This window comes from Ruegeria sp. AF5, assembly GCF_056541905.1.
On the sequence record NZ_JBQFYZ010000004.1, the window covers coordinates 168656 to 222908 of the forward strand.

Genomic DNA, 54253 nt, shown 5'->3' on the forward strand with positions numbered 1-54253 from the left:
CTGCGCAGTGAACAAAGATATGGGCTGGGATCCGTCGATTGTGAACGTGAACGGCGGCGCAATTGCCATCGGCCACCCAATCGGCGCATCAGGTTGCCGCGTTCTGAACACGCTGCTGTTCGAAATGAAGCGCCGCGACGCAAAGAAAGGTCTGGCCACCTTGTGCATCGGCGGCGGCATGGGTGTCGCCCTGTGTGTGGAGCGCGACTAAGTGCGCCAATAACCAAATAGAAAAGGGCGTCCATGGGACGCCCTTTTTTGTTACACTGGGGCCGTACCCCTTAGATGCGACGATATTGCCATCCGAAATAAACACCTTAACGACGAAACAATATTGCGCACAAACATCTCTCAAAGTAACAGCATTACCAAGGCGACTAAAATTGGAGGAGTCCTAAATGGCACGTACAGCACTCGTTACCGGCGGTTCCCGCGGCATTGGCGCAGCAATTTCCAAGGCGCTCAAAGCCGAAGGATACAACGTTGCGGCCACCTATGCAGGGAATGACGAAGCCGCCGCGAAATTCACCGAAGAAACCGGCATCAAGACCTACAAGTGGAACGTCGCCGATTATGACGAATCCAAAGCGGGCATCGAAAAGGTCGAGGCCGAGGTTGGCCCCATCGACATCGTTGTCGCCAACGCAGGCATCACCCGTGATGCACCTTTCCACAAAATGACACCCGATCAGTGGAAAGACGTGATCGACACCAACCTGACCGGCGTGTTCAACACTGTGCACCCTGTCTGGCCCGGCATGCGCGAGCGCAAATTTGGCCGTGTCATCGTCATCAGCTCGATCAACGGCCAGAAAGGTCAGTTCGCTCAGGTGAACTATGCTGCGACCAAGGCGGGCGATCTGGGCATCGTGAAATCTCTGGCGCAGGAAGGCGCGCGGGCAGGCATCACGGCCAACGCGATCTGCCCCGGTTATATTGCAACCGAGATGGTGATGGCGGTGCCCGAAAAGGTACGCGAATCGATTATTGGCCAGATCCCCGCCGGTCGTCTGGGCGAGCCCGAAGAGATTGCACGCTGTGTGACCTTCCTGGCCTCGGACGAATCTCAGTTCATCAACGGCTCGACCATCTCGGCCAATGGTGCCCAGTTCTTCGTCTGATCTGCAATCAGAATTGTGAAAACGGGCCGGTCCATCAGGGCCGGCCCATCCTTATCCCGTAAGATCGCGCGCGCTGCGATCAGCGGGAACCCAATACCCAATTCCACAACTGCCGGACCACCTTGCCACGCTCTTCATGCGCGCGCAGGATCGCCACTTGGGCGGCGGGATTTATTGTCATCTCGATCATGGCAGCCGCCTTTCAATTCAGTTTTGCTTGACCTGATGTGAATATGAAGGTCACCTAGGATCATGACAAACGAAGTTTCCTGAACCTTCAGTTAAGAATTTCTTGACCATGAGTGATTATCTGCCCCCACTTACCGCGCTTCGGGCTTTTGATGCCGCGGCCCGGCACATGTCGTTCGCGAAAGCGGCGGAAGAGCTGCACGTGACGCCAGCGGCCCTGTCCTTTCAGATCAAATCGCTTGAGGAGCATCTGGGTCGCCCTCTGTTCCGCCGTCTGAACCGTGCTGTGGAACTGACTGATGCGGGCCGCGCCCTGGCCCCCGGCGCGGCAGAGGGCTTTGCCACATTGCAAAGCGCGTGGCGTGCTGTACGCAGGCAGGAGGATGACACCGGATTGACCGTCACCGCAGGTCCGGCACTGACTGCAAAGTGGCTCGCACCTCGCCTTTACGATTTCGCCCGTGCACATCCGGAAATCGACCTGAAATTCTCGGCCACATTGCGCAACATGGATCTGGAGCGAGATGATGTGGATGTTGCCATCCGGTTTGGCAATTCCGCCGATGAGGGGCTGTATTCCGTACCTGTAAGAAAAGAGTGGCTGACCCCGGTCATGACCCCGGAGCTAGCGGAGCAATTCACCACGCCAGACAGCCTGCGCGACGCACCGTTGATCCACGACGATTCGATCAATTTTCTGACCCCGCCCTGCGACTGGCCTGCCTGGTTCCGCGCTGTGGGTATCGATTTTATCCCCACTCATGGGGCGCATTTTTCCAACGCAGATCACGCGATTGACGCCGCTGTCGCCGGCGTTGGTGTCGCCCTTGGACGGCGCGCCATGATCCTCAAGGACTTGACCGAGGGTCGGCTGGTTGCCCCCTTCAAGGTCGCGCTGGAAACGCTGGGCCGGTTCCGGTTCCTGTGCCTTCCGGGGGCCGAAAAACGTCCTCAGATCTCAGCATTTCGGGATTGGTTCCTGACCGAGATTGAAAAGACCGCGCATATTTCGGATGAATTCGACATTATTCCGATCGAAGAGGTTTCCGGATCATGACCAAAACGCGCGCAACAGCCATCGGCTTTGGGGCCGTACTATTATGGGCTTTGCTGGCGCTTTTGACCGTCGGCTCTGCACCCACACCGCCATTGCTGTTGAACACGATCTGCTTTTCGATTGGTGGGGCACTTGGGTTGATTTGGACAGCCGCAACCGGTGGGTTTAGCGGGTTGAAACAGGTCCCCTGGACGACCTACCTGTTCGGTTCATTGGGTCTGTTCGGGTATCACGCATTGTATTTTTCAGCCCTGCGTATGGCCCCCGCGGCCGAGGCCGGGTTGATTGCCTATCTCTGGCCCCTTCTTATCGTTCTGTTTTCCGGCCTGCTGCCGGGCGAGCAGCTTCGCACTGGTCACTTGATCGGGGCATGCCTTGGCTTTGTTGGGGCTGCTTTGATCATCACCGGAGGCGGGAGCGCCGGTTTTCAGGCACAACACCTGCCGGGATATGCATTGGCCCTGCTTTGCGCCCTGACATGGTCAGGCTATTCGGTTTTGTCGCGCAAATTGGGGGGTACACCGACCAGTTCGGTTGCGGTCTTTTGTCTGATGGCTGCGATGGCTTCGGGTCTGCTGCATCTGGCCATAGAAGACACCGTGCTGCCCGACACGACACTGGGGTGGTTATCGGTATTGGCACTTGGCCTCGGGCCCGTTGGACTGGCCTTTTATGTATGGGATATCGGGGTAAAGCAGGGTGATATTCAAATGCTCGGGACCTCATCTTATGCGGCCCCGCTTTTGTCGACACTTGCTTTGGTGATGGCCGGGATCGCTGCCCCATCCTGGGGGCTGGCGATCGCGGCCTTTCTGATTACCGGCGGGGCCTTGATCGCGGCCCGTTCCAGTTTGAAATCTTAAGCAGACAGTCGCTCGATCTCTTCCTTCAGCTTGAGCTTCTGTTTCTTCAGCTGGGCTATGTGGAGATCATCGATGCCTGGCGAGCGTTGGGCTTGTTCTACTTCTAGACCGAGAGATTCGTGCTTTTTCTTCAGTTCTGTCAGATGTGCGCTCACGCTCATTGCGATCCTCCTTTTATACGTGTCTGAATGTCACGTAAGAAGTTGATCACATCGTTTCCACCCTGTCACGCTGCAGACGCACAGAATCTGAAACAAATCCGACAAAATCGGCTGGACATTGCCGGTCGTCGTCAAAACCCGGGCAGGGCAGCGGCCTTCCGGAGCACGGCCGAAACTGCATCCGTATAGCTTTCGCCGTCTTTTTCGTGACGTTCACCCGCGTGCACAATCAAAGGTGGGTGGAGGCGAAATGCCGCACGCCCTCCTTTGCGGGCGCGCAGAATGATCAGCTCAGCCTCTCGCCCTGTCCGTGGGCTTAGCGGCAACAACTCTACCGATCCCAGCAACCCCTGGCACGCTGCCAGCATGTCGGGCAGTCGATCGGCTTTCTGGATCATGTGCAGGTACCCTTTTGGCGCAAGGCGTTTGGCAGCCACTGCAATCCAGTCGGCCAACTGAGTGTCTTCGCTCAGGGCCACACTTCGTCCAGCATCCTTTGCAGGGCTATGCGCCCCCGCCCGATAATAGGGCGGATTCGCAATTACGTGATCGAACTGGCGCTGCCGAAACGCCTCAGGCAAAGCAGTCAGATCAGCTTGGACAACTTCCAGCTCTATCCGGTTGATTTCCGCATTTCTGCGGGCCAATTCCGCATAGGAAGGCTGTAGCTCGATACCTGTCAGGTGCAGACCGGGCACTCGGGAGGACAAGCAAAGAATGGCAGCCCCTGCGCCGCACCCCAGTTCCAACACGGACTGACCTGCGCTGGCCGGAACGGATGCGGCAAGCAATACCGGGTCGACCCCGGCACGATAACCCGACCGAGGTTGCAGCAATCGAACCCTGCCCCCCAAGAAATCATTGCAGCTGAGTTCACTATCGGAAAACCGGGTCATCGGCCCAGCGGAATTTCATTGTCGCGCATCACACGTTCAGCACGGGTCAGGTCTTCGGCGCGAACCATCAGTCGGCGGGGAAAGATTCCGATCCCACCTTCGAGGATGCTCATATTTACGTCCATCTGAAAGCAGTCTATATCCTCGCCTTCAAGGAGAGCGGATGCAAAGGCCAGGATCGTCGGATCGGTACTGCGCAATAGTTCTTTCATGGGGATGGATGTAAGGGCAAGGCGGGGCGGAAGTCGAGCCTTGTATCAGGAGAATGATGACCGTCGGCATGATCTCAAAACCGCATGAGCGCCTCGCTGATATATTGGCGGGTGAAATGGAGGCTGTGAACACGTTGATCCGCACCCGGATGGCGTCGGACCATGCCCCACGTATCCCCGAAGTGACCCAGCATCTGGTCGAGGCGGGCGGAAAGCGCCTGCGCCCGATGCTGACATTGGCAGCGGCGCGGCTGTTTGGCTATTCGGGCGAGCACCATGTACGCCTTGCTGCCACGGTCGAGTTCATCCATACCGCTACCCTTCTGCACGACGACGTTGTGGATGAGAGCGCGCAGCGGCGCGGACGCCCGACCGCAAATCTACTTTGGGACAATAAATCCAGTGTGCTGGTCGGTGATTACCTGTTTTCTCGCAGCTTCCAATTGATGGTCGAAACGGGTTCGCTGCGGGTTCTGGATATCTTGGCCAATGCCTCAGCAACCATCGCCGAGGGCGAGGTGCTGCAAATGACCGCAGCAACCGACCTGCAGACAGATGAAAGCGTTTACCTACAGGTCGTGCGCGGCAAGACAGCAGCTTTGTTTTCAGCTGCGACCGAGGTGGGCGGCGTGATCGCCGGTGCATCGGAAGAACAGATCAAGGCCCTGTTCGATTATGGTGACGCATTGGGGATCGCATTCCAGATAGCGGACGATCTGCTGGACTATCAGGGGGACAGCAAGACAACCGGCAAGAATGTGGGCGATGATTTCCGCGAACGAAAGCTGACCCTGCCTGTCATCAAGGCTGTTGCACAGGCCACGCCCGAAGAACGCGCATTCTGGGAGCGTACGATCGAAAAAGGCCGCCAACAGGACGGTGATCTGGATCATGCGCTGGGTTTGATGGACAAATACGCAACGCTGGAAAAAACCCGGCAGGACGCTTTGGGCTGGGCGAACAAGGCAAAGGCATCTTTGGATGTTCTGCCCGATCATGAAATTCGCAGCCTGCTGCGCGAACTGGCCGATTACGTGGTCTCGCGCCTTAGTTAAGCTGCGTCGCGCGGCACCACCAGTCAGGATGCGCCGCACCGATCTCATAGGCCGCGAGATGCGCGTCTTTCATTGTGGGATATAGGGCAAAACAGGTTGATCCTGACCCCGACATGCGCGTCACAAGGGCACGACTGGTCATGTTCAACTCGTCCAGAACCTGCTCGATCTCACGTGCAACGCCCATGGCAGGTACCTGCAAGTCATTGCGTTGATCACGCAACCACAGGGCACAGGCTTCAGCGTCTTCAAAATCAGGGACCAGCTCAGGCATCGGCGGATTGTCTCGCGACGCCAGCGCGTTGAAAACGGCTCCTGTCGGCACCGGCACATTCGGGTTGACCAACAGGGCAGGTAGGTTCGGAAGGTTCACCGCCGCCAAACGATCGCCAATGCCTTGCATTCTGATCGCCCGGTTTTCGAGACAAACGGGCACATCTGCCCCCAGTGACAACGGCAGGTCAGGCGGGATGTCACGGCCCAGACCGCCCAGCATATTCAGCGTGGCGGCTGCATCCGATGACCCACCCCCTATACCTGCCCCGTGGGGCAGAGACTTGATCAGGTCGATATGCCCGGTCCAGCCGGCGCCTTCGGCCGCTTTCCAGGCCAGATTACGGCTGTCCGTGGGCACGCCTTCAGCAAACTCCCCACTCACGTCCATAGTCAGCTCAGGGCCGGGTGTGAATGTCAACTGATCGCCGAGATCAGCAAAAACCACTAACGAATCCAACAGGTGATAACCGTCCTTACGACGTCCGGTCACATGCAGGGTCAGGTTGATCTTGGCGGGCGCAAACGCCTTAATTTCCATTTGCGACTTTCAAAGGTTCCGCACCTTCTTCGGCCAGAACGGCACTTAGTCCGACCTCGATCTTGCGTCGAATGCGATCTGGGTCAGCCTCGCCATCCGTGTCTTCGGGGTCAACAAAGGACAGCGCCCGCTTCCATTGGAACTCGGCCTCGCGCGCACGTCCAACAGCCCAATAGACATCCCCCAGATGATCATTGACGACCGGATCAACAGGCATCAACTCAACCGCGCGCTCCATATGCTCGACCGCTTCTTCGTAACGACCCAGACGGAACAGAACCCAACCCAGACTATCCACGATGTAGCCGCTATCCGGGCGGGCTTCGACCGCGCGTTGGATCATGTCCAGCGCTTCATCCAGCTTTTCTTTCCGTTCTACCAAAGAATAGCCCAAGTAGTTCAGCACCTGCGGCTGATCCGGATTCAACTCCAGCGCCCGGCGGAAATCGGATTCAGCCTGATCCCACTGCTTCAGCCGCTCGTGGCTTATGCCGCGCGCGTAGTGCAGGAACCAATTCCCACCTGCCTGACTGTCCGTCAAAGCAATCGCAGTGTCGTAAGAGGCAACCGCAGCCGCATAGTTTTCCTGACGACGCTGAAGATCTGCCAGAGAAACATGCACGCTAGGCAAATCAGGGTTTTGCAGCGCCAGGTTTTGCAGAACTTCAATGGCCGCATCGGTTTTTCCGGATTTATCCAGGATTTCGGCCCGTCCAAGTTCTGCGGCATGGTGGTCATTGCTGCCTGCCGGGACCATACGATAGGCCGCAACAGCCAGATCATACTGTTGCAGCTTGTCCAGCAATTCCGCGCTCAGCAGAATGGCGTCCACGTGGTCAGGGCGCAGAAAGCTCGCCAGTCGCGCGTAAAGCAGGACGTAGTCTGCCGAAGCCTCGCTGTTCAATGCGGCACCAACGGTAAAGAATATTTCCGCCATGCCATCCAGCGCAGAGCCCGCATGGGTGAACGGAAGCGTCTCGCCCGCGGTCAATTGGCCGGTATAGGCTTCAATGGTCGGATCGCTACCGGAAACAAACACATCGTCCAGAAACTGTATGGCGTCTTCGTTGCGATCCAGCTGTGACAGCACCTCTGTACGGGCCAGCGCGGCCCGACGCGAGAACCGCGCAACCGCGCCGTTATTATCCGCAAATATCACCTCGGCACCTTCGAAATCGCCGATAGAGGCCAATGCCATGGCTTTGTGATACAGCGCAAATTCCCTGAGGCCTTCCTGCGTGGCCACGGCATCGAACTGCTCCATGGCCTTTGTCATTTCACCTTGCCCCAGATGGGCCCATGCGATCATCAGCCCATCAACCAAAGGACCGATCCCCTGCGTTTCAGGGTCACGCGCCAGAAGTTCGTCAAACTTGCCGTCAGCAATCAAATTGGCCGAAATCGCCATGCGCGCGGCCTGACTGGGAAGGTTGGCTTCCTCGATCTGCTTTGCAACGGGCAAAGCACGGGCAATTTCCCCCAGCGCAAGGCGGGCGACAACAACGCTTTCCAAGAGCAGCGCGTTTTCCGGATCAAACCTGAGAGCCTGGGCGTAGTATCTTTCCGCCGCAGAATAGTCGCTTTCGTAGATCGCCTGACGCCCGGCCAGATATGAACCGGCACCCGAATCCGAATAGGCCGGAACTGCGACCGACGACATGAGCAGCACGGACAATGCCGCGCGACGAACCAGGGAAACCACCGAAATCCTGCCTTACTATCGTTGACTGACGGTTAAGCTAGGGCTTCGGTCGGCAAGAGGCAATGGCAGAGCCTTCACGACCCTGCCATTGCCGGTTTTTTGCTTACATGTTCGGATAGTTTGGTCCGTCGCCCCCCTGCGGCGTGGTCCAGGTGATATTCTGGCTTGGATCCTTGATGTCACAGGTTTTGCAGTGAACGCAGTTCTGGAAGTTGATGACGAATCGCGGACCGTTGTCATCCTCGACCATTTCGTACACACCTGCCGGGCAATAGCGCTGCGCCGGTTCGTCGAACTTGGGCAGGTTGACCTTGACCGGGATATCCGGGTCCGTCAGGCGCAGGTGGCAGGGCTGGCTTTCCTCGTGATTGGTTGCCGCAAAGGACACGTTGGTCAGACGGTCAAAGGACAGCGTGCCATCGGGCTTGGGATAATTGATCGGCTTGTGCTTGCTGGCTTCCTCGGTCGACTGTGCATCGTTCTTGCCATGTCCCAGCGTACCAAAGAGCGAAAAGCCCAATGTGTTGGTCCACATGTCCAGACCACCCAGCACCAGCGAAGGGATCATGCCCCACTTGGACCACATCGGCTTGACGTTGCGCACCTTCTTCAGGTCCTTGCCAATTGCGCCATTGCGGACATCGGCCTCGTAAGCGGTCAGCTCATCGCCTGAACGGTCAGCCTTGATCGCGTCATAAGCAGCCTCAGCCGCGGCCTTACCAGACAGCATCGCATTGTGGTTGCCCTTGATGCGCGGCACGTTGACCATGCCCGCGGAACAGCCCAGCAGCGCCACGCCCGGCGCCACCAGCTTGGGCATCGATTGAAGGCCGCCTTCGGTGATCGCACGGGCACCGTAAGCCACGCGCTTGCCGCCTTTCAGCAGCTCGGCCACCATCGGGTGATGCTTGAAGCGCTGGAAATCCATGTAGGGGTACAGGTGCGGGTTTTTGTAGTTCAGGTGAACCACAAAGCCGACATAGACCTGATTGTTTTCAAGATGATAGATGAACGACCCGCCGCCTGCGTTGCCGCCCAGAGGCCAGCCCATTGTGTGCGTGACCGTACCTTCCTTGTGCTTTGCCGGATCGATCTCCCAGATCTCTTTCATGCCGACGCCGTATTTCTGCGGCTCTTTGCCGGCAGACAAGTCGTATTTGGCGATGACTTCCTTGGACAGTGAGCCGCGCACACCTTCCGACAGGAAGACGTATTTGCCGTGCAATTCCATACCCGGCTCGGTGTTGGGGCCATAAGAGCCGTCCGCTTCCAGACCAAAGACACCGGCCACTACGCCTTTGACTTCACCGTTATCGCCGTAAACCAGTTCGGAACAGGCCATGCCGGGGAAGATTTCCACGCCCAGTTCCTCGGCCTGCTCGGCCATCCAGCGGCAAACATTGCCCATCGAAACGATGTAGTTGCCATGGTTGTTCATCAGCGGCGGCATCGGGAAGTTGGGAATGCGGATCTTGCCTGCCTCGCCCAGCATGTAGAAATTGTCTTCATGCACCGGCACGTTCAGCGGAGCACCCTTAGCCTTCCAATCCGGGATCAAAGCATCCAGTCCGCAGGGATCAAGAACTGCGCCAGACAGGATATGCGCACCTACTTCTGAGCCCTTTTCCAGAACGACGACGTTCAGGTCCGCATCCAGCTGTTTCAGTCGAATGGCCGCCGACAGGCCCGCAGGACCTGCGCCTACGATCACCACGTCATATTCCATTGCTTCGCGTTCAATCTCGGCCATCGCGGGCTCCCTAGCTTACTTTCCGAATTGGCGCTGTCACTGCAGGATCTGCGCAATTTTGTTTCACGGCTGATTACATGGTCAGAAAGACTTTGGTCAATCGAAACACGGCGTAACAAGGGCGCTATTCGACACATCAGTCCTCTGGTGCATCACCCATCAGGTATCTGGGACCGCTACCATGGGATTTTGCCCTGTCATCGGGGTTATAAAGCTTGCATTTCGGCAAGCTGAGGCACCCGCATCCGATGCAGCCGTCCAGATTGTCGCGCAATCGCATCAGGGTATCGATTCGCTGGTCCAGATGAGTGCGCAACCGCACGCTTATGGCTTTCCAATCCTGTGGTGTCGGTGTTCGCTTTCCCGGCAAGCCCGACAAGACCTCGCGGATTTCAGGTAAGGTCAGGCCGAACTGCTGCGCGATCATGACAAAGCTCAGCCGCCGGATATCTGCCCGCTGGTAACGTCGCTGCCCACCCGCATTGCGCCAGGGCGCAATCAAACCCTGTGCTTCGTAATACCGTATCGCTGAAACGGCCAACCCCGTACGTCGGGCCAATGCCCCGATTGCCAACCCTTCTGAAACAGCCATGTCACCCTCGAAGAAATACCTTGACCTATAGTTAGGTTTAGAAATTACGGTGAGTCGAAACAAGCCAAAAAGGAGATCCCATGATGGCAACGCTTGAGCATACCAATTTCACTGTCAGCGACCCACAGGCCTCGGCCGCCTGGATGCAGCAGGTCTTTGGCTGGAAAACACGGTGGGAAGGACCCGCAATATCAGGCGGATATACAGTGCATGTCGGATCGGCCCACACCTATCTTGCGCTTTACAAACCCGATGCGCCGAAACCATTGGTCGAAAGCAGCTACGATATCGTCGGCGGGCTGAATCATGTTGGTGTTCTGGTCGAAGATATCGATGCAACCGAGGCCAAGGTGCGCAAGGCCGGGTTCGAACCCCATAATCATGCCGATTACGAACCGGGGCGTCGGTTCTATTTCAGGGATGACAACGGCATCGAGTTTGAAGTGGTTCAATATGATTGAGATGCTGTGGCTCTGCACGCCTTCAAAGCGATGGTGCAAGGGTGGGCAACCGGACCATCGCCATAGGCCACACCCGAAACAATCCCGCCGGCGCAATGTTGCAAATTGATCGCTGCACCTGCTGACACCCCTTGCAATTCACGTGGTATTTGGGTCAGGTAATCGTCAACCTAGGACTCGCCCCGACGCTTCTGTGCGGCGGGGCGAGTCAGTTTATGCGTGGACGTAGAGAGTATGGAAAAGATCCCGATGACGCCTGCGGGCAATGCCGCACTCGCAGCTGAGCTGAAGAACCTCAAATCCGTCGAACGCCCTGCGATCATCGAAGCCATCGCATCGGCGCGAGAACTTGGCGACCTGAAAGAAAACGCCGAATATCATTCAGCCCGCGAAAAGCAGGGGTTTATCGAAGGTCGCATCAAGGAACTGGAAGGTATCCTGTCACTGGCGGATGTAATTGACCCTGCAAAACTGTCTGGCGCGATCAAGTTTGGCGCAAAGGTTACATTGGTTGACGAGGATACCGACGAAGAAAAGACGTGGCAGATCGTCGGTGAATATGAAGCCAATATCGAAGCTGGCCTTTTGAATATCAAATCCCCCATCGCCCGCGCCCTGATCGGCAAGGACGAAGGTGACAGTGTCGAGGTGCGCACCCCTGGCGGCGTGCGCTCTTATGAAATTCTGAGTATCAAGTACGCCTGACCGGAGCGCATGTAATGTCGGGGCCCAAACCTGACCCGGAAACTGAAAGACCGACTTCGCTGGGCATCTATGACCGCCCAAAGGCGCCGTCTGTCACCGAGATTGAGATTGCCGCACTGGTGCTCAGCCTGATTTGGCTGGTGGTGTCGGTTGTTTTTCTGGTGTTGCCGGGTAAGGCGCAGAGCGGTGGTTTTGTTGTCACCTTTCTGGCCGTTTTCATGCCTGTGGCGATGATCTGGGTCGCGGCCACTGCCATGCGTGCCAGCCGCGTGATGCGCGAGGAAAGCGCGCGGCTGCAAACTGCGATTGATGCGATCCGTCAGGCTTATGTGGCGCAGCAGCAGCGCGCATCCAGCACCTACGAACCTGCGGTAGCAAAGAAACTGGATGAGATCGCAGCCGCGACGCGGAAAACCGAAAGCGCTCTGGCAACATTTTCGACCAAGCGCACAACGCCCCCTTATGCCCCTGCAAAACCACTCGTTGCAGGTGCTCAAACCTCGCTTGAACTGGGCACATCTGCGGAAGAAATTGCGCCACCGCTGAGCACCGATATCTTTATCCGCGCCTTGAACTTCCCGGAAACTCAGAATGACACCGAAGGGTTTAATGCCCTGCGCGTGGCGCTGAAAGACCGCAAGACGGCGCAGATCGTACAAGCCTCGCAGGATGTTCTTACACTGCTCAGCCAGGAAGGCATCTATATGGACGACCTGCGCCCTGACATGGCCCGGCCCGAAATCTGGCGTCAGTTCGCGCAGGGCGCGAGGGGTCGCGCCGTTGCCGCGCTTGGGGGTGTACGCGACAGGTCCTCGCTGGCGCTGACAGCTGCGCGGATGAAACAGGATCCCATTTTCCGCGACGCCGCCCACCATTTTCTTCGCCGCTTCGACAAGATGATGGCCGAGTTCGAGCCCACCGCAAGCGATGCAGAACTGAGCGCGTTGGGTGAGACCCGCACCGCGCGGGCGTTCATGTTGCTGGGGCGCGTAGCCGGGACGTTTGATTAATCAGGCAAAACGACCCAAGACATCTTGGTCGCGCTGCTGAAACCAAACAAGTAACTTAAAGGCCCGGTTTTTTCTTCACCCACAGGCCGAAATCCTTCGCGCTTGTATAAAGCGCGGGCGCGGGGATTTGTGTCGATAACGTCAAGCTGAACCACTGACATGTTTTGTTTCCGCGCTTCACACTTAACGGCATCCAGCAAGGCAGTACCAACCCCTTTGCCACGCGAGCCCGCGGCCACAAATATGCCATCCATCTGAAACACGCCGGGTTTCAATTCGCGCTCCAAAATGCTGAGGATGAGGGCGCGCCAAATGGCCCCAAGCCAGCCATAGACCTTTGCAAGGTCTGACATTCCGCCTCCGGCCAATGCACCATCGCGTGTCTTGAAACCTGCAAGCCCCAAAATCCGGTCTTCCTTGTCCCGTGCAACAAGCGCGAAATCCGGGTTCAACGAAGTTTCGAAGAAAGCCAGCCCCTTTTCATCCGGACCCATGACTTTGTTCAGTTTCGCCGAAAATGCCTGCCAGAACAGGGTCGCCACCAGTGGGCGTTCCGCATCAGAAAAACCGCGTGAGACCGTGATTTTCACAACCCAAAACTGCCATACGGGATAAACCGAACCATATCCCCGGGTTGGATATGCCGGGCACCATCTTCTATTTCGACCAGCCCTTCGGCCCAGCTGAGCCCGCTGATCCGGCCTGATCCTTCTGACTTGAAGACTACAACCCGGCCTTCCCGTATGCGCGCGCGCAGGTATTCGCGGCGGCCCGGTTTCTTGCGCTTTTCAAAGGCAGCGGGCACTTCGAACCCTTGCGGCTTGATCCAGCCTTCGCCAGACATCAGGCCCAGCGCCGGTCGCGCAAAGATCAAGGTGCAGACCAAGGCGGCAACGGGATTGCCGGGCAGTCCAAAGACCGGAGTTCCGGACCACAACCCCAAAGCCAGAGGGCGACCGGGTTTCAAGGCGATCCGCCAATGTTGCATCGCCCCCGCCTGGCGCAGCAAGGCAGATACGTGGTCTTCGTCACCAGCAGATGCGCCACCACTCGTCAGTATCACATCTGCCTGTTCCGCAGCCTGGTCCAGCCGTTCCCGCAGGGCATCCCGATCATCTGACACACGCCCCATATCCACAGGTACAAACCCCAATCTCTCGACCAGAGACAGAAGCATCGGGCGGTTGGCGTCGAATATCTGACCCGGTCCGGCGCACTCTCCGGCGTCGACCAGTTCATCACCGGTCGATACCACGGCGACACGCAGCGGTTTGCGCACCTTCACCTCGGCAATGCCCAAAGCGGTGAGCAGCGCAAGATCAGCCGGTGTCAATCGGCGCCCTGTAGGCAGGGCCAGATCGCCCGCGGCCACATCCTCGCCCACTTGCCTGGTATTCGCCCCCTGTTTCAGCGGACCATGGAATGCGATATGCCCGTCTTTTACTGTGACATCCTCTTCCAGAATAACCGTATCCACTCCATCAGGCAGCGCGGCACCCGTCAGAACGCGCACTGCCTGACCCTCGGGAACATCACCGTCGAACGGGATACCGGCTGCTGCACGCCCATCGACCAGCGGCAGGACCTGTGGCCCATCTGAAACCGGACCAGCGAACCCGAACCCATCCACGGCTGTATTCGGCTGCGGCGGGTTGGAACGTTGGGCTATCACATCCTCTGCCAGAATGCGCCCACTCGCCTTGTTCAGCGCGACCACCTCGACCGAGGTAATCGGATGCAACCTGTCGCGCAAACAGGCCAAGGCGTCATCAACCGGCGTCCACTCCACACCCGCTGGCAGTGCAAAACAATCGTTGCGCAACGGTGGCGGGGCTATGTTCGGCTTGTTCTGTGTAACACCCAATATCCAGCCTTCCTCTGCCGCTGAAACATCTAATTGCGCTTTCAACTCCTGCTCTGTCAAACGCGACAGAGTCAAGGCGACCTGTTCGACCTGCCAAGCATCCTTGATCCGCCCGTCCGGTGGCGCACCCAAGGTGAGCGACGGCCAGATTTCCACAAAGGCGATAGGTCTATCCAACGACTCGAACGGCCAGACCGCGACTTGCCCGGCAAAGCGATTGCGGAGCCTGCTCAGAACTGGAAGCCCCATCATCACCTGCCCACCGACCGCGCCTGCACCCGCCATCTGCCAGCAGGTGAAACTGCCTTTTGCCAAGGCTTCAACCGCACGACGGTCGGAAAACGGATTGGAATAGCCCGTCTTGGTTCGCGGCAAACCATCAATGTCACGCCCGAGGCCATTCATCCAAAATGGGCCTCTTCCTCCGAATTGTCGATTGATCCGGCCTGCCAAGTCGAAACGATTGTTCGTTTTCGGACCGTCCTCGACATGTTGTTCGAACCAGTCCCACAAGGTCAAGGAGTCATCCGTTCCGGTGATCGCGCGGGCAAAGCCCTTCGGGTATCCAAAAGGGAAATCGAACCCCAGAAACAGGCGGCGACCTGCCTTCAGTTCGGTGCGGATCAGGGCATCCAGCCACGCCTCGGCAAGCGCCCGGTTGCGCAGGTATTCGGGTTCCTGTGCCTGCCCTTCACGCACAATACAGACCCAGATCGCGTCTTTGCGCGGTGTTGGCCCGGTGTCATTTCCACCAGACCAGTCCACCATGGCAAAGGTCTGGAACGGGGTCACAAACCGACCTCATCCAATATGAAGTCCGCGATCCTGACTGTGTCGTTCAGGTCGAAAACCGGGCGATCCAGTTCCAGCGCCGTGTCGCTGGCAACGGCACGAATAGTTTCGTTTTCAATCGCAATCAGAGGATTTCCCGTCTCGGCGCGAAACGCCTCGATCTTTGGGTGGCCTTCCCGCTTGAAGCCTTCAACCAGCACCAGATCAACCGGTGAAAGCCGCGCCAGCAGTTCGCCCAATGGCGGCTCGGGTGCGCCGCGCAGCTCCTGCATCAAGGCGACGCGCTGCCCCGACGCAAGCAACACCTCGCTGGCGCCAGCAACGCGGTGACGATGGCTGTCCGTGCCCGGCTGATCCACATCGACGCCGTGATGCGCGTGCTTGACGGTTGAGACGGCAAAGCCCCGCCCCGTGATCTCGGCCACCAGCCGTTCCATCAGCCCTGTTTTGCCTGCGTTTTTCCAGCCAGTGACGCCGTAGACTCTCATACCTGCTCCAACAATGTCCGGGCGCGGTCCAAATCGTCAGGCGTATTGACGTTGAAGAACGGATCAAACGGGTCAGCCTGGAACAAAGCCTCGCGCCCGTCGTGTTTATCAGTCCACAGCACGACCTTGCGCAACCCGTCCGTCAGAGCCGCCCGCAGATCATCGCGCAACGCCACAGGCCAGAGCCCAAAGGTCGGGTGCCGGTTGACCCGCCTGCCCCCACCGGATTTCAGCGCCTCGTCGCCCGTTCGCGGAGTAGTGGCCAAGACCAGAGGATGCACCTGCCCCGCTGCCGCCTCTTGCAGGCGCGCCACCAGATCACGCGGGAAGAACGGTGTATCTGCGGCAGCCGTTACGATGCTGTCGGCCCCCTGGTCTGCCGCCCAATCGAGCCCCGCCAGAACACCGGCCAAAGGGCCAGCGAAGCCTTCGATCGAGTCAGGCAGAACGGGTAGCGTCAGATCGCTGAAACGCTCGGGGTCGCCATTTGCGTTCAGGGCCAAACCATCGACTTGCGGAGACAGCCGGTCAACGACATGGGACAGCAAGCTCTGCCCACCAATCTGCAATAGACCTTTGTCACCGCCGCCCATCCGGGTGGCCTGCCCGCCTGCGAGGATGACGCCGAGGGGTTTCCTGTTTTCATCACTCATTGGCTACTCTTCCGCCGGTGTTTCCTGTCTTCGGCCACAACCGTCGACGGGTCCACATCACGAACCAACCGTTCCTCACCAGATAGACAAACAAAGCGCTGTCCTCGCATCCGACCGATCAGCGTAAGGCCTACCTCACGCGCGATCTCAACACCCCAGGCGGTGAAGCCGGAACGGGACGCCAATACGGGAATGCCCATCATCGCCGTTTTGATCACCATCTCGGATGTCAGGCGACCGGTGGTATAAAGGATCTTGTCCTCTGCCGTCGCACCCTCGGACAGCATCCAGCCTGCGATCTTGTCGACAGCGTTATGGCGACCCACGTCTTCCATATAAACCAGCGGGCGGTTTTCGCGGCACAGTACAGTCCCATGAATTGCCCCGGCCTCAAGATAAAGCGACGGGGTGCGGTTGATCTTGGCCGCCAGTTCGTAAAGCCACGAGGTCCGTACCTGCACTTGTGGCAGCTGAACGCCGTCAAGGCCCTCCATCATGTCCCCGAACACCGTTCCCACAGCGCAGCCACTGGTGCGTGTCTTTTTCTTCAGCTTGTCTTCGTACGAAGTCGCGCGTGCGGTGCGGACAACAACGGTTTCAAGATCATCATCGTAATCGACACGGGTAATCTCATCATCAGCCAGCAACATGCCCTGATTTCGCAGAAAACCCAGCGCCAGGTATTCGGGATAGTCGCCAATGGTCATCGCCGTCACAATTTCCTGCGCGTTGAGGAAGATCGTCAGTGGGCGCTCTTCGACCACTGAAATCTGGCTGACCTCGCCATTCTGATCCACACCCTCGACCGCACGGGTCAGGCGGGCCGCGCCCGGATCAGGCGCGATTACATAGTCTGACACGTCGGTTTCGGTGACCAATTGCAACCCCTCCACAAGACCGATACTGCTGCTGGCGTCACCATAGGATTTAGCCATGGCCTCTGCCACATCCAAGTCATACTTCTGGAAAGGTTTTCGCGACGGCACGCCGTTTGTCTTCGTGGCTGTGCCTTTTGGTCTGTTGTTCGGTGTCTTCTCGACAGAAGCAGGGTTGAATATCGTGCAGACCATTGCCTTTTCCATCACTGTTTTTGCAGGCGCGGCGCAGTTCACAGCTCTGCAACTTCTGCAGGATGAAACACCGACGATCATCGTTTTGATCTCGGCCCTGGCAGTGAACCTGCGGGTCGCGATGTATTCCGCGTCGCTGACGCCGTATCTGGGTGCCGCGCCCTTGTGGCAGAGAGCATGTGCGGCTTACCTGATCGTGGATCAGTCTTACGCCTGTTCAATCGCGCAGTTCGAAAAAGAGCCTGATCTGACGATCACCCAGCGAATGGCCTATTTCCTGGGTTCGGTCACTCCGATCACACCGCTGTGGGTTTTGGGAACCTGTCTGGGTGCCGAGCTGGGCGCTCAAATACCGGAAAGCTGGGCGCTGGACTTTGCCCTGCCGATCACCTTTCTGGCGATGATCGGGCCAATGATGCGTACGCTGGCCCATGTCATCGCCGCCCTGGTCGCCATTGTCGTTGCCCTGCTGACCGTGAGTGTGCCGTTCAATCTGGGCCTGCTGATCGCAGGCGCGGCAGGGATGATGGCCGGCGCGCAGGCAGAATTGATGCTAAAGCGGAACGCGCCATGAACCAGATCGACCAGACAACAATATGGATCATCATCGTGGGTCTTGCGGTGGGCAGCTATGCTTTGCGCTTTACCTTCATCGGTCTCGTCGGTGATCGCCCGATGCCGCCCTGGTTGTTACGTCACCTTCGATATACAGCCGTGGCCATCCTGCCCGCACTGATCGCGCCGCTGGTGGTTTGGCCTGCGGCCACCGAAGGACAACCGGATATACCCCGTATGTCGGCTGCAGCGGTTGCATTGTCTGTCGGCATTCTAACCAAGAACGTCCTGGCGGCCATTTTTACCGGGGCGGCAACACTTTACACATTGCTGTATCTAGTTGGATGAAGCCGCGTCCAGCTGGTTCAGGCGCGCATTGTTGAACGCCAGTCCCTTTTGCAGGTCCGCGTCGTCGTTTTCACGGTATTCCGCCGTTTGAACGCCTTGCAACGCTCCAAACTGATCGGACAGTTTGACCGGATAGAATGTGGTCGTGATCTGTTCGAACCCCGGAACCTGCTGCAACAGCTGCGAGGTAGAGTTCGCACAGAATGCACCAGCCACTGGGCCCATCTGCTTGGCCAGTTGCAATGCAATTTCGGCCTGTTGCGGAGTGACCTCGATCGTCTGGATGCGCGCATAATGTGTTTCGCGGGCGTGGCTGCTGCGATACGCACGTTCGACATTCGGGGTAATACCGTACAGCACATCGTTCCTGATCGGTACAACATCCGCCCGGAACGATCCTGCCGGGTCGAAAATAACCCGCTCACTGCCGCTGATCATCAACGACGTATGCGCACCCGAACCGGTTCGGGTGCTGATCATCGTGTACAAGGTCAGGGTCGATGGCCCCGGATCGCGATAGGAGCGGGACGTAATTTCAGTCTGATCCGCTTGCGGGCGCTGTGATGCAGCGCAACCAGCCAGCGTTGCGGCCACGAGGCACGCAGTCAATATCCTGAGCAAAGCCGCCCCCGAATTGCTTACGAGGCGAAAACTGCCAGGAACAGGCACAACAAGGCGATCGCGACCACACACCAAGTGGTGGCTTTGATGAAACCGTTGAAAGTTTTGGTTTGAACGTCGATGTTCATTTCGCCGTGCTTGTATTCAGCCATGAGTCTCAGAATCCCAATTCGCGTGTTTGATTTGTTGGATAATGGAAAACAAAACGCCTGTCACCACGTCATTCGCGCGCAGGGCGCGCTTACTTGAGGACCGAGCATCCGGGATAACCGAACCCCCATCGCCAGGGCAGGCCGCTGCACGGCCCGCCACCGAAACGAACCGCCCCATACATGGCATCCGCGGTGATCGCGTGAATGGTGCGGATCTGGTCAGGTTCCATATCATAGCGATCCGCGTATTCGTCGGCATACAGATCTCCATGCGCCTTAACACAGGCATGCAGGGCATCATCCGCCGCCAAACGCGCGTCATAGCTTTCCTCGGCCGAATCCGCGCCGCCGGCATTGTGATATGCCCGGTCGTGGATCACACAACAGTTTTCCCAAGGCGGATGTTCTTCAAAAAGCTCGCCAACCTGCGGGAACTGCTTTGCCACCCAGCGCCAGCTTGCAGACAATCCACCCGAACACCCGTCTGTTTCGAATGGTTGCAGCTCGGCGCTTTCGCTCTGGTCCATCAAGGCGCGATGGGCAGGCATTTCGAACCGGCGCATCAAGTCCTGTGCCAAGGCGGCGTGCGGAATAACGAGCAACAGCAGCGAAAGATTAAGGGCTTTCATCGCGCATCGCCTTGGTGTCGACCTGCAATCCGAAAGTCGTGGCCAACCACAACATCAGCCGCTCTGCTGGTCCCATTTCGGCACGCACGCGCAGAACCTCATTGGCCATGGCCGGGCGGTCGGTGATCAGACCATCAACACCCATAGACGCCATTTTGGACATTTGCAGCGGATCGTTCACGGTCCAGACATAGATATCCTTACCGGCATCGTGAACCTTTCGGATCAGGCCCGGCGTTGCCATCCCAGCATTGATGGCGACAAACTCGCCCTCCAACCCCGACAGATCACCAATGGCTGTGGCAGCCAATACACCCGAACGCCAGTCCGGGCGCAGTTTCTTCATCTTTTGGACGGCCGGATATTTCAACGACATGGTGGCGACCTCGTCCTGCATCTCCAACTCTTCCACCAGATTGATCACCCGGTTTTCCAGATCAATATCATGGCCATAGTATTTCAGTTCGATAAGAACCCTGGACTTGCCTTTGGCCGCCTCCAGCACATCACGCAGAGTTGGCGTTCGTTCCGAGGCGTATTCCGGATCAAACCAGCTGCCGATGTCGATATCTGCCACATCCGCCATCGTTGCATCCCAGACCTTCAGGTTAACACCCGCCAGCTTCATGAAATCGCTGTCATGGGCCACGATGATCACATCATCCGCAGATTCCTGAACGTCGATTTCAACCCAATCCGCGCCGTCCTCGATGGCTTTCAGAACCGAGGCCATCGTGTTTTCCGGCCGCAAGGCCGCTGCACCCCGGTGGCCAATGACCTCGGCATGATCCGGGGCCTGCACACGTTCCAGCAGACTTTGACCTGACCAAAGGCCAATAACCAACGCGGCAAGGGATGCGCCCACTGTCACAAATACAGGCGCCCGAATTTTCCGGGGTTCTGGGTGGGCGATCTTTTTTGCATCAAAATCGAAAAACCCGTCCAACAAGACGGCCAACGCGCCCAGCGCCGTTGCCGCCAGAACCAGCCCCGCCAATGACCACAGCCCTGCGACGACAAAACTGAAGGTCAGGGCCAGCTTGAGGTTGCTGCCGTCCTGCACGGGTACGAAAGTAAACAAAAGGCTGGCCACTGCGGCAATCAAAGCGGCGATGACAAGGCGCATCCCCAGCCAAAGGGCAAGTTCGATCTTCAACCGCCCGCGCCTGCCTTCCATCTTCTGCGCACTTTGGGCAAACGCCGTTCGGGGCGCAGTTCGTTCGAAAAGGACCAAATGCAGGGCCAGCGCCCAGGCGGACAGGCGACGGATCAAAAGCCACGCCAGTACAAGAACAACCACTCCGATCAGAAGAACCGCCACCTTGAAGGCGGGGGGGCGGAAGGTCAGGTAATAGTTGATGTCATATTCAGTCAGCGTCCACCAAGCGATCAGGCCAGCGACAGCCACGAATGGCAGGGCAAGCAACAGGACACGCAGGATGAAACGCACGGCAAATCCGAACAACGCCGGGAAACGGGACAGGATCAACGCGAGCGCCGCACTGCCAGCGCGCCAGGGATCTTGTTCGCCCATACGCAGCGACCCGGCCATGACCGAGAACACAAAGACCTCGGCCAGCAGAAACAGGCTCAGAACTACAACAGACGAGATAAACCCGACCGGAGACAGCAGGAACATGGCAATGTCCTGATCCGTCAAGGCCGTCTGGTCAGACAGAGAGACTGCCAGATTGACCGTCAGTGCCACCCCTGGCGCAATCAGCGCAACAAGCAGTAATCGCACAGCGATATAAATTGGCACAAAAACCCGACGCCGGGCCCAAGCCCCCGCGTAGGCATGTGTTACGGCATGGAAATATCTGTTCACGCGGTCGCCTCCGAACTGATACATTCATTCAAAGGCGCGCAAACGTGAATTGCAAGTCAGCTGTCTTTCAGGTCCGCAGCCAGGCGGAACCCGATGCGGTTGGCTGGCTTGTCTTCAACCGATTTGGGAAGCGCACGCAACATCACGTTCAACTGGCTGACATGTTGCACCAGTTGCGTGCGGGCTCCGGTCCCGTCGGACCCGTAAAAGGTTATCATGTCGGGGTCGAAATAACCCATCCCCTCGATCCGCATCACGCCTGCATCGCCGCCAGTGAAACCCATGGCGACCTCATGATCGCCGTCCAATGTCTGTTCGAAATTCTGGATATACAGGATTAGCCGCTCGTAGGCCCATTGTGCGGGGCTTTTGCTGGCCACCGGTTTTTTCAGCGTCTCTGGCAGTTTTTTGGTTCCGGATTCGGCTTTCGGATCGGCGTGCACCTCGTAACATCTTGGCAACGCTGCGGCTTCTGCGGCCTCGGCCGAGGTTTCGATCTGGTCCTGCATTCGTCTACCCTTTGCGCTGATACAGCCATGCCCCATCCGCGCGTTGCGTCCGGGTTACTGCACCAATGTGGTAGAGGTGATTTACATGTGCAACCGCCTCAACCAGCGCAAGGCCATACTCACCCTCTTGGATTGTACGTTTGAACAGCGGCATAAAGCAGTCAGCGGCAGATTTGGGCTGATCCAGATGATCCAGCAACCGTTCCAGCGCGCCATGGTGGTTGTCAATCAACTGCTTCATGCGCAACGGCAGACCGGTGAAGGGCAATTTGTGCCCGCCTAAAACCAGATGATCGGGACGGGCGAGTACCTGAAGCCTCTCACAGGCCTCCATCCATCCTGACACCGGATCTGCCATGGGTTCGGTCGCATAGACACCCAGATTGGGACTGATTGAACTGAGGATCTGATCACCGCTGAGTACCAGATTGTCATCGCGGCTCCAGAAGGTGGCGTGTTCCGGCGCATGGCCATTGCCCATATGAACGTCCCAGTCACGTCCACCCATACGGATCACGTCACCCTGCTTGATCCCGGTAAAACCCAGCGGCATGGGATAGACCGTGTCGGCAAAATTAAAGGGCCGGTCCGCCATCCGTTTGTTCAGAACTTCGGATGCCATCCCCGCGCTGCGATAGAATTCCAGCGTTTCTTGCGGCCAGGTTTCCTGCACATCCAGCGTCAGCATCCGCGCAAACAGCCACGAGGTGCGGCTTGTCACCAGCTCGGCGCCGTGTTCCGTCTGAAACCATCCGGCATTGCCAACATGGTCGGGATGATGGTGAGTCACCACCACCCTCCTGATCGGCTTGCCTGCAAGCGGCCCGGCCATCAACGCTTCCAAGATGCGCCGCGTCTTGTTCGAGGACAGCCCTGTATCGATCACTGTCCAGCTGTCGCCATCGTCCAGAGCGTAGATGTTTACATGGTCCAGCGCCATCGGCAGGGGCAGGCGCATCCAGAGAACACCTTGGGCAATCTCGGTGGCTGCGCCCTGCGCGGGCGGTTCAGCCCACGGATATCTGATCCCCAAGACGTGATCCCCATCCATCAGGCCGCAAACTCGTCCGTGCTCAGCGCGAAAAGGTCATTCGCCCCGTTCTGCGCCCGCGCCAAAAGGCCCGAATGTTCGGGCAACAGGGTGTTGATATAATATCGCGCCAGTTTCGCCCGCGGTCCCTCTGGGTCGGCAAGGGCTGCGGTCAGGTGATAATGCCCGCCCAGCACCCGGGCAAAAGCCTGCAAATAAGCAACTGCGCCTGCAAAGCGGTTATTCAAATCGTCCTGTGCGACCAGCCATTCTGTCGCCTCGCGCAGTGTTTCGGTGGCTTCCCAGACCGGACCCGCCAGATCAGGCAGCATTGCACGGGCGCGTTCGGCCTGGTCTTCGATCTCATCCAGCAAGTTCGAAGCAGCCTCGCCCCCGTCCATCATCTTCCGCGCAACAAGGTCCATCGCCTGAATACCGTTGGTGCCCTCGTAGATCGCGGTGACACGCGCATCGCGATAGAACTGTGCCGCGCCGGTTTCCTCAATATACCCCATGCCACCATGCACCTGGACCCCGGTTTCAGCCACACGCATCCCGGTCTGAGTACCAAACGCCTTGCTGATCGGCGTCAACAGCGCGGCCCGCGCAGCCCAATCGGCGTCACCAGTGGCCTCTGCCATATCGATCGCAACCGCATTGGCCAACAGGATCGCGCGCGCGGCATAAACATCAGCACGCATATCCAAAAGCATGCGGCGCACATCCGCATGATCGATGATCGTCCCGGACGGCGTTTTGCCTTGTTTCCGTTCCAGGGCATAGGCCAACGCGTGCTGGTATGCTCCTTCGGCCACGCCCACGCCCTGTCCGCCCACACCAAGACGCGCATTGTTCATCATGGTAAACATGGCAGCCATACCGCCATGTTCGGCACCCACCAGCCAGCCTTTGGCTCTGTCATATTGCATCACGCAGGTGGGCGATCCGTGCAAACCCATCTTGTGTTCCAGCGAAACCACTTTTAGATCATTGGCCGCGCCCGGGTCACCATTTGCGTCAGGCAGGAATTTAGGGACAAGGAACAATGAAATCCCTTTGGTGCCGGGCACTCCATCGGGAAGGCGAGCCAGTACCAGATGGCAGACATTCTCGGTAAAATCGGTATCGCCCCACGAGATGAATATCTTTTGACCGGTGATCGAATATGTCCCGTCACCGTTCGGCTCAGCCTTCGCAGACAGCGCGCCAACATCCGATCCGGCCTGAGCTTCGGTCAGGTTCATGGTGCCCGACCATTCCCCCGTCATCATCTTAGGCAGATACAGCGCTTTCAATTCGTCGCTGGCGTGATGCTCCAACGCCTCAATCTGGCCCTGAGACATAAGCGGCGCAAGTTGAAGCGACAGGCAAGCAGCACTCATCATCTCGTTGACCGCCGTGGTGATGGTCATAGGCAGCCCCATCCCCCCGTATTCAGGATTGCCACTGATCCCGATCCAGCCACCTTCGGCAATTGCCTTCCAACCGTCTGCATATCCCGGAGAAGTTCGCAGCACGCCATTTTCAAGTCGTGCAGGTTCCAGATCACCGGGGCGCTGTAGAGGGGCCATCACCTCTTCGCACATTTTTCCAGCTTCGGTCAGGATCGCACTGACCACATCCCCGCTGGCATCAGCAAATTTATCCGTCGCAGCGACCTGGTCGAACCCGACCACATGGTCCAGCAGGAACTGGTAATCTGAAATTGGGGTGCGATAGGGCATGATCACTCTCGAAGGCTAACAATTCAGAACATATCGGCAGGCTTGGAATTGTGGGCAAGCGCCGGTAAGCGTATGAGCTTGGATCAATTACCTACTGTCCCCTATGTTTCAAGCAACCAAAACGCGGCGTCACCAGTTATGATCTCAACCGGCACTCAGGAATTGACGGCGGATCCCGGCGGTATCGCGCGGGCTGCAGATATGTTGCGACAGGGCCTTCTGGTCGCCTTCCCGACCGAGACCGTCTATGGCCTGGGCGGCAATGCACGCAACGGGCAGGCGGTGGCGTCGATCTACGAGGCCAAGGGGCGGCCCAGTTTCAATCCGCTGATCGCACATGTCGCTTCGGTCGCCGCGGCGCAACGGTATGTGCAATGGTCAGATCAGGCCGAGCATCTGGCGCAGGCCTTTTGGCCCGGTCCGCTTACCTTGGTTTTGCCCTTGCGCGAAGGGCACGGGATTTCATCGCTGGTGACGGCAGGTTTGGATACGTTGGCCGTGCGCGTTCCGGCACATCCGACAGCGCACGCGCTGCTGGCCGAATTTGATGGCCCGGTTGCTGCGCCGTCTGCAAACCCGTCGGGTCAGATCAGTCCGACCAAGGCAAGTCATGTCTGGTCGGGTCTTGGCGGCAAGATCGCGGCTGTTCTGGATGACGGGCCGTGCGGTGTCGGGCTTGAATCCACCATCATCGGTCTGGCTGGGGAACCCGCGCTTTTGCGTCCAGGTGGCATCGCGCTGGAGCAAATCGAAGAGACGCTGAAAACACACCTACATCTGCATCAATCCGGTGACCTTCTGACCGCCCCCGGCCAGTTGCAATCGCATTATGCGCCGGATGCTCCGGTCCGTTTGAATGCCGAAACCCGTCAGGGTGACGAGGTGTTGCTGGGATTTGGACAGGTTGAGTGCGACCTGAACTTGTCCGCCATCGGCGACCTGACCGAAGCGGCGGCAAATCTGTTTGCGTTTCTGCATCAACTGAACGAAACCGGGAGACCGATTGCCGTTTCTCCGATCCCAGGCACGGCATTGGGGGCGGCAATCAATGACCGGCTGCGGCGCGCTGCAGCACCTCGCGACAGCTGATCAGGCCCGCCCTGCGCTGGCAGAAAGGGTTAGCGGGTCCACGCCCAAAGTAGCCAACGCTGCCTCCCATTTCGCATCATCGGGCACATCGAAAACAAGCTTGGGTGTCGCGTCGGTGGTCAGCCAACCGTTCATGGCAATTTCATCCTCAAGCTGACCGGGCCCCCAGCCGGAATAACCCAGCGCCAGCATCGAGTTCAGCGGCCCGCTGCCTGACGCCAAATCCTCGAGCACATCAAGTGTCGCCGTCATGCTGAAATCCTCGGAAATCTGCATTGAATGCAGGTTGGCCTCGTAATCGGCGCTGTGAAGGACAAAGCCGCGCGACATCTCGACCGGCCCACCGAAATGCACAAGGCGCTCTCCGACAATCGGAATACGGCAGGCGATGTTCAGTTGACCCAGCAAAGTCTTGATCCGCAGGTCCGAGGGCTTGTTCACAATCAAACCCATGGCTCCATCGTCGCCGTGGCTGCACACATACACCACCGAATGGTCGAATCGCGGATCCCCCATACCGGGCATCGCAATCAACAGTTTTCCGGTCAGGTCCATGGGCCGCCATCTCTTTCTCAGAACACCTCAACAATGGCCCCGCAGCATGTCTATTGGCAAGAGAACAACAGGTATTTTGGCGGATTTCATCCCAGTGAACAGAACGTGACTTGGAATCCGGGTCAACGCCGCGCATTTAAGAGGGATGAAGATGTCGATGAAACACACTGCTGTCGCCGCACTCGTTTGCCTGCATCTATCCGCCCCGGTTGCCGCTCAGGGTCTGGACGGCGTGGTTCAGCTGAATGTTCTGGATGGCGGACGGACTGCAAACGGCACTTATCTTACCGCCTTGAAGCTGACGCTTGAGGATGGTTGGAAAACCTACTGGCGCGCGCCAGGAGATGCTGGCATCCCGCCGGAAATCAACTGGAAACGCTCAAGCAATGTCGGGCGTGTTGAAATCACATGGCCTGCCCCCGATGTCTTCGATCAGAACGGGTTGCAGTCGATCGGTTACAAGAACCAACTGGTCCTTCCGATTGAGATTACGCCGCGCAACCCTGCCAAGCCGGTCCGATTGCAGGGCGAAATGGATCTGGGCGTTTGCAAAGACGTTTGTATTCCGGAACGTCTGGGCTTTGACCACACGCTCGACGCCAATGCCGGACGCCATCCCGCGATTGCCGCCGCACTGGCGCAACGCCCTTATTCCGCGCAAGAAGCTCGCGTGTCCAGTGCCACCTGTCGTCTGACGCCGACTAAAGATGGTATGCGTATCGAAGCACGAGTGACCATGCCATCGGCAGGTGGTCATGAAGTGGCTGTGATCGAACCCGGCAATCCCTCCCTCTGGGCGTCGCAGCCGGTTGCGCAACGGCAAGGTGATACGTTGGTGGCCGAGGCCGAGATTATCAATGCATCGGGCACACCCTTTGCACTGGATCGGTCTGAAATCCGGATTACAGTTCTGGGCGCCAATCACGCAGTTGATATTCAGGGCTGCAGCGCAGGCTGAATTCATGACCCAATCACCAAAAATCGGTGCCCTGGCCGTTGTTCTGCATCAGGATCAGGTTCTTCTGGTTCAGCGCAGCAAGCAGCCCGACGCCGGGCTGTGGGGGTTTCCCGGTGGCCATGTCGAATGGGGTGAAACCGTATTGGAAGCGGCGCAACGCGAATTGCTGGAAGAAACCTCGGTGATCGCGCAACCGTCACATTATCTGAACAATCTGGACCTTCTGCGCCGAACCCCAGATGGGCTGGTCGTGTCCCATTACCTGCTGGTCGGGGTCGCCTGCCAGTATAGCTCGGGAACGCCGAGGGCCGGTGACGACGCATTGGATGCCCGGTGGTTTCCCGTCGATCAGATACGCCAGGGCAACCTGCCCATGAGCGCGCGGGTCATTGAGCTTTTGGAATATGCCTTGCTTGCGGTTTAAGCATCTGCCGATTTCGTGAGGCGACCATAAAGCATGCCTGAGGCAGCAATGCTCAGAATCACAATCGGCACAGCTCCGGCAACAAACGCGCCCAGCCCCATTTTCAATGCGGCAATGCCATCATCACCGGGATAAAGACCTTGTAGCATAGCAAGCGGTGCACCGTTGATGGCAGGCCAGATCATCGTCAAGGCAAACCAGACCCCAAGCATCGCGCCGGTTCCGGCCAACGCGCCACGAACAACCTTGTCAGGGGCCCGCGCCGCGCGCCGCATGGCTGTCATCGGACGTGCCACGTCATTGAGAACTCCCAGCAAGGCAGGCACAAGTACCAACACCAGCAACATTCCGAAACCAAGCCCGTAGACCAGTGTGATTACTGTCGGTTTCAGGAACTGCGCCTGTTGAGAGCCTTCATATAGTAAGGGTGCAAGCCCAAGAACCGTCGTCAGCGTGGTCAGCATGACAGGTCGCAACCTGTCTGCCGTGCCATCCAGAATAGACGGAATCAACCCGCGATCCTGCTGGTATGCGTCGATCGTAGTCACCAAAACGATCGAATCGTTGATGATGATCCCTGTCATGCCCAGCAACCCGACCACCGTGAACATGCTAAGCGGCACCTCCCAGATGTAGTGGCCCCAGATTGCCCCTACCAGGCCAAAGGGAATTATCGCCATAACCACAAGGGGTCGTGTCCAGCTGGCAAAAACCCAGGCCAGTACAAGATAAATACCGGTCAGGCACAGGATCAGACCATTTCGGGCCTCGGACAGGAATTCGTTTTCCTGTTCGCTCAGACCCGACATGCGCCACTCAACCTGCCTTTCGGCTGCGATATTGGGCAGGATCTCGTCCTGCATCACGCGTTCAATTTCGGCGGCCCGTGCCGGATCGTCTTCCGAAATGTCACCTGTTACCGAAACCACCCTCAGGCCGTTTTCACGCCGAACCGTCGAAAACCCGGACTTGCGTTCGACCGAAACGATATCAGCCAGCGGTACATAGACTCCGTCAGGAGAACGCATCAGAGTTCGTTCCAGAAAATCTGCTGTCAGTTCACCGTCGGGCAGTTCGACACGGATCTCAGCACTGCGCGGCCCGTCGGGGAAGGTTGCGGCCTCAATCCCGTTCAAACGGTTGCGCAAAGCCCGCCCCAGCGTTTCGATCCGAAAGCCCAGCGCCTGACCCTGTGCCGTCAGATCAAGAAGAAACTCTTCCTTGTCATATGCCAAAGTGTCCTCAAGCGCCGAGACTTCAGGAAACTTCGACAGCGCGGTTTGCAAATCTTCAGATGCGGCTTTCAGTACATTTACGTCCGAGCCATAGAACTGCACGTCGATGGCGTCGCCACCGGGGCCAGATCGCCAACCACGGAAGCTGATCACTTCGACCTTGGGGTGGCGCGGTACGAAATCCTGTAGCTCGCCCACAAACTCAAAACTCGAATAGGGGCGCAGATCGGCGTCGATCAATTCAATCGAAATACCACCCAGCACACTGCCGTCCTTGCCGTCAGCCGCAGCAAGCGCACGCCCGGCATTGCCACCAACTTCGGCCAGGACATAGTCAATTGGATTTCGGCCATGACGCTCTTCGTAGATCCGGCCCAGTTCGTTGGTTGCGTCCTGTAGAATGCGCATCATCTCAAGTGTATCTGACCGGGTCGACCCCTCGCGCATAATAAACCCGCCGCTGACTGAACTGCGTTCAGGTGCGTTGAAGAACCGCCAGTTCACGTCGCCACGAATGAACAATGCGACCTGACTGGCCAGGATGGCGATCATCAGCGCGGCGACCACATAACGCGCCCAGATCACCCAGGCGATCAGCGGACGGAACAAGTGATCCCGAACCCAACGAAAGCCACGATTGACGACACGGTTCGGCAGATCGTACCAGTGTTCCTTGGCCGAATGCGCAATTGCGTGCGCCATGTGATTGGGCAGGATCAAGAAGCATTCCACCAGCGATGCAACCAGTACTGCGATCACCGTGAAGGGGATATCGCGGATCAGTTCTCCGAAACGTCCTCCAACCAACGTCAGGCCGAAAAACGCAATCACCGTCGTTACCGTGGCGGCCAGAACCGGCATTGCCATTCGACGGGCGGCACGCTCTGCGGCTTCCACAGGTGTCTCACCCAATCGGCGGGCGCGATAATCGGCGTGCTCGCCCACGACAATGGCATCATCTACGACGATCCCCAAGGTGATGATCAGACCGAACAGGGAAACCATGTTCAGCGACAGACCGCCCAGATACATCAGCGCAATCGCCGCCGACATCGCCACCGGGATACCCGCCGCGACCCAAAACGCAATGCGCGCATTCAGAAACAGAAACAACAGGATGACAACCAGCCCCAGCCCCATCAGCCCGTTATCCACGAGGATGTTCAGCCGGTCGGTAATCGCTTGCGCCCGGGTACGGATCAGATCAATTCTCACACCTTCAGGCAGGCTAGCCTGCATCTCCCGGGCAACGTCCTCGACCGTGTGCTGAATACCTATCGCATCTCCCAGGTTCGACCGGTCCACTCTGATGGACATGGCGGGATTGTCGCCCACATAATAGCTGCGGTGCCGGGTGACGTCTTCGATCCGAAGTGTTGCTATGTCACCAACCTTCAGCTTCGACCCATCTTCGTTCACCCGCAGCGCGATGCCTTCGATCTGTTCGGGCGTGCGTTTCTCAGTCCCTGCCCGGATACGAGCCCCGGCGCCTTCCACATCACCCGCAGGATCCGTGGTGACTTCATCCCCGATCGCCGCCGCGATTTCCGCCATTGAGATATCATTGGCAATCAATTGCGCTGTGGTGACTTCGACAACAATGCGCGGTGCGGCAATACCTCGGATTGTCGTGCGGGTCACACCAGATGCGAATAAACGATTGATAAGCTCATCCGTCAGCTTCGCCAGTTGAGCAGTATCGGTCGGCCCCGTGATCACTACATCCGTCACCCGATCACGCCACGCCCCGCGTTGAATCTTGGGCTCCTCAGCGTCTTCCGGCAGATCTGTGACAGCGTCTACGGCGGTCCTAACATCCTCGACAGCACGGGACACATCCCAGTTGGGTTCGAATTCCAGCCTGATCCGGGTCCATTCATGATGCGAGGAAGCCTCGGTGCTGATCACCCCTTCGACGGCCAGCAGCGCAGGTTCCAGCAACTGCACGATTCCGGCGTCCATGTCTTCGGGCCCGGCACCTTCCCAGGTTACGGATACATCGACGCGTTCCAGAATGACGTCCGGAAAGAACTGCGCCCGCATGTTCGGGATTGCCGCCGCGCCAAGAACCAGCATGACAAGCAACAGCAGGTTGGCAACTGTCCGATGCCGCGTGAAGTAACTGAGAATGCCGCCCGCCGCGCCAGGTATCTCGCGCATCATGGCGTTTATCCCCCAGCCCTGGTTTCAATACTGCGCACCAAAGACGTCGGCACACGAGCTTCGCGCAGCCGGGTTAGAACCTGCGTCTTTTCCTTCGGAGGCATCGCACTGTTCGCCTCGACTCGCGCCACAAGTTCGGCGCGTTTCTCGTCCGTCAGCTCGACCATTCCAGGGTCTGCACCCGCCTCAAACCGAAGGGGCCGTACCCGCACGCCCGACCCAAGCAGGGGGGTTCGTCCGACGACGACCTCTCGCCCTTCCAACCCGTCGCCCCGCAGCAGAACCTCGTCCCCCTGACGGCGGATGAGCTGAACCGGCAGGCTTTCCAAACGGTCATCAGGGCCAAGCACCAGAACTGTTCCGGATGCATCAAGGACCGAAGACGGCAACCGGTAAACTCCGGCAAGCGGTTGTTCCTGAACTGAAACCGTAACGAAATCCCCGGGTTTAAACCCCGATGCCTCTTGCAGGCGGGCATAGATCAACCGCCCGGTCTGGCCTTCACCGGCAGACCCGCTATCGCGGCTAATCTGGCCAATTGCGGTCAGATCGGTCCCTGTGACTTCAAGAGATATGGTGACCGGCGCATTGATCAGACGATCGCCGCCATCCAGAAGCCGCACATATTGCGCGGTCGACACCCGAAATGCCACCTCAAGGTCGTTGGGATCAACCAGTTCAGCCAGCTTTTCATTTGCCGATACCAGCCGCCCTTCCACAAGTGTCACATCCGTTAAAGTACCGCCAAAGCCTGCCCGGATTGTCATGTCGCCCAGATCACGTTCCGCAGCTTCCAGTGCTATCATGGCGCGGGCCAACAGGGTTGATGCCTGATCCACACGGGATTCAGCCTGTGCCAGCGCAATACGCCGCGCCAGTACGGCCTGTTGCGCCGCTGCGGCAGCCAGTTCGGCCTCTTCCACGCTAGCGGCGGCCCCCACGCCCCGAGATTCCAGATCGCGTTGACGTTGCAACGCCCTTTCCCGCAGTTCCGCCTGAGCCTCAGCCGATTTCAGCTCGTCCTGCGCCAGCAGCAACGAGCGTTCTGCATCGCGCTCTTCAAACTGAGCGTCCAAGAGGTCGGACTTGGCCCGATCCAGTGCGGATTGCGCATCTGCCGGATCCAGTTCAACCAGCACTTCGCCAGCCTCGACAATTCCACCATCTTCAAAGTCTTCCGCCAGCGCGACAACGCGACCGCCAAGCGCCGCGCGCAACTCCAGCCTGCGGCGGCTTTGAACCTCTCCGAAAGCTTCAAGATATGGGGTGACGGTTTCCGCCTCGGCAGGCCGAACCGAAACAGCAAAGATCCTTTCTCGAGCGGGAGGTGTCGCGTTATCGTGCGTCAAAGCCTCCTGAACGGCCCCAACGATCATCTGCACGGCAACAAACAACAAAGCCAGCGCCAGAAACGCCAGAAAAATACCGACAAGACTATGCCGCAGAAATCGCATCGATCAGTTACCCCGGTTGCACCACGCTGCCGTCCACAACATGTAGCTGGATCAGGAAATATGCCAAGCCACAAGGCGGTTATACGGAATGGAACGTATGACCAGTCTACTTCCGTCGCAGATGTTCGTCCAATCTGGGCATTATTTCCACAAAATTGCACGGGCGATGGCGATAATCGAACTGTTTTTCCAAAATACCGTCCCACGCGTCCTTGCAGGCCCCCGGGCTGCCGGGCAAGGCGAACAGGTATGTCCCCCCCGCAACGCCCCCCGTCGCCCGCGACTGCACCGCCGAAGTTCCGATCTTCTCCATCGAGATGATCGTGAAGACAGTGCCAAAGGCTTCGATCTCTTTTTCATAGACATCGCGATGCGCCTCGACGGTGACATCGCGCCCAGTCAGACCCGTGCCGCCGGTCGAAATCACGACGTCGATCTGTTCATCCGCCACCCACGCGCGCAACTGATCTGCAATCTGTCTGCGCTCGTCCCGAATTATCCTGCGATCCGCGACGACATGGCCAGCCTTTTCAATCCGGTCCACCAATGTCTGACCCGAGCGGTCCTCTTCCATCGATCTGGTATCCGAAACAGTCAGTACGGCGATCTTAACCGGGATGAACTCCATGGTTTCGTCAATGCGCGACATGTGGTGTCAGGCCCTTTCCAGAATGGCAAGCCGGACCGCAAGGGCCGCAAAAATGCCCCCTGTAATCCAGCCCAGAATACGTGAGGCGCGCGGATTCGAGACCAGATGGCGCCCCGCGCTTCCGGCGAAAACACCAACCAGCCCGTTCACGACGAACCCACCGATGCCGATGATTGTGCCGAAGATCAAAAACTGCATCAGGACCGACCCCTGCGACGGGTCCACAAATTGCGGGATAAAGGCCAGAACGAACAGAATAACCTTGGGGTTCGTCAGATTGACAAGCATCCCATCCCGAAAGGACAACCGGGCCGGTTTGACGGGGGTCTCGGCCGACACTGCGCCATTTCGAACAGCACCCCAGGCAAGATACAACAGGTATGCAACACCAACCCAGCGAATGACATCGAACAGCCATGGCAAGGCCGCAACCGCCGCGCCGAGGCCCAGCCCAGCCAGAAGGACCTGTATCATTCCACCCGCGGATATCCCGGCACTTGCGGCAATTGCGGCGCGCGGACCTGATCGCAGGCCCTGACCGAAACAGAACATCATATCCGCGCCCGGTGTCAGGTTCAGCGCCAGCGCGGCGGGAATGAAGGCAAGCAGCGTTACCAACTCAATCATACAGCGACCTCGAACCAGTTTACCTTGGGACCAAGGTTGGCGATCCGGGTGCGGCCGATCGAGCCGCGATATCCCCAGCTGTCGTGAATATGGCCGCAAAACGTGAAACGGGGCTGTATCCGCTCGATCGCGTCCCGAACAGCGATCGAGCCCACAGCCATGCCTTGCGAGGTCACATCCCCATGGCCCTTGGGCGGTGAGTGCGAAATCAAGATATCTGCTCCGCTGCAGCGCGCCAGCAGTTCGGCGGCCTCACCCTCGGTCAGATCACAGGACCAATCACCAAACGGTGTGAGTGGAACACCGTAGCCAAGCCCGAACAGGCGCAATCCATCCACCGTCATTCCCGTTCCATGCAGAACATGCACACCCTCGGGCACAGCTTTGCCCAGATCCTCTGCGCTTTCTGCATTCCCGGGTATCAGGACCAGCGGCGCTGAAACGCCCGAAAGCATTTGCATCGCCTCGTCCAGACCCTGCCGCATATTGCAATAATCCCCTGCGCCGATAACCAGGTCGGCATCAGCGCTGGCCGCCACCAGATCAGCAGCGCGGTTGCGCGCCATATGAAGATCGGAAAACGCCAAGATCTTCATGACTCACCTCGCAGCCGGGCTTGTAACTCCAGCAGATCAGCCCAGGCCTGACGCTTCATTTGCGGCTGGCGCAGCAAATAAGCTGGATGAAACATCGGGATCACAGGCAGGTCCAGCGCCTGATCCCACTGGCCGCGCAATCGGGTAATCCCGCGCTTGCCCAGAACGGCCTGACAGCTGATATTGCCCATAACCACCAGAACCTCGGGCCGGGCCAGCGCCACGTGACGTTCCAGGAACGGCTTCATCATCCCGATTTCTTCGGGCTTTGGGTCACGGTTCTGTGGGGGCCGCCATGGCAGCACGTTTGTGATATAGACGTTCTGACTGCGATCCAGATCAATCGCGGCCAACATGCGATCCAGCAACTGGCCCGCGCGCCCGACAAAGGGTTTGCCCTCGCGGTCTTCGTCGCGGCCCGGAGCCTCACCGATGATCATCACCCGCGCACCGGGCGTTCCATCAGCAAAAACCATCTGCCGCGCCCCGCGCTTCAGCTCGCAGTGATCAAAAGCTTCCATCGCATCGCGCAGCTGATCCAGTGACCCCGCCCCCTTGGCCGCTGCTTGCGCAACCGTTACCGGGTCGATCTGTCCGGGCTTTGACGGGGTGGTTGCCGCAACCTCTGCCTTCTTGGGCTTTGGTGACGTATCCGGCACCGAATATCGATCAACCGGAGCGTCCCCGATTGCCTCGGTCACGCCCAGTTCGACCTGCCATTCCAGCAGGGCCCGTGCAGAGTAATAGTCCAAGCCCGATTCCATATGGGTAATTTACCTGCCTGAGGGCTGATGGAAAGCGAATTGGGCTTGATCGGTCGCTCTGTCGCGTCGACCATCAGGGCACGATGCTCAGAACCTTGCGAATCCTCCTGATCGGGCTTGGACTGGTGCTTACCGGCAATCCGGTATTGGCGACGTTCCACAACGAACAGGGCCAGTGCCGTGCGGGCCAGTTCAAATGCGGCACCACCTGCTGTTCCGGCGGTCAAAGATGCAGCTTTGATGGGCACTGCATACCGCTGGGCGGCACCTATTGCGGTGGCGGGCGCAGTTGCGGTCCGTTTGAACGCTGCGTTGCCGGAGGAGCGAGCTGTGCACCCACAGGCGCGAACAAATGCACATCGCGTCTGGATTGCCCCGGTGACAGTTTTTGCAATGGGCGCGGCGAATGTGAACGGATCACACCAGATTCGGGTACAGCCCCCCCCACAATATGCGAGGATGGCCGCACTTGCGCGCGCGGCGCGTCCTGCTTGCCGGGTGGGGGTTGTTCCCGCCCGGGATGGTTCCTGTGCGAAGAAACAGGCTCGCAGTGCCGTCCGGGATTCAAATGCTCGACCCATCAGGGTTGCGTGCCGATCAAAGCCATCGACTGTGGATACGGCAAATGGTGCAAACCGGGTGAACAATGCCTGCCAGAAGGCGGCTGCGAAAAACTGCCAGAGGGTTCTGATCCCTAGGTTGCTTTGCCCCGCGTGGCTTTCTATAAGCGGCCCGATTGTCAGACAGGAGCCCGCCCATGCGTTTCGCCCATCGTCACCTTCTTGGCATCGAGCATCTGTCGCAATCCGATATCACCGAAATTCTCGACCTGGCCGAAACCTATGTCGACATGAACCGCCAGTCGACCAAACATTCGGACGTGCTGTCGGGGCTGACCCAGATCAACATGTTCTTTGAAAACTCAACCCGAACGCAGGCAAGCTTCGAACTGGCTGGCAAGCGTCTGGGCGCGGACGTGATGAACATGGCGATGCAGGCCAGTTCGATCAAAAAGGGCGAGACGTTGATCGACACTGCGCTGACCCTGAACGCGATGCATCCCGACCTTTTGGTGGTGCGTCACCCGCATTCAGGCGCGGTCGATCTGCTGGCGCAAAAGGTCAACTGTGCTGTTCTGAACGCAGGCGACGGGCGGCATGAACATCCGACACAAGCGCTACTGGACGCGCTGACGATCCGCCGCGCAAAAGGTCGCCTGCACCGTCTGAACATCGCCATTTGCGGCGATGTCGCGCACTCCCGTGTTGCACGCTCGAACCTGATCCTGCTGGGCAAGATGGAAAACCGCATTCGTCTGATCGGCCCGCCCACACTCGTGCCGTCGCAATTCGCCGAGTTCGGGGCCGAGGTATATGACGACATGAACGAAGGCCTCAAAGACGTCGATGTGGTCATGATGCTGCGCCTTCAGAAAGAACGAATGGATGGGGGCTTCATCCCGTCAGAACGCGAGTACTACCACCGGTACGGCCTGAATGCGGAAAAACTGGCGCTGGCCAAACCCGATGCCATTGTCATGCACCCCGGCCCAATGAACCGCGGGGTTGAGATCGACGGAACCCTGGCTGATGACATCAATCGATCCGTTATACAGGAGCAGGTGGAGATGGGGGTCGCTGTCCGGATGGCCGCCATGGACCTTCTGGCCCGCAACCTGCGCGAGGTTGCATGAACAATCTGAAGGTCGCCCCCCATGAACGCGGCGTCCTGCGCCTGTTCACGATGGACATGCGCCCAGAAGAGGCAAAGTTCCTGCGCGAACCGGGTGCCGCCGATCAGGTGCTTGGCGTCGACGGGCTGGACCCCGAGCAGATCGACATCTTTCCGGTGTCCGACCTCGAGGAACTTGGGCTTTACGGCTATCTGAACGAAGGGTGTGGCGTGTCCGAGGATCAGTTGGACCGTGCCGCGCTGGCGCAGATCGGCGGATGGGTCATGGTCCTGCGCAGCGCAGCGTTCAAAGACCAGACCATGACACTTGAACCCGATCCCCGGCTGCACCTGACGGGCCTTTTCACGGAAGAGGCAACCAATTGGACCGGCGGAACGATCGAAACCGAAAGCGCCAGACCTTTCTCGGCCCCGCAAACCGCGCCGGTTGACAACAAACCGCTCCGCATAGGCTCGGCTGTTATGGCATTGGTAGTACTTTTGATCACCGGAGGGATTCTATGGCTGATCCTGTAGTCTTTGCCCCGGACAAGGGCGCGTATATCCGCACCAATGCGTGGCTTGCGGCCGCTGCCATGGCCGGTGCAATGGCTGTGTTGTGGTTGACCGGCAACCCTTATGTCTGGACCGGAGCACCTGCTGGCCTCGCCGCTATCGGCATCCGCGCGTGGTATCTGGCATCGGAAGAACTGGCCGCAAACTGGAAGATGACCGACACTTTGTTGACCGGTCCCGGCGAGCGAAAAGTTGCGCTGAATCAGATAGAGGCGGTCAAAACCATGGGCAGTTTCGTGCAAGTCGTTACCAAGGGCGGAGACAAACACCTGATCAAGTATCAGGCCGATCCCGCCGCCACGAAGGCCGCCATCGAAAGGGCTGTTCCATGAATACCGTTCTTTTCACCAACGCACGCCTGATCGACCCCGAAGCGGGAGCAGAGTCAACTGGCTGGTTGCAGGTGAACGATGGCCGGATTACCGCCCGAGGCGAAGGAATTGCTCCGAGTACGGAGGGGCATATCGTAGATTGCAACGGCAAGTGCCTCGCCCCTGGCATCATCGATATTGGCGTCAAGGTCTGTGAACCCGGTGAACGTCATAAGGAAAGCTATCGGTCAGCAGGACTTGCTGCCGCGGCTGGCGGTGTCACGACGATTGTCACCCGACCAGATACTCTGCCAGCAGTCGACACACCGGAAACGCTGGAGTTCGCGACACGCCGGGCGCAGGCCGATGCGCCGGTCAATGTTCTGCCGATGGCTGCCCTGACCAAAGGGCGCGAAGGGCGTGAGATGACCGAGATCGGGTTTCTGATGGACGCGGGTGCAATCGCCTTCACCGATTGCGATCACGTCATCACTAATACCAAGGTGTTTTCCCGTGCCCTGACCTATGCGAAATCCTGTGGCGCGCTTGTGATAGCCCACCCGCAAGAGCCGGTGCTGAGCGCCGGGGCCGCAGCGACCAGTGGCAAGTTCGCGGCACTGCGCGGCCTGCCCACAGTGTCACCGATGGCGGAGCGGATGGGGCTGGACCGCGACATTGCCCTGCTGGAGATGACCGGCGCCGCCTATCACGCCGACCAAATCACCACTGCCCGGGCGCTGCCTGCACTGGAGCGCGCCAAGCGCAATGGGCTGGACATAACCGCAGGGACGTCGATCCACCACCTGACGTTGAACGAGCTTGACGTTGCCGACTATCGCACCTTCTTCAAGGTCAAACCGCCGCTGCGATCAGAAGATGACAGGCAGGCGGTTATCGAAGCCGTTCGCACCGGGCTGATCGATATCATCAGCTCGATGCACACTCCTCAGGACGAAGAAAGCAAACGCCTGCCGTTTGAAGAAGCGGCCTCGGGTGCGGTCGCACTGGAAACGCTTCTGCCCGCGGCCTTGCGCCTGTATCACGCGGGCCAGCTGGATCTGCCGACGCTGTTTCGGGCCATGGCCCTCAACCCGGCCAAACGGCTTGGCCTGGACACCGGTCGCCTGTCGCAAGGCGCACCAGCGGATCTGGTTCTGTTCGACCCGGATGTGCCTTTTGTGCTTGATCGGTTTGCACTAAAATCAAAATCTCAGAACACTCCATTTGACGGCCAGCGGATGCAAGGTAAGGTCATTTCGACCTATGTAGCAGGTAATGAAGTGTTCCGGAGACCCTGATGCCCCCAATCGACAACTCAACTAGCGAACTGCTCCAATGGGCGGTGGTTGGATATCTGATGGGCTCTATTCCCTTCGGCCTGTTGCTGGCCAAGTTCATGGGGTTGGGAAATCTGCGCGAGATCGGTTCCGGCAATATCGGAGCAACCAACGTCCTGCGTACCGGCAACAAGACCGCTGCGGCGCTGACCCTGCTGTTTGACGCAGGCAAGGGCGCGGCAGCCGTTCTGATTGCGCGTGCCTATGCGGGTGAAGATGCGGCCCAGGTTGCTGCACTTTTGGCGTTTCTGGGCCATTGCTTTCCGGTTTGGCTGGGCTTCAAGGGCGGCAAGGGCGTGGCGACCTTCCTGGGGCTTTGGCTGGCGCTCGACTGGCGCGTCGGTGTTGCCTGCTGCCTTACCTGGCTGGTCGCGGCGGCAATCTGGCGGATATCCTCGGTTGGTGCACTGGCAGCCGCTGCGCTTTCCACAACCTGGGTGCTGTTGCTGACAAACGGGACTACATTTATCCTTGGGATAATTCTGACACTTCTTGTCTACTGGCGGCACAGTTCGAACGTTGCGCGGATCAAGGCCGGAACGGAACCCAGAATCGGAAAACCGTGACCGCGTCAGACGCGTTTCTGTCTGCGCTTTTTGCACTGCCCTTGGGCAGTTTCACCGGAACCTTCGGCGGCCGGCGCTATGTTGTTGTGCGTCAACTAATGGCGGGTGGTAAATCCCACAAGCTGGTCGCGCACGAGCTAGGCGGAACCGACTATATCAGCCTGAATCTGTATCAGACCATGGGAAGCGGCGCGTTGCTGCGACCCTGCGAAATGCCCGCAATCAAAGTTATCGCTTTTGTTCTGAACTTAAAGCCGGACGCCTGAGGTGGCTCGGCAAAAAAGAACAGTGGCTCTATCACCTGCGCACAATCACAAATCATTGTTTTGAACGTGATCAGCCCGCTTCCCAGATCGCTATCGTGACGGTCAATTACGGGCCACACAGGACAACAATCTGGGCCTTACGGCGGCAATTATTGCGGTGCTGAACGGGCTCATTTCACGAAAGGTGAAACAATGAACAAGTTTAAATCTCTGATCAGTGGCGTGGCACTGTCTGTTACGTTGGCAACTTCCGCATGGGCGGCTGGCGTCGAAATCAACGCAAGCTCGACCGGTCTGGCCATGCAGGGTTATGATCCGGTGGCGTACTTCACCGCTGGCGAAGCGACAAAAGGCGATTACCGCATCACTGCGCTGCATGATGAGGCCCTGTACCGTTTCTCGTCGGAAGAAAACAAAGCTGCCTTTGAAGCCAACCCCGAAGCGTACCTGCCTGCATATGGCGGCTATTGTGCCTTCGGCGCGGCCATGGGCTTTAAATTCGACGGCGACCCGAACCACTGGAAGATCGTTGACAACAAGCTGTATCTGAACCTGTCCAAAGACATTCAGGAGCGCTGGGAAGGCGACATCCCGGGTTTCATCGAAAGCGCGAGCGCAAACTGGGAAACGATTGCTGAAAAATCCCCGGCAGAGCTGCAATCGCAGTAAAACCTGATTTTTTTCAGGCACAGCGGCGGCGGTTTTTCCGCCGCCGTATGTCATTGAAGACCTCTTGTCCTTCCCATCCGGCGCATCAAGTATCCCAATTCTAAGGGCAATGGCGTTTCGGTACTGCGTTACAGGTCCAGAATTGTGCTGCCGGTCGTTTGCCGCGCCTCAAGCGCGCGATGCGCATCAGCAACCTGATCCAAGGCAAAGCGCTGATCGACATGGATTTTGACCTCACCCCCCTCGACTTTGCCAAACAGGCGACGCGACATTGCCTGACACACCGCATGGTCCGCGATATGTGTAAACAACGTGGGCCGGGTGATCTTGAGCGAACCTTTCTGGCCCAGAACTCCAAGGTTGAACGGTGGAACCGGGCCCGAGGCGTTGCCGAAGGAAATCATCATGCCCAGCGGTTTCAGGCAATCCAGTGATCCTTCGAATGTGTCCGCCCCGACCGAGTCCATCACCACGTCTACACCCTGACCCTTTGTAATCTCAGCCACGCGTTCTGCGAAATTCTCGGACCGGTAATTGATGCAATGCGCGGCCCCGTTAAACCGGGCAAGGCTGCATTTCTCGTCACTCCCCGCCGTTCCGATCAACGTGATGCCTTCTGATTTAGCCCATTGACATGCGATCAGCCCGACCCCGCCAGCTGCCGCGTGGAACAGAACCGTATCGCCCCGCTTCAATGGTGTGGTCCGGTGAAACAGGTATTCAACTGTCAGACCTTTCAGCATCATCGCTGCGCCGGCTTCGAATGTGATGCCATCCGGCAGCGGGCAAACCTGCGCAGCGGGCATCACACGCGCCTCGCAATATGCACCGGGCGGGGCTGCGGCGTAAGCGGCCCGCTGCCCCGGCTGAAGATGCGTTACCCCTTCCCCAACCGCTTCAACGGTACCCGCCGCTTCCATGCCTAAAGCATGTGGAAGATCAAGGGGATACAGGCCGGTGCGTTGATATACGTCGATGAAGTTCAACCCGCAGGCCTGATGCCGAATACGTATCTCACCCGGACCGGGGTCGCCCACTGGCCTGTCTTCGATCCGCAGAACCTCAGGCCCACCAAATTCATGAATCACAACCGTTTTCGCTGTTTGCTGCATCCTGATCTCCTCTTGCCTGCCATCAAGCTAACATGACTGTGACACAGGGCAATCCGTCCGATGCCGGAGTATTGATCCAGATTTCGCAAATTTATGTTATACTGAGGTATGGCGTTGCCGGTTGGACCGGCCACGGGCAACTGAATGCCGGATCCGTTCCGCGGCGCAAGTCTCGCCAGGGAAGGGTGAAGAAATGGCTAAGACAATCGGAAATCCGATCAGCTGGGCAGCCCAGGCACTGGGCGCCACAAGTGACCACGTCACCGAAAGCGTCTCGCAACTTGGCAGTGCAGATCCAACGCAAGTACCAATGGTGCAGACCTTGACCCTGCAAGACCTACGGGCCTGCCTGAGGGCGGGGTATCAGGATTTTCTCGAAACCCGAGCGGATGTCGTATTCATTGTCCTGGTTTATCCGATCGCCGGGCTTTTGATGTTCGGCTTTGCCCTGAACGCCAATCTGGTTCCGCTTCTGGCCCCTCTGGTCGCTGGCTTCGCGCTGATCGGACCTGTTGCGGCCGTGGGCCTCTATGAGATCAGCCGTAAACGTGAACAGGGCAGCGAGGTTCACTGGCTGGACGCATTTGGTGTGCTTCGATCGCCGTCGTTCGGAGCAATTCTGGTTTTGGGGTTTTACCTAGTAATGCTGCTGCTGCTTTGGCTAATGGTGGCGCAAAGCATTCACACCTACACGATGGGCCCCGAGGTTCCTGCGTCGCTCAGCGCATTTGCCACACAGGTGTTCACGACCTCTGCGGGCTGGACGATGGTCATTGTCGGAACTGCGGTTGGGTTTGTTTTCGCCCTTTGCGCTCTGGCGATCAGCGTGGTCAGTTTTCCCTTACTGCTGGACCGCAAAGTGGGCCTGCCGGTTGCTGTTGTGACATCATTTAGGGTGCTGCGTCACAACCCCGGAGTCATTCTGACATGGGGACTCATCGTGGCAGTGCTTTTATTCCTGGGGGCTTTGCCATTGCTGTTGGGGCTTATCGTGGTGATGCCCGTTCTGGGTCATGCCACGTGGCATCTGTATCGCCGCGCCGTTGCGTGAACGCGCGGGACACGCCCGCGCATTCAAAACTCAACCCGCGATCTTCAGAACAATCTTCCCAATATGGCCCGAGCTTTCCATGCGCGCATGGGCGGCGGCTGCCTCGGTCAGATCAAACTCGCTGTCCATCACGGGCGCAACTTTTCCGGCATCCAACAGAGGCCAGACAGCTTCGCGCAGGTCCTGCGCGATTTGCGCCTTGGCCAGATCGCTTTGCGGGCGCAGGGTGCTGCCGGTCAGGGTCAGACGCTTGACCATCATCAGGGCAAAGTTCAGCTCGACCACAGGCCCTTGCAGAAACGCGATTTGCACCAGCCGCCCATCCTCGGCCAGAGCTTTAACGTTGCGCGGAATGTAACCACCGCCAACCATATCAAGGATCAGGTTTGCCCCACCTTCGGCGCGCATGGCTGCTACGAAATCCTCGTTTCGATAGTTGATCGCCTTTTCCGCGCCCAGCTTGACGCAAGCCTCACATTTCTCATCCGACCCAGCCGTGGCAAAAACGCGCGCGCCAAAGGCATTGGCCAGTTGGATTGCCGTCGTACCAATCCCACTGGACCCACCGTGAACCAAAAAGCGTTCACCTGCCTTCAACCCGCCACGCATGAACACGTTGGACCAGACTGTAAAGAATGTCTCGGGCAGACACGCTGCCTCTTTCATTCCCATACCTGCAGGCACTGGCAAACAATGGGCCGCTGGGGTCGAAACGTATTCCGCATATCCTCCGCCCGGCAGCAGTGCGCAGACCCGATCGCCGACAGACAGTCCTTCAACCCCCGCACCAACTGAAACCACTTCGCCCGAAGCCTCAAGCCCCGGCAGGTCGCTGGCACCCGGCGGAGGATCGTAAGCGCCCGCGCGTTGCAAAGCGTCGGGGCGGTTCACCCCGGCATAGGCCACTTTCAATACAACCTGTCCGGCCCCCGGCTTAGGGATATGGCGTTCGGTCAGCTGCAAAACATCGGGACCACCCGGTTGAGTGATCTCAACAGCACGCATCATCTGGGTCATAGGCACCTCCTTTGCCCAATGCCTAACAGGCATCAGAGGCAAGGCCCAGCACCAAGACGCGTTACTTTCGGGGGTTCAACATGCCAGGCAGATCACCCCGCATCTTGGCCGGTGCCCTCACCTGACCTGCCAGCCAGTTCGGAACTGCAAGAAAGGGTTTCAACACCGGGTTGTCACGCACCTGAGCCTTGAGCTTTTCGAACTCCATGACATTTGCGATCCGGCGATCCAGAAACTCCCACGTGCGCTGATGGTCAGGGCTGTCATCACCCAGCCAGAACAGCAAGGTCGAGGAATAGACCCCCGACAAGGTTGCCCGTTTGGTATACCAGTTCACATCTTCCGACGTATCGCCCAGTGCGTCCCAGATCAGGTCACAGGTCTGCCATAAGGCCTTGGCCCCATCGGTCGCATACGCTGGCAGGGAAAACAGCGTCATGCCCCGGCGCACCAGCTCTTTGTCTTCAACAGCCTGCAACCGGAACCGGACCGCAGCGGCAATCTTATCGCGGAATTTTAGACCGCTCATGTCCTCGGACCTGAGGCGGTCCAGCATCACCTGATCGCCGCGCGCATGAAAGGCCAGTGCCAGATCAACCGCCCCGCGCGGGCAAATTGCACGTGCCAAACCGTCATCCAGACCACAATCGGAAACCGAGGCGCGAAAGCTGGTTTCCGACCAGCCGTCGAAAGGAACATGATTCAGCATCGCGTCCAAAAGCTGCCGTTTTGCATCTTCATATGTTGTGGTCATGACGGTTCTCCGGTTGTCAGGTCCAGTACTAGACAAGTTAGGGCGGCTTTGCTATACGGCCAACTCCTGCAATTTCCTTGCAACTCTATCTAGAAAGGTGGTGACAACCACATGCAGGTTAGTGTTCGCGACAATAACGTCGATCAGGCGCTTCGTGCCCTGAAGAAAAAGCTGCAGCGCGAAGGCGTGTTCCGTGAAATGAAGCTCAAGCAACATTTCGAGAAACCGTCCGAGAAGAAAGCGCGCGAGAAAGCTGAAGCGATTCGCCGTGCCCGTAAACTGGCGCGCAAGAAAGCCCAGCGCGAAGGTCTGCTCTGAGATCTTTGATTTCGTCCAGCTTTGGATGACACTATTTGACGACCCCCGAGGCATGGCCCGGGGGTTTGTCGTTTCAGGGCTCGGATACAATCCGCCGACTCGTGGTTCAGGTTGTGCGGCAAGCTGCCATTTCCGTACAGGCAGTGTTTTGCCCGGCGCTTTGCAGCGCAGCGAATCTCGTCTCGGTAGCATCGGGCCGCCAAAACTCGCCTGAATTGCGCCGCCCTCTATCACCCGCGACGTCCCCGCCTCTAAGTGAGCCCGTCCGCAAGGACACAAACACAAACGGAGGCAAATATGTCGACTGCAAGTACAAACGAACGCGAGATGCTGGCGCTGATAAACCAGGAGCGCACGTCCCGCGGTCTCAACCCGCTGCAACTTGAAACGCAGCTGAACGACTCGTCCGAAGATCACAGCACCTGGATGCTGAATACAGACACCTTCAGCCACACCGGTTCAGGCGGTTCCAGCGCAACCCAGCGGATGCAAAACGCGGGGTTCGATCTTGAAGGAAGCTGGCGCACCGGGGAAAACATCGCATGGCAGTCCGAACGCGGCGCGCCGGGTATCAGCGACGATGTCGCCCAGTTGCATCAAAACCTGATGAACAGTCCGGGTCACCGCGCCAATATCCTAAACCCGGATTTCAAATATATCGGGATCGGGATCGAAGCCGGTGACATGCAGGGCTTCGATGCGGTGATGGTTACGCAAAACTTTGCCGCAACCGACGCGGCTGTCATGCTGGACAACGGCAATACAAACGCGCCGCCCGTTCCCCCGACAACACCGGATGAAGTTGCAGAGCCCGAGGAACCGGAAACCGAAACCCCAGATACTGACGTCACCGAGACCGAGGAGCCTGGGACTGAGACCCCCGAAACCGAGGAGCCGACACCCGAGACACCGGACACCGACGTCACAGAGACGGAAGAACCGGACCCCGAAACGCCTGATACCGACGTCACTGAGACCGAAGAACCGGAACCTGAAACCCCCGGTACCGAGGAACCAACACCCGAAACACCGGACACTGACGTAACCGAAGCTGAAGAACCGGAACCTGAAGCGCCCGATACTGACGTAACCGAAACCGGGGAACCGCAACCTGAAACACCCGATACCGAAGTCGTGGATGGCGGTGAGCCGGAAGCCTTCTGCTTTGACATTCAGGCCTTTCTGGATGAAATCGCCAGCTTCCTTGAAAACCTGCAAGCGCAGTTAGACGAGTTTGATTGGGCCGACGACATGAATGACGGCACTGATGTGGCAGATGTCGACGACGTCGATATCATGCCGACCCTAGATACCACCCCGGAGACCGAGATTGAGCCTGTCGACACCGAAACAGCCGAAGACGATGGCTGCGATGTCTTCATGATCAATATCTTCACCCATGACTGCATGATGGATGCAGCCTGATCACTTGAAATTGTGCGAGGTCGGCCCTGCCGGCCTCGCATGCGTTACTCAGTAAATCTTTGGGACGTAAAGCTCGTCTGGCAAAACCCGCCGCTCGTATTCAGGATTGTACCGACGGTCCGGCAAATTGACCTTTTCCTGTGGCACGTCTTCGTAGGGGATTCTGGTCAACAGATGCTCAATACAATTCAGACGTTCGCGTTTCTTGTCATTGCCCTCAACGATATACCACGGCGCTTCGGGTATGTTGGTTCGGAACAACATGTCTTCCTTGGCCTTCGTATACGCCTCCCAGCGAATACGGGATTCAAGATCCATCGGTGACAGTTTCCACTGTTTCATCGGGTCGTGAATACGCATGAGGAACCGCAGTTGCTGCTCTTCATCCGTGATCGAAAACCAGTATTTCAGCAGAATGATCCCTGACCGGACCAGCATCCGTTCAAATTCGGGAACGTCCTGAAAGAACTGTTCGACCTGATCCTCGGACGCAAAGCCCATCACCCGTTCAACCCCTGCCCGGTTGTACCACGAGCGGTCGAACAACACGATTTCACCCGCGGCAGGCAGATGCGGCACGTAGCGTTGAAAGTACCATTGGCTCTGCTCGCGGCGACTGGGCGCTGGCAGAGCAACCACACGGGCGACACGGGGGTTCAGACGCTGCGTGATCCGTTTGATCACGCCCCCCTTGCCCGCACTGTCACGGCCTTCAAACAGGATACAAACCTTGGCACCAGTGTGCTGCACCCAATCCTGCACCTTGATCAACTCGGCCTGCAATCGCAGCAGGTTTCGGAAATAGACCTTGCGATCCAGCATTTCGGGGTGCTGGTCCCGATAGATTTTGCGGACTTCCATCGACAGCATAGGCTCGCTGAACTCGATCTCGAAATCTTCGTCCAGCGTGTCTTCCAACTCGGCCTCAAGCCAGTTCTTGGTGCCCCCATCGTTTTCGTAAGCCAAGATCAGCTCCTTCTCAGTCATCGGGTTCGAACCATATCGGGCCTGTGTAACCGCCTGATGTCATCAGATAAATTGAAGCCGATCCGTTGCAGCAGTCTCAATCGGAAATCAGGGTCTGGACGGGTATATGGTCTTTTACCCGAATGTGTACGTCTGGCCCAAAGGATACAAGCACAAGAATTGACACAAGGCATCAGTCGCGCGCTTTCTAGTTGCTTGCATTGCCTTGTTTTTGTGCAGCATGACTGAGTCCACAATTCAGACGAGAACGCCGTGACGTTTTTCTTTTCGACATTGCCGGTCACCTGGCCCTGGCTGATCTTGATCACAGCGCAAGTCGCGGCGATGGGGCGACGATCCGGACTTGCGTATGCCCTGCTGATTCTGTTCGTCAGTGTCGCCTCGGTTACCGGACTGATGTCACCGACAGCAATCGTGGCGGTGGCGCTTGGTCTGATCGTGGCCTTCTTCCTCCCACGCCATACAGGTCTGCTGGCTATTGCGGGGCATACGCTGTTGATCCTGTGGTGCCTGGCATTGGGGGCACATCTGTTGCCAGGATTCAACAATTTGAAACTGCTGGATCAGGTGCAGGCAAGTGCCTCGAGCACAAGTTTCACACTGCACCTGAATCTGGACAAACCCATGGTCTTCTTTGCCGTTCTTCTGGCTTGGCCCGGAATGCTGAACAGCCCAATCAAGACCAGAATAAAACCTTTGCTAGCGGGTTTTCTGATTCTGCCCGGCCTGTTTCTGCTGGGTCTATCGCTGGGCGCCGTGCGCATGGACCTCTCAGCCCCTTATTGGTGGCTGGTATTTTGCCTGTCCAACCTGTTTCTGACTTGTCTTACGGAAGAGGCGTTCTTTCGCGGCTTCTTGCAGTCGGCCATTACCTTGCGCCTTGGGGCAACAGGCGGTCTGGTCGCTGCCAGCCTGCTCTTTGGATTGGCGCATATCGGCGGAGGACCCGCGCTTGTGGTATTCGCATCCCTTCTCGGGCTGGGGTGCGGGTTGGGATATTTTGCAACCGGTCGGCTTTGGGTGCCTGTTGCGATGCATTTCGGGTTCAATCTGACCCACCTGCTGCTGTTCACCTATCCCGGCCCGTTATGACGGTCAGACCGGCAAGGCCGTGGTCTTGAACACGGTACGCAGCGCAAATGAACTTTGCATCTGTGCCACCCCAGGCAAGCGCGACAAGTATTGCCGGTGGATACGCGCGAAATCTTCTGTGTTTTCCGCCACGACCTTCAGAATGTAGTCTGCGGTTCCGGCCATCAGATGGCACTCCAGCACATCTGGTATTCGGGCCACCGCCTTTTCGAACACATCCAGAACCTCTTCGGCCTGGCCTTGTAGCGTGATCTCGACAAAGACGGTGGTAGGCACGTTCATTTTCCGCGCATCCAGCAGAGCCACATAGTTGCGGATATAGCCGTCAACCTCCAATCGTTGAACGCGGCGGTGGCACGCAGATGGAGACAGGTTGACCTGTTCAGACAGTTCCGAATTCGACATCCTGCCATTCTTCTGAAGTGCGGCCAGAATCTTTCGATCAGTCGTGTCCAGGCTCATTCCTGCAATTCCTTTGCGAGTTTTTTGAATAGTACGGGAAATTCTTCCAAAGAAAAGTCTACCGACACGTTTTCTTTCACAGAAATTGCGCCACGAAATGCACATAATTTAAGCAGCTTATGAACGGAGAGCCCAATGAAAATCGGTTGCCCCAAGGAAATCAAACCTCAGGAATTCCGCGTCGGGATGACGCCCAATGCTGCTCAGGAAGCGGTCGCTCGCGGACACCAAGTCCTGATCGAGTCCGGCGCGGGCATCGGCGCAGGCTTCGACAATGACGCCTATGTCGCCGCAGGCGCGCAAATTATCGACACCGCGGAAGAGGTGTTTGCCACCGCCGACATGATCGTCAAGGTCAAGGAACCGCAGGCCGTGGAACGCAAGATGCTGCGTGAAGACCAGCTGCTGTTCACCTATCTGCACCTGGCTCCGGATCCGGATCAGACACATGACCTGCTGGAATCGGGTTGTACCGCAATTGCCTACGAAACCGTAACGGATGCCAACGGCGGCCTGCCGCTGCTGGCACCTATGTCCGAGGTCGCCGGTCGTCTGGCCCCTCAGGTCGGATCCTGGACCCTGCAGAAGGCCAATGGCGGCCGTGGGGTTCTGATGGGTGGCGTTCCCGGCGTCGGCCCGGCCAAAGTTGTTGTGATTGGCGGCGGTGTCGTCGGGACACACGCGGCCAAGATTGCCGCCGGAATGGGGGCTGATGTCACCGTTCTGGATCGGTCGCTGCCGCGCCTTCGCTATCTGGACGATGTCTTTGGCGGAACTTTCAAGAACCAGTATTCGACAGCAGGCGCGACCGCTGAACTGATCCAGGACGCCGATATGGTCATCGGTGCTGTTCTGATCCCCGGCGCAGCCGCACCGAAACTGGTGTCGCGCGCTCAACTGTCGACGATGAAACCCGGCGCAGTACTGGTGGATGTCGCCATCGACCAAGGCGGGTGCTTTGAAACGTCAAAAGCCACCACCCATGCCGATCCGATCTACGATGTCGATGGCATTATGCATTACTGCGTTGCCAACATGCCGGGCGCTGTTGCGCGCACCTCGACCATAGCACTGGGCAATGCCACGATGCCGTTCATGCTGTCGCTGGCCGACAAGGGATGGAAACAGGCATGTCAGGACGATCCGCACCTGCTGGAAGGTCTGAACGTTCATGCTGGTAAACTGACCTACTATGCCGTTGGCAAGGCCCTTGGCATCGACGTCGTTTCGCCAAACGTGGTGGTCAAATCGTAAGCGCCTCCACTCCTGAAGTTGCCTGTTGATGGTAATTTTCAGGGTGGCGCGGTCGGTATCGAACCGACGACTTTCACAAAAAAGGGCACCGCGTTTCTGCGCGGTGCCCTTCTCAATGCGCGGAAAGGATGAATGCTCGCCCAAACAATGGGCGCCAGCTGTCACCCCTGTTTCTGAATTTCGACCGAATGCGGATACGGAATCGAAACACCTTTGGCGTCAAACGCCTCTTTCACCGCCTTCGTAAGCTCGAACTTGACGTCCCAGTAATCGGCTGCTGCACACCATAGCCGCGCAGTCAGATCGACTGAGCTGTCGCCCAGATTCGTGACCCGCACCCAGGGTTCAGGATCGCTGTGAATGCGCTGGTCGGCCTTGGCCACATCCAGAATGATCTGCATGGCGGTATCTGCGCTGTCCCCGTAATCAATTCCAAACACCAGATCGACACGACGTGTGTCGTGGGCTGAATAATTGGTTATGATCGACCCCCATGCCTGACCGTTTGGAACAATGATCTGCACGTTGTCGGGAGTCACAAGCTCGGTCGTGAACAGGCTCAGATCCATAACGGTTCCTGCCGTGCCACCGATATCCACATACTGTCCAAGCTTGTAGGGTCGGAAAACCACCAACATCACACCGGCCGCAAGATCACTCAGTGTACCCTGAAGTGCCAACCCAACAGCCAGTGACGCAGCGCCCAGAATGGCGACGATACTGGTGGCTTCTATCCCGAAGATCCCCAGAACTGCGACCAGAACTATGGCCAGAATTGCCCACTTGATCACACTGGCGGCAAAATTTCCGAGTGTCGGGTCGATCTGCGGCGTTCTGTTGATCCGGCGGCGTACAACACCCGCGATCATTCGGGCGGCGATCCAACCCAGAACAAGAACGATCAGAGCCTTCGCTGCATTCAAGGCAATGGGCAAGTATTGATTGGCCATACCAATCGCCTGCTCAGCCAAGTCGGCGGTTTGTTCCATCTCGAATTTCCTCGTGTTTTCTGTTCGTCAATTCTAATAAAACAGGCTCCGCGATTGGTGCGGAGCCCGATGTCGCAACGAAACGACAGATCTACTTCTTCAAAGCGTCCCGGATTTCCATCAGGATGTCCAGTTCGCTGGGACCTGCGGGTGCCTCTTCAACCGCTTCTTCCTCTGCTTCGGCAGCGTCTTTGACCTTGTTCACCATTTTTACCAACATGAAGACGACCCAGGCGATGATCAGGAAATTGATGATCGCCATAATAAAGGCACCATAGGCAAAGACGGATGCGCCTGCTTCACGTGCCGCTTCAAGGCTGGCACCTTCGGCCACGTCGCCTGCAAGAACGGCGTAATTGTTCGTAAAGTCGATACCCCCTGTGAACAATCCAATAAGCGGATTGATCAGATCGCCCACCAACGAGGTAACAATTGCGGTAAACGCGGCACCGATAATGATACCAACCGCCATGTCCATGACATTGCCCTTGGCAATGAATGTCTTGAATTCTTCCAGCATAGCATCCCTCTTGTTTTCTAAGACCACGCTTCTGTTCACGCATGAGCGCATAGGAATTGTGCGTTAAACGCATGAATAAGGGTATGTTTTTTAGGGGAAAGCCACCCTATTTTTCCCCAAATGGCATTTCTCAGGAGTTACCATGTCTCAACTTGCGCCTTTTTTCGTAACCGACAGATGGCCTGCAAAAGATCCCAAGGTCCTTCAACTCTACTCCTATCCAACGCCAAACGGCGTCAAAGCCTCGATCATGCTTGAGGAAACCGGCCTGCCCTATGAGGCGCATCTGGTGACCCTGGCAGACTCGGATGTCAAAAGTCCCGAGTTCCTGTCGCTGAACCCGAACAACAAGATCCCGGCGATAATCGACCCCAACGGACCCGACGGTGCACCGCTGGCCCTGTTCGAAAGCGGTGCAATCCTGCTGTATCTGGCCGAGAAAACGGGCAAGTTCCTTGGCCAAACCGCAGCAGACAAGCACCGGATCACCCAATGGCTGATGTTTCAGATGGGCGGCATCGGGCCAATGTTTGGCCAGCTCGGGTTTTTCTACAAATTCGCTGGCAGCGCGATAGAAGATCCGCGCCCGCGCGAGCGTTACATCAACGAAGCCAAGCGCCTGCTGAACGTGGTGAATACGCAACTGGAAGGACAAGACTGGATCGCGGGCGAATATTCCATCGCGGATATCGCGCTTGCCCCGTGGCTGAATGCACTGGATTTCTATGGCGCGAAGGATGTCGTTGATTGGGACGGCTATTCCAATGTCGTCGCTTATGTTGATCGTTTCTTCCAACGCCCAGCGGTTCAGCGCGGCAAAGCCATACCGGCACGAGACTGATAACAGTTGAAAGAAACGGGGCGCCAAACCGGCGCCCCTTTTATCGATCAGCCAGGCAGAGCACCTGTCAGCACGTAACGCAGAATTTCGACCACCTGAGCGGGTTCTTCCGCCACGGCCAGTGCGGCGGCATCAACTTCTTTCAGCGCGTGCTGATGATCCGGGCCGTGCAGAACGATGATAGACTTGCCCAGTGCTGCAGCATAACCCGCGTCAAAGGCGGCGTTCCACTGTTTGTACTTGTCACCAAACCTGACGACGACAACATCCGCATCCGCAATCCCCTTGCGGGTCCGGATCGCATTGACCATCGCTCCCTTGTGGTCGTGCCAATACTTGTTCGGCTCGGCCCCAAGAATGGCCACACCACAATCATCACTGGCCGCGTGATCAGTAACAGGGCTGTTGAAGGTCACGTCCAAGCCTTGCGCCCCATCGATGATCTGTTCACGCCAGTCAGTGTGGATTTCTCCGGAAAGATAAACGTTCAGGCCCATGGCAAACTCCGCTGTTGTTTCCGACCAATTTAAGGGTCCCACACCCAAAGCCCAACGCGAATTCCGGAAGAACCTTACATTTTACGAGCCACTAGGAATCGGCGGGCGTCACGTAAGGGGAAACTGTCGCTCTCGATGATGCTGAACCCGGCGCGTTCAAGGGCCGCATCAAGATCCGCCTCAGGCAGGAATCGCACAAACGGAGCCTTACCAAAGAACTGCATGATCGGAAGCGCGAGACGAATAGCGTAATACTTCAGGCTCGCCGCACTGGACGGTCGGCAAAATGTTTTCGAAATAAACAGTCCGCCGGGTTTAAGGACCGAATGTACTTGGCTCAATGTCAGATCCAGATCTTCGACCAGGTGCAAAAGATTGAATGCCAGCGCCGCATTAAATGAACCCTCAGGCGGTCGATTTGCATCAGCCTCGGTAAAGGTGACGTTTTCGATGCTTTGCGAAGCGGCGTTTCGACGTCCAACGGCCAACATACCGGGGGACACGTCGGTTGCAGTGATAGATCCTACATATCCGGACAGCTTCAGAGCAGTCATACCCGTGCCGCACCCAAGTTCCAGAACATCATCGGTTTTCTTCAGGTAAGACGCTGTCCGTTCCAGCGTTTGCTCGTACGAAGCCATGTCTTTGATAGGCGAGCGGGCATATTTCTCGGCCACTCCATCCCAGAATTTCGCAGTGGTGGTCATTGAGGGGTCTCCTTTCGGAGAGAATTTATTCATGCGCAGACCGAATATAAATTGCCGAAATTTGCAGGTTTACTATACATTTTTGTATGAATGAGTTTGGCGATTTTGATTGGAACCACATCCGGGCCTTTCTGGCGACGGCTGAAACCGGGTCATTTTCCGCAGCGGCACGGCAGCTACGGCAAACCCAGCCTACGCTGAGTCGTCAGATAGCAGCGCTTGAACAGGACCTGGGCGTGATGCTGTTTGAACGGGCTGGCAGAACTCTTGAGATCACTCAGGCCGGATTGGAGCTGCTGGATCATACTCGCAAAATGGGGGACGCCGCCAACCGCATCGCGCTGACGGCGTCCGGACAGGCACAATCCATTGAAGGCCGGGTTCGCATCACCGCCAGTGACGTGATGTCGGCCTATGTCTTGCCCGACCTGCTGCGCGAAATCCGGGCGCAAGCCCCGCGCCTGCG

The 54253-nt window shown here is 57.8% G+C and carries 63 protein-coding genes (2 of these 63 cut by a window edge); 27 read left to right on the top strand and 36 right to left on the bottom strand.

What is annotated here, in order from left to right; translation table 11 throughout:
* The 4 genes from ACR0DS_RS08865 to yddG form a co-directional block, all read left to right on the top strand.
* On the top strand, positions 1 to 211 hold the 3' end of the coding sequence (locus tag ACR0DS_RS08865; protein WP_209598663.1) for an acetyl-CoA C-acetyltransferase. It extends 965 nt beyond the left edge of the window; 211 of the gene's 1176 nt are visible here — the last part of the coding sequence; the start codon falls outside the window, past its left edge; it ends in the stop codon at positions 209 to 211.
* A 187-nt stretch (positions 212 to 398) separates the two neighbouring features.
* A complete protein-coding gene (phbB, locus tag ACR0DS_RS08870; protein WP_209506587.1) occupies positions 399 to 1121 on the top strand; it encodes an acetoacetyl-CoA reductase in 723 nt (240 codons plus the stop codon).
* 298 nt (positions 1122 to 1419) lie between these two features.
* Complete coding sequence (locus tag ACR0DS_RS08875) at positions 1420 to 2367, top strand: transcriptional regulator GcvA (protein ID WP_480558777.1); 948 nt, start codon at positions 1420 to 1422, stop codon at positions 2365 to 2367.
* Positions 2364 to 3230, top strand: coding sequence for an aromatic amino acid exporter YddG (yddG, locus tag ACR0DS_RS08880; RefSeq protein WP_480483101.1), 867 nt, complete (start codon positions 2364 to 2366; stop codon positions 3228 to 3230). Before ACR0DS_RS08875 ends, yddG begins: the two co-directional genes overlap by 4 nt.
* Here the strand turns inward: yddG and ACR0DS_RS08885 are convergent.
* The 3 genes from ACR0DS_RS08885 to ACR0DS_RS08895 form a co-directional block, all read right to left on the bottom strand.
* The gene (locus ACR0DS_RS08885; protein ID WP_083445267.1) at positions 3227 to 3391 is read right to left on the bottom strand and encodes a YdcH family protein; all 165 of its coding nucleotides are present in this window, start codon (positions 3389 to 3391) and stop codon (positions 3227 to 3229) included. The two genes, yddG and ACR0DS_RS08885, sit on opposite strands and share 4 nt — an antisense overlap.
* Before the next feature lie 131 nt (positions 3392 to 3522).
* A complete protein-coding gene (locus ACR0DS_RS08890; RefSeq protein ID WP_480539005.1) occupies positions 3523 to 4287 on the bottom strand; it encodes a tRNA1(Val) (adenine(37)-N6)-methyltransferase in 765 nt (254 codons plus the stop codon).
* Complete coding sequence (locus ACR0DS_RS08895) at positions 4284 to 4499, bottom strand: putative signal transducing protein (protein WP_050604033.1); 216 nt, start codon at positions 4497 to 4499, stop codon at positions 4284 to 4286. Before ACR0DS_RS08895 ends, ACR0DS_RS08890 begins: the two co-directional genes overlap by 4 nt.
* 56 nt (positions 4500 to 4555) lie before the next feature.
* On the opposite strand from ACR0DS_RS08895, the gene ACR0DS_RS08900 reads away from it, so the two are divergent.
* Positions 4556 to 5554, top strand: a complete 999-nt coding sequence (locus ACR0DS_RS08900) for a polyprenyl synthetase family protein (RefSeq protein WP_480558948.1) — start codon at positions 4556 to 4558, stop codon at positions 5552 to 5554.
* Here ACR0DS_RS08900 and ACR0DS_RS08905 read toward each other — a convergent pair.
* The 4 genes from ACR0DS_RS08905 to soxR form a co-directional block, all read right to left on the bottom strand.
* Positions 5547 to 6368 (bottom strand): 4-(cytidine 5'-diphospho)-2-C-methyl-D-erythritol kinase, encoded by an 822-nt coding sequence (locus tag ACR0DS_RS08905; RefSeq protein WP_480558775.1) that lies wholly within the window; start codon positions 6366 to 6368, stop codon positions 5547 to 5549. The two genes, ACR0DS_RS08900 and ACR0DS_RS08905, sit on opposite strands and share 8 nt — an antisense overlap.
* Positions 6358 to 8028 carry a tetratricopeptide repeat protein gene (locus ACR0DS_RS08910; RefSeq protein ID WP_480558947.1) on the bottom strand — a complete coding sequence of 557 codons (1671 nt, stop codon included), beginning with the start codon at positions 8026 to 8028 and terminating at the stop codon, positions 6358 to 6360. Before ACR0DS_RS08910 ends, ACR0DS_RS08905 begins: the two co-directional genes overlap by 11 nt.
* Before the next feature lie 145 nt (positions 8029 to 8173).
* Complete coding sequence (locus ACR0DS_RS08915; RefSeq protein ID WP_480558773.1) at positions 8174 to 9820, bottom strand: electron transfer flavoprotein-ubiquinone oxidoreductase; 1647 nt, start codon at positions 9818 to 9820, stop codon at positions 8174 to 8176.
* Positions 9821 to 9956: 136 nt separating this feature from the next.
* Complete coding sequence (gene soxR / locus ACR0DS_RS08920; RefSeq protein WP_209598669.1) at positions 9957 to 10412, bottom strand: redox-sensitive transcriptional activator SoxR; 456 nt, start codon at positions 10410 to 10412, stop codon at positions 9957 to 9959.
* An 80-nt stretch (positions 10413 to 10492) separates the two neighbouring features.
* Between soxR and ACR0DS_RS08925 the strand changes: the two genes are divergently transcribed.
* From ACR0DS_RS08925 to ACR0DS_RS08935, 3 genes are all read left to right on the top strand, one after another.
* Positions 10493 to 10873, top strand: coding sequence for a VOC family protein (locus ACR0DS_RS08925; protein WP_209598670.1), 381 nt, complete (start codon positions 10493 to 10495; stop codon positions 10871 to 10873).
* A gap of 234 nt (positions 10874 to 11107) precedes the next feature.
* Positions 11108 to 11578, top strand: coding sequence for a transcription elongation factor GreA (greA, locus tag ACR0DS_RS08930; RefSeq protein ID WP_209506599.1), 471 nt, complete (start codon positions 11108 to 11110; stop codon positions 11576 to 11578).
* Between the two features lie 14 nt (positions 11579 to 11592).
* The gene (locus ACR0DS_RS08935; RefSeq protein ID WP_480539011.1) at positions 11593 to 12588 is read left to right on the top strand and encodes a hypothetical protein; all 996 of its coding nucleotides are present in this window, start codon (positions 11593 to 11595) and stop codon (positions 12586 to 12588) included.
* On the opposite strand, the gene ACR0DS_RS08940 is transcribed toward ACR0DS_RS08935, so the two are convergent.
* Genes ACR0DS_RS08940 through ACR0DS_RS08960 form a run of 5 tightly spaced genes read right to left on the bottom strand, consistent with a single transcriptional unit; the run spans position 12585 to position 17320 of the window.
* The gene (locus ACR0DS_RS08940) at positions 12585 to 13178 is read right to left on the bottom strand and encodes a GNAT family N-acetyltransferase (RefSeq protein WP_480539013.1); all 594 of its coding nucleotides are present in this window, start codon (positions 13176 to 13178) and stop codon (positions 12585 to 12587) included. The two genes, ACR0DS_RS08935 and ACR0DS_RS08940, sit on opposite strands and share 4 nt — an antisense overlap.
* On the bottom strand, positions 13175 to 15244 hold the full coding sequence (locus tag ACR0DS_RS08945) for a molybdenum cofactor synthesis domain-containing protein (RefSeq protein WP_480558771.1): 2070 nt from the start codon (positions 15242 to 15244) through the stop codon (positions 13175 to 13177). The genes ACR0DS_RS08940 and ACR0DS_RS08945 overlap by 4 nt, the downstream gene beginning before the upstream one ends.
* Positions 15241 to 15732 (bottom strand): molybdopterin-guanine dinucleotide biosynthesis protein B, encoded by a 492-nt coding sequence (mobB, locus tag ACR0DS_RS08950; protein WP_480558769.1) that lies wholly within the window; start codon positions 15730 to 15732, stop codon positions 15241 to 15243. Before mobB ends, ACR0DS_RS08945 begins: the two co-directional genes overlap by 4 nt.
* The gene (gene mobA / locus ACR0DS_RS08955) at positions 15729 to 16385 is read right to left on the bottom strand and encodes a molybdenum cofactor guanylyltransferase MobA (RefSeq protein WP_209506605.1); all 657 of its coding nucleotides are present in this window, start codon (positions 16383 to 16385) and stop codon (positions 15729 to 15731) included. Before mobA ends, mobB begins: the two co-directional genes overlap by 4 nt.
* On the bottom strand, positions 16382 to 17320 hold the full coding sequence (locus tag ACR0DS_RS08960; RefSeq protein ID WP_267364535.1) for a formate dehydrogenase accessory sulfurtransferase FdhD: 939 nt from the start codon (positions 17318 to 17320) through the stop codon (positions 16382 to 16384). The genes mobA and ACR0DS_RS08960 overlap by 4 nt, the downstream gene beginning before the upstream one ends.
* Between ACR0DS_RS08960 and ACR0DS_RS08965 the strand changes: the two genes are divergently transcribed.
* Together ACR0DS_RS08965 and ACR0DS_RS08970 are read left to right on the top strand one after the other, a co-directional pair.
* Positions 17319 to 18029, top strand: a complete 711-nt coding sequence (locus ACR0DS_RS08965; RefSeq protein ID WP_480558767.1) for an AzlC family ABC transporter permease — start codon at positions 17319 to 17321, stop codon at positions 18027 to 18029. The two genes, ACR0DS_RS08960 and ACR0DS_RS08965, sit on opposite strands and share 2 nt — an antisense overlap.
* On the top strand, positions 18026 to 18358 hold the full coding sequence (locus ACR0DS_RS08970; RefSeq protein WP_209506607.1) for an AzlD domain-containing protein: 333 nt from the start codon (positions 18026 to 18028) through the stop codon (positions 18356 to 18358). Before ACR0DS_RS08965 ends, ACR0DS_RS08970 begins: the two co-directional genes overlap by 4 nt.
* Here the strand turns inward: ACR0DS_RS08970 and ACR0DS_RS08975 are convergent.
* The 7 genes from ACR0DS_RS08975 to ACR0DS_RS09005 form a co-directional block, all read right to left on the bottom strand.
* Positions 18347 to 18979, bottom strand: a complete 633-nt coding sequence (locus ACR0DS_RS08975; protein WP_480475007.1) for a hypothetical protein — start codon at positions 18977 to 18979, stop codon at positions 18347 to 18349. The genes ACR0DS_RS08970 and ACR0DS_RS08975 overlap by 12 nt on opposite strands.
* 17 nt (positions 18980 to 18996) lie before the next feature.
* Positions 18997 to 19131 (bottom strand): aa3-type cytochrome c oxidase subunit IV, encoded by a 135-nt coding sequence (locus ACR0DS_RS08980; RefSeq protein WP_267364539.1) that lies wholly within the window; start codon positions 19129 to 19131, stop codon positions 18997 to 18999.
* 89 nt (positions 19132 to 19220) lie between these two features.
* Positions 19221 to 19760: a hypothetical protein gene (locus ACR0DS_RS08985; RefSeq protein WP_480483080.1), complete on the bottom strand. Its 540-nt coding sequence runs from the start codon at positions 19758 to 19760 to the stop codon at positions 19221 to 19223.
* Positions 19747 to 21588, bottom strand: coding sequence for a glycerophosphodiester phosphodiesterase (locus tag ACR0DS_RS08990; RefSeq protein WP_480616725.1), 1842 nt, complete (start codon positions 21586 to 21588; stop codon positions 19747 to 19749). The genes ACR0DS_RS08985 and ACR0DS_RS08990 overlap by 14 nt, the downstream gene beginning before the upstream one ends.
* Before the next feature lie 56 nt (positions 21589 to 21644).
* Complete coding sequence (locus tag ACR0DS_RS08995; RefSeq protein ID WP_480475001.1) at positions 21645 to 22097, bottom strand: DUF6173 family protein; 453 nt, start codon at positions 22095 to 22097, stop codon at positions 21645 to 21647.
* A 4-nt stretch (positions 22098 to 22101) separates the two neighbouring features.
* On the bottom strand, positions 22102 to 23130 hold the full coding sequence (locus ACR0DS_RS09000; protein ID WP_480494343.1) for an MBL fold metallo-hydrolase: 1029 nt from the start codon (positions 23128 to 23130) through the stop codon (positions 22102 to 22104).
* Between the two features lie 17 nt (positions 23131 to 23147).
* Positions 23148 to 24851 (bottom strand): acyl-CoA dehydrogenase, encoded by a 1704-nt coding sequence (locus ACR0DS_RS09005; RefSeq protein WP_480558763.1) that lies wholly within the window; start codon positions 24849 to 24851, stop codon positions 23148 to 23150.
* Between the two features lie 138 nt (positions 24852 to 24989).
* On the opposite strand from ACR0DS_RS09005, the gene ACR0DS_RS09010 reads away from it, so the two are divergent.
* On the top strand, positions 24990 to 25940 hold the full coding sequence (locus tag ACR0DS_RS09010; RefSeq protein ID WP_480558761.1) for an L-threonylcarbamoyladenylate synthase: 951 nt from the start codon (positions 24990 to 24992) through the stop codon (positions 25938 to 25940).
* Here ACR0DS_RS09010 and ACR0DS_RS09015 read toward each other — a convergent pair whose 3' ends face one another.
* The gene (locus ACR0DS_RS09015) at positions 25941 to 26495 is read right to left on the bottom strand and encodes a YqgE/AlgH family protein (protein WP_480474992.1); all 555 of its coding nucleotides are present in this window, start codon (positions 26493 to 26495) and stop codon (positions 25941 to 25943) included.
* A gap of 157 nt (positions 26496 to 26652) precedes the next feature.
* Here ACR0DS_RS09015 and ACR0DS_RS09020 point away from each other — a divergent pair, with 157 nt between their 5' ends.
* Entirely contained in the window at positions 26653 to 27453 is an 801-nt protein-coding gene (locus ACR0DS_RS09020; protein ID WP_480558759.1) for a protein-disulfide reductase DsbD domain-containing protein, read from the top strand.
* Positions 27454 to 27457: 4 nt separating this feature from the next.
* On the top strand, positions 27458 to 27877 hold the full coding sequence (locus tag ACR0DS_RS09025) for an NUDIX hydrolase (protein WP_480558757.1): 420 nt from the start codon (positions 27458 to 27460) through the stop codon (positions 27875 to 27877).
* Here ACR0DS_RS09025 and ACR0DS_RS09030 read toward each other — a convergent pair.
* The 7 genes from ACR0DS_RS09030 to ACR0DS_RS09060 form a co-directional block, all read right to left on the bottom strand.
* Entirely contained in the window at positions 27874 to 31275 is a 3402-nt protein-coding gene (locus tag ACR0DS_RS09030) for an efflux RND transporter permease subunit (RefSeq protein WP_480558755.1), read from the bottom strand. The two genes, ACR0DS_RS09025 and ACR0DS_RS09030, sit on opposite strands and share 4 nt — an antisense overlap.
* Positions 31276 to 31280: 5 nt before the next feature.
* Positions 31281 to 32729 (bottom strand): efflux RND transporter periplasmic adaptor subunit, encoded by a 1449-nt coding sequence (locus ACR0DS_RS09035; RefSeq protein ID WP_480558753.1) that lies wholly within the window; start codon positions 32727 to 32729, stop codon positions 31281 to 31283.
* A gap of 106 nt (positions 32730 to 32835) precedes the next feature.
* Positions 32836 to 33378 carry a molybdenum cofactor biosynthesis protein B gene (gene moaB, locus ACR0DS_RS09040; protein WP_480558751.1) on the bottom strand — a complete coding sequence of 181 codons (543 nt, stop codon included), beginning with the start codon at positions 33376 to 33378 and terminating at the stop codon, positions 32836 to 32838.
* A 6-nt stretch (positions 33379 to 33384) separates the two neighbouring features.
* Positions 33385 to 34005: a LysE family translocator gene (locus ACR0DS_RS09045; protein WP_480483059.1), complete on the bottom strand. Its 621-nt coding sequence runs from the start codon at positions 34003 to 34005 to the stop codon at positions 33385 to 33387.
* Entirely contained in the window at positions 34002 to 34601 is a 600-nt protein-coding gene (locus ACR0DS_RS09050) for a metallophosphoesterase family protein (protein ID WP_480558749.1), read from the bottom strand. Before ACR0DS_RS09050 ends, ACR0DS_RS09045 begins: the two co-directional genes overlap by 4 nt.
* Positions 34598 to 35365: a uracil-DNA glycosylase gene (locus tag ACR0DS_RS09055; RefSeq protein WP_480558746.1), complete on the bottom strand. Its 768-nt coding sequence runs from the start codon at positions 35363 to 35365 to the stop codon at positions 34598 to 34600. Before ACR0DS_RS09055 ends, ACR0DS_RS09050 begins: the two co-directional genes overlap by 4 nt.
* Positions 35299 to 35613: a hypothetical protein gene (locus tag ACR0DS_RS09060; protein WP_480558744.1), complete on the bottom strand. Its 315-nt coding sequence runs from the start codon at positions 35611 to 35613 to the stop codon at positions 35299 to 35301. The genes ACR0DS_RS09055 and ACR0DS_RS09060 overlap by 67 nt, the downstream gene beginning before the upstream one ends.
* Before the next feature lie 509 nt (positions 35614 to 36122).
* On the opposite strand from ACR0DS_RS09060, the gene ACR0DS_RS09065 reads away from it, so the two are divergent.
* The 7 genes from ACR0DS_RS09065 (at position 36123) to ACR0DS_RS09095 (ending at position 40761) form a co-directional block, all read left to right on the top strand.
* The gene (locus ACR0DS_RS09065) at positions 36123 to 37058 is read left to right on the top strand and encodes an aspartate carbamoyltransferase catalytic subunit (RefSeq protein ID WP_267366053.1); all 936 of its coding nucleotides are present in this window, start codon (positions 36123 to 36125) and stop codon (positions 37056 to 37058) included.
* The gene (locus ACR0DS_RS09070; RefSeq protein WP_480558742.1) at positions 37055 to 37573 is read left to right on the top strand and encodes a hypothetical protein; all 519 of its coding nucleotides are present in this window, start codon (positions 37055 to 37057) and stop codon (positions 37571 to 37573) included. The genes ACR0DS_RS09065 and ACR0DS_RS09070 overlap by 4 nt, the downstream gene beginning before the upstream one ends.
* Positions 37558 to 37944, top strand: a complete 387-nt coding sequence (locus ACR0DS_RS09075) for a hypothetical protein (RefSeq protein WP_480474974.1) — start codon at positions 37558 to 37560, stop codon at positions 37942 to 37944. The genes ACR0DS_RS09070 and ACR0DS_RS09075 overlap by 16 nt, the downstream gene beginning before the upstream one ends.
* Complete coding sequence (gene pyrC, locus ACR0DS_RS09080) at positions 37941 to 39221, top strand: dihydroorotase (protein WP_480558740.1); 1281 nt, start codon at positions 37941 to 37943, stop codon at positions 39219 to 39221. Before ACR0DS_RS09075 ends, pyrC begins: the two co-directional genes overlap by 4 nt.
* Positions 39221 to 39826, top strand: coding sequence for a glycerol-3-phosphate 1-O-acyltransferase PlsY (plsY, locus tag ACR0DS_RS09085; protein WP_209506631.1), 606 nt, complete (start codon positions 39221 to 39223; stop codon positions 39824 to 39826). Before pyrC ends, plsY begins: the two co-directional genes overlap by 1 nt.
* On the top strand, positions 39823 to 40092 hold the full coding sequence (locus ACR0DS_RS09090; RefSeq protein WP_480545867.1) for a hypothetical protein: 270 nt from the start codon (positions 39823 to 39825) through the stop codon (positions 40090 to 40092). Before plsY ends, ACR0DS_RS09090 begins: the two co-directional genes overlap by 4 nt.
* A 192-nt stretch (positions 40093 to 40284) precedes the next feature.
* The gene (locus ACR0DS_RS09095; protein ID WP_480545866.1) at positions 40285 to 40761 is read left to right on the top strand and encodes a YHS domain-containing (seleno)protein; all 477 of its coding nucleotides are present in this window, start codon (positions 40285 to 40287) and stop codon (positions 40759 to 40761) included.
* Positions 40762 to 40889: 128 nt separating this feature from the next.
* Here the strand turns inward: ACR0DS_RS09095 and ACR0DS_RS09100 are convergent, their stop codons facing one another.
* On the bottom strand, positions 40890 to 41873 hold the full coding sequence (locus ACR0DS_RS09100; protein ID WP_209506634.1) for a quinone oxidoreductase family protein: 984 nt from the start codon (positions 41871 to 41873) through the stop codon (positions 40890 to 40892).
* A gap of 193 nt (positions 41874 to 42066) precedes the next feature.
* Between ACR0DS_RS09100 and ACR0DS_RS09105 the strand changes: the two genes are divergently transcribed.
* Positions 42067 to 42924 (top strand): DUF2189 domain-containing protein, encoded by an 858-nt coding sequence (locus ACR0DS_RS09105; RefSeq protein ID WP_480539032.1) that lies wholly within the window; start codon positions 42067 to 42069, stop codon positions 42922 to 42924.
* A 30-nt stretch (positions 42925 to 42954) separates the two neighbouring features.
* On the opposite strand, the gene ACR0DS_RS09110 is transcribed toward ACR0DS_RS09105, so the two are convergent.
* A complete protein-coding gene (locus ACR0DS_RS09110) occupies positions 42955 to 43941 on the bottom strand; it encodes an NAD(P)H-quinone oxidoreductase (RefSeq protein ID WP_480539034.1) in 987 nt (328 codons plus the stop codon).
* 61 nt (positions 43942 to 44002) lie between these two features.
* Positions 44003 to 44695, bottom strand: coding sequence for a COQ9 family protein (locus ACR0DS_RS09115; protein ID WP_480558738.1), 693 nt, complete (start codon positions 44693 to 44695; stop codon positions 44003 to 44005).
* A gap of 111 nt (positions 44696 to 44806) precedes the next feature.
* Here ACR0DS_RS09115 and rpsU point away from each other — a divergent pair, with 111 nt between their 5' ends.
* The gene (gene rpsU, locus ACR0DS_RS09120; RefSeq protein WP_005614280.1) at positions 44807 to 45013 is read left to right on the top strand and encodes a 30S ribosomal protein S21; all 207 of its coding nucleotides are present in this window, start codon (positions 44807 to 44809) and stop codon (positions 45011 to 45013) included.
* 297 nt (positions 45014 to 45310) lie between these two features.
* Complete coding sequence (locus ACR0DS_RS09125; protein WP_480483031.1) at positions 45311 to 46438, top strand: CAP domain-containing protein; 1128 nt, start codon at positions 45311 to 45313, stop codon at positions 46436 to 46438.
* A 48-nt stretch (positions 46439 to 46486) separates the two neighbouring features.
* Here the strand turns inward: ACR0DS_RS09125 and ppk2 are convergent, their stop codons facing one another.
* Positions 46487 to 47425 carry a polyphosphate kinase 2 gene (ppk2, locus tag ACR0DS_RS09130; RefSeq protein ID WP_267365547.1) on the bottom strand — a complete coding sequence of 313 codons (939 nt, stop codon included), beginning with the start codon at positions 47423 to 47425 and terminating at the stop codon, positions 46487 to 46489.
* 252 nt (positions 47426 to 47677) lie between these two features.
* Between ppk2 and ACR0DS_RS09135 the strand changes: the two genes are divergently transcribed.
* Positions 47678 to 48517 carry a CPBP family intramembrane glutamic endopeptidase gene (locus ACR0DS_RS09135; protein WP_480558736.1) on the top strand — a complete coding sequence of 280 codons (840 nt, stop codon included), beginning with the start codon at positions 47678 to 47680 and terminating at the stop codon, positions 48515 to 48517.
* Between the two features lie 3 nt (positions 48518 to 48520).
* Here ACR0DS_RS09135 and ACR0DS_RS09140 read toward each other — a convergent pair whose 3' ends face one another.
* Positions 48521 to 48979 (bottom strand): Lrp/AsnC family transcriptional regulator, encoded by a 459-nt coding sequence (locus ACR0DS_RS09140; protein WP_209506641.1) that lies wholly within the window; start codon positions 48977 to 48979, stop codon positions 48521 to 48523.
* A 135-nt stretch (positions 48980 to 49114) separates the two neighbouring features.
* Between ACR0DS_RS09140 and ald the strand changes: the two genes are divergently transcribed.
* On the top strand, positions 49115 to 50233 hold the full coding sequence (ald, locus tag ACR0DS_RS09145; RefSeq protein ID WP_267366958.1) for an alanine dehydrogenase: 1119 nt from the start codon (positions 49115 to 49117) through the stop codon (positions 50231 to 50233).
* A 161-nt stretch (positions 50234 to 50394) separates the two neighbouring features.
* On the opposite strand, the gene ACR0DS_RS09150 is transcribed toward ald, so the two are convergent.
* Positions 50395 to 51183, bottom strand: coding sequence for a mechanosensitive ion channel family protein (locus ACR0DS_RS09150; protein WP_480483360.1), 789 nt, complete (start codon positions 51181 to 51183; stop codon positions 50395 to 50397).
* A gap of 130 nt (positions 51184 to 51313) precedes the next feature.
* A complete protein-coding gene (gene mscL / locus ACR0DS_RS09155) occupies positions 51314 to 51742 on the bottom strand; it encodes a large conductance mechanosensitive channel protein MscL (RefSeq protein WP_480483027.1) in 429 nt (142 codons plus the stop codon).
* A 142-nt stretch (positions 51743 to 51884) separates the two neighbouring features.
* On the opposite strand from mscL, the gene ACR0DS_RS09160 reads away from it, so the two are divergent.
* Positions 51885 to 52583, top strand: coding sequence for a glutathione S-transferase family protein (locus tag ACR0DS_RS09160; protein ID WP_480483025.1), 699 nt, complete (start codon positions 51885 to 51887; stop codon positions 52581 to 52583).
* Between the two features lie 47 nt (positions 52584 to 52630).
* Here ACR0DS_RS09160 and ACR0DS_RS09165 read toward each other — a convergent pair whose 3' ends face one another.
* Positions 52631 to 53080: a YtoQ family protein gene (locus ACR0DS_RS09165; protein ID WP_480545861.1), complete on the bottom strand. Its 450-nt coding sequence runs from the start codon at positions 53078 to 53080 to the stop codon at positions 52631 to 52633.
* Positions 53081 to 53154: 74 nt separating this feature from the next.
* Entirely contained in the window at positions 53155 to 53787 is a 633-nt protein-coding gene (locus tag ACR0DS_RS09170; protein WP_480545859.1) for a methyltransferase domain-containing protein, read from the bottom strand.
* Between the two features lie 86 nt (positions 53788 to 53873).
* Here ACR0DS_RS09170 and ACR0DS_RS09175 point away from each other — a divergent pair, with 86 nt between their 5' ends.
* On the top strand, positions 53874 to 54253 hold the 5' end (the start) of the coding sequence (locus ACR0DS_RS09175; RefSeq protein WP_480545858.1) for a LysR family transcriptional regulator. 505 nt of this gene lie beyond the right edge of the window; 380 of the gene's 885 nt are visible here — the first part of the coding sequence; it begins with the start codon at positions 53874 to 53876; the stop codon falls past the right edge of the window.

Bases quoted from the DNA above. Each gene is read 5' to 3' on its own strand.
- phbB (WP_209506587.1), top strand. From the start codon at position 399: ATGGCACGTACAGCACTCGTTACCGGCGGTTCCCGCGGCATTGGCGCA.
- ACR0DS_RS08875 (WP_480558777.1), top strand. From the start codon at position 1,420: ATGAGTGATTATCTGCCCCCACTTACCGCGCTTCGGGCTTTTGATGCC.
- yddG (WP_480483101.1), top strand. From the start codon at position 2,364: ATGACCAAAACGCGCGCAACAGCCATCGGCTTTGGGGCCGTACTATTA.
- ACR0DS_RS08885 (WP_083445267.1), bottom strand. From the start codon at position 3,391: ATGAGCGTGAGCGCACATCTGACAGAACTGAAGAAAAAGCACGAATCT.
- ACR0DS_RS08890 (WP_480539005.1), bottom strand. From the start codon at position 4,287: ATGACCCGGTTTTCCGATAGTGAACTCAGCTGCAATGATTTCTTGGGG.
- ACR0DS_RS08895 (WP_050604033.1), bottom strand. From the start codon at position 4,499: ATGAAAGAACTATTGCGCAGTACCGATCCGACGATCCTGGCCTTTGCA.
- ACR0DS_RS08900 (WP_480558948.1), top strand. From the start codon at position 4,556: ATGACCGTCGGCATGATCTCAAAACCGCATGAGCGCCTCGCTGATATA.
- ACR0DS_RS08905 (WP_480558775.1), bottom strand. From the start codon at position 6,368: ATGGAAATTAAGGCGTTTGCGCCCGCCAAGATCAACCTGACCCTGCAT.
- ACR0DS_RS08910 (WP_480558947.1), bottom strand. From the start codon at position 8,028: ATGTCGTCGGTCGCAGTTCCGGCCTATTCGGATTCGGGTGCCGGTTCA.
- ACR0DS_RS08915 (WP_480558773.1), bottom strand. From the start codon at position 9,820: ATGGCCGAGATTGAACGCGAAGCAATGGAATATGACGTGGTGATCGTA.
- soxR (WP_209598669.1), bottom strand. From the start codon at position 10,412: ATGGCTGTTTCAGAAGGGTTGGCAATCGGGGCATTGGCCCGACGTACG.
- ACR0DS_RS08925 (WP_209598670.1), top strand. From the start codon at position 10,493: ATGATGGCAACGCTTGAGCATACCAATTTCACTGTCAGCGACCCACAG.
- greA (WP_209506599.1), top strand. From the start codon at position 11,108: ATGGAAAAGATCCCGATGACGCCTGCGGGCAATGCCGCACTCGCAGCT.
- ACR0DS_RS08935 (WP_480539011.1), top strand. From the start codon at position 11,593: ATGTCGGGGCCCAAACCTGACCCGGAAACTGAAAGACCGACTTCGCTG.
- mobB (WP_480558769.1), bottom strand. From the start codon at position 15,732: ATGAGAGTCTACGGCGTCACTGGCTGGAAAAACGCAGGCAAAACAGGG.
- mobA (WP_209506605.1), bottom strand. From the start codon at position 16,385: ATGAGTGATGAAAACAGGAAACCCCTCGGCGTCATCCTCGCAGGCGGG.
- ACR0DS_RS08965 (WP_480558767.1), top strand. From the start codon at position 17,319: ATGGCCTCTGCCACATCCAAGTCATACTTCTGGAAAGGTTTTCGCGAC.
- ACR0DS_RS08960 (WP_267364535.1), bottom strand. From the start codon at position 17,320: ATGGCTAAATCCTATGGTGACGCCAGCAGCAGTATCGGTCTTGTGGAG.
- ACR0DS_RS08970 (WP_209506607.1), top strand. From the start codon at position 18,026: ATGAACCAGATCGACCAGACAACAATATGGATCATCATCGTGGGTCTT.
- ACR0DS_RS08980 (WP_267364539.1), bottom strand. From the start codon at position 19,131: ATGGCTGAATACAAGCACGGCGAAATGAACATCGACGTTCAAACCAAA.
- ACR0DS_RS08985 (WP_480483080.1), bottom strand. From the start codon at position 19,760: ATGAAAGCCCTTAATCTTTCGCTGCTGTTGCTCGTTATTCCGCACGCC.
- ACR0DS_RS08995 (WP_480475001.1), bottom strand. From the start codon at position 22,097: ATGCAGGACCAGATCGAAACCTCGGCCGAGGCCGCAGAAGCCGCAGCG.
- ACR0DS_RS09005 (WP_480558763.1), bottom strand. From the start codon at position 24,851: ATGCCCTATCGCACCCCAATTTCAGATTACCAGTTCCTGCTGGACCAT.
- ACR0DS_RS09010 (WP_480558761.1), top strand. From the start codon at position 24,990: ATGATCTCAACCGGCACTCAGGAATTGACGGCGGATCCCGGCGGTATC.
- ACR0DS_RS09015 (WP_480474992.1), bottom strand. From the start codon at position 26,495: ATGGACCTGACCGGAAAACTGTTGATTGCGATGCCCGGTATGGGGGAT.
- ACR0DS_RS09020 (WP_480558759.1), top strand. From the start codon at position 26,653: ATGAAACACACTGCTGTCGCCGCACTCGTTTGCCTGCATCTATCCGCC.
- ACR0DS_RS09025 (WP_480558757.1), top strand. From the start codon at position 27,458: ATGACCCAATCACCAAAAATCGGTGCCCTGGCCGTTGTTCTGCATCAG.
- ACR0DS_RS09030 (WP_480558755.1), bottom strand. From the start codon at position 31,275: ATGATGCGCGAGATACCTGGCGCGGCGGGCGGCATTCTCAGTTACTTC.
- ACR0DS_RS09035 (WP_480558753.1), bottom strand. From the start codon at position 32,729: ATGCGATTTCTGCGGCATAGTCTTGTCGGTATTTTTCTGGCGTTTCTG.
- moaB (WP_480558751.1), bottom strand. From the start codon at position 33,378: ATGTCGCGCATTGACGAAACCATGGAGTTCATCCCGGTTAAGATCGCC.
- ACR0DS_RS09045 (WP_480483059.1), bottom strand. From the start codon at position 34,005: ATGATTGAGTTGGTAACGCTGCTTGCCTTCATTCCCGCCGCGCTGGCG.
- ACR0DS_RS09050 (WP_480558749.1), bottom strand. From the start codon at position 34,601: ATGAAGATCTTGGCGTTTTCCGATCTTCATATGGCGCGCAACCGCGCT.
- ACR0DS_RS09055 (WP_480558746.1), bottom strand. From the start codon at position 35,365: ATGGAATCGGGCTTGGACTATTACTCTGCACGGGCCCTGCTGGAATGG.
- ACR0DS_RS09065 (WP_267366053.1), top strand. From the start codon at position 36,123: ATGCGTTTCGCCCATCGTCACCTTCTTGGCATCGAGCATCTGTCGCAA.
- ACR0DS_RS09070 (WP_480558742.1), top strand. From the start codon at position 37,055: ATGAACAATCTGAAGGTCGCCCCCCATGAACGCGGCGTCCTGCGCCTG.
- ACR0DS_RS09075 (WP_480474974.1), top strand. From the start codon at position 37,558: ATGGCTGATCCTGTAGTCTTTGCCCCGGACAAGGGCGCGTATATCCGC.
- pyrC (WP_480558740.1), top strand. From the start codon at position 37,941: ATGAATACCGTTCTTTTCACCAACGCACGCCTGATCGACCCCGAAGCG.
- plsY (WP_209506631.1), top strand. From the start codon at position 39,221: ATGCCCCCAATCGACAACTCAACTAGCGAACTGCTCCAATGGGCGGTG.
- ACR0DS_RS09095 (WP_480545866.1), top strand. From the start codon at position 40,285: ATGAACAAGTTTAAATCTCTGATCAGTGGCGTGGCACTGTCTGTTACG.
- ACR0DS_RS09100 (WP_209506634.1), bottom strand. From the start codon at position 41,873: ATGCAGCAAACAGCGAAAACGGTTGTGATTCATGAATTTGGTGGGCCT.
- ACR0DS_RS09105 (WP_480539032.1), top strand. From the start codon at position 42,067: ATGGCTAAGACAATCGGAAATCCGATCAGCTGGGCAGCCCAGGCACTG.
- ACR0DS_RS09110 (WP_480539034.1), bottom strand. From the start codon at position 43,941: ATGACCCAGATGATGCGTGCTGTTGAGATCACTCAACCGGGTGGTCCC.
- ACR0DS_RS09115 (WP_480558738.1), bottom strand. From the start codon at position 44,695: ATGACCACAACATATGAAGATGCAAAACGGCAGCTTTTGGACGCGATG.
- rpsU (WP_005614280.1), top strand. From the start codon at position 44,807: ATGCAGGTTAGTGTTCGCGACAATAACGTCGATCAGGCGCTTCGTGCC.
- ACR0DS_RS09125 (WP_480483031.1), top strand. From the start codon at position 45,311: ATGTCGACTGCAAGTACAAACGAACGCGAGATGCTGGCGCTGATAAAC.
- ppk2 (WP_267365547.1), bottom strand. From the start codon at position 47,425: ATGACTGAGAAGGAGCTGATCTTGGCTTACGAAAACGATGGGGGCACC.
- ACR0DS_RS09140 (WP_209506641.1), bottom strand. From the start codon at position 48,979: ATGAGCCTGGACACGACTGATCGAAAGATTCTGGCCGCACTTCAGAAG.
- ald (WP_267366958.1), top strand. From the start codon at position 49,115: ATGAAAATCGGTTGCCCCAAGGAAATCAAACCTCAGGAATTCCGCGTC.
- ACR0DS_RS09150 (WP_480483360.1), bottom strand. From the start codon at position 51,183: ATGGCCAATCAATACTTGCCCATTGCCTTGAATGCAGCGAAGGCTCTG.
- mscL (WP_480483027.1), bottom strand. From the start codon at position 51,742: ATGCTGGAAGAATTCAAGACATTCATTGCCAAGGGCAATGTCATGGAC.
- ACR0DS_RS09160 (WP_480483025.1), top strand. From the start codon at position 51,885: ATGTCTCAACTTGCGCCTTTTTTCGTAACCGACAGATGGCCTGCAAAA.
- ACR0DS_RS09165 (WP_480545861.1), bottom strand. From the start codon at position 53,080: ATGGGCCTGAACGTTTATCTTTCCGGAGAAATCCACACTGACTGGCGT.
- ACR0DS_RS09170 (WP_480545859.1), bottom strand. From the start codon at position 53,787: ATGACCACCACTGCGAAATTCTGGGATGGAGTGGCCGAGAAATATGCC.